This window comes from Salirhabdus euzebyi, assembly GCF_014207435.1.
In the GTDB taxonomy this organism is placed as follows: Bacteria; Bacillota; Bacilli; order Bacillales; family Alkalibacillaceae; genus Salirhabdus; species Salirhabdus euzebyi.
Genome location: NZ_JACHGH010000005.1, coordinates 1 through 57,450, shown reverse-complemented (window position 1 = coordinate 57,450; position 57,450 = coordinate 1). Strand labels below are relative to the sequence as shown.

The 57,450-nt window shown below is 35.8% G+C and carries 59 protein-coding genes and 1 riboswitch (1 of these 60 only partly in view); of the genes, 37 read left to right on the top strand and 22 right to left on the bottom strand.

Going from position 1 to position 57,450, the window contains the following annotated elements:
* Together HNQ94_RS09290 and HNQ94_RS09285 are read right to left on the bottom strand one after the other, a co-directional pair.
* On the bottom strand, positions 1-799 hold the 5' portion of the coding sequence (locus HNQ94_RS09290; protein ID WP_174496192.1) for a M23 family metallopeptidase. The gene continues 179 nt to the left of window position 1, outside the view; only the first 799 of its 978 coding nucleotides appear in the window; the start codon lies at positions 797-799; its stop codon lies beyond the left edge, outside the window.
* 129 nt (positions 800-928) lie between these two features.
* Positions 929-1,531: a YhcN/YlaJ family sporulation lipoprotein gene (locus tag HNQ94_RS09285; RefSeq protein WP_174496193.1), complete on the bottom strand. Its 603-nt coding sequence runs from the start codon at positions 1,529-1,531 to the stop codon at positions 929-931.
* 117 nt (positions 1,532-1,648) lie between these two features.
* Between HNQ94_RS09285 and HNQ94_RS09280 the strand changes: the two genes are divergently transcribed.
* On the top strand, positions 1,649-1,924 hold the full coding sequence (locus HNQ94_RS09280; protein ID WP_174496194.1) for a YutD family protein: 276 nt from the start codon (positions 1,649-1,651) through the stop codon (positions 1,922-1,924).
* Positions 1,925-1,966: 42 nt separating this feature from the next.
* On the opposite strand, the gene HNQ94_RS09275 is transcribed toward HNQ94_RS09280, so the two are convergent.
* Complete coding sequence (locus HNQ94_RS09275; protein WP_174496195.1) at positions 1,967-2,278, bottom strand: cytosolic protein; 312 nt, start codon at positions 2,276-2,278, stop codon at positions 1,967-1,969.
* 111 nt (positions 2,279-2,389) lie between these two features.
* Positions 2,390-2,659 (bottom strand): DUF3055 domain-containing protein, encoded by a 270-nt coding sequence (locus tag HNQ94_RS09270; protein WP_174496196.1) that lies wholly within the window; start codon positions 2,657-2,659, stop codon positions 2,390-2,392.
* A gap of 160 nt (positions 2,660-2,819) precedes the next feature.
* Between HNQ94_RS09270 and HNQ94_RS09265 the strand changes: the two genes are divergently transcribed.
* Both HNQ94_RS09265 and nucF read left to right on the top strand, forming a co-directional pair.
* Positions 2,820-3,275, top strand: coding sequence for a DUF86 domain-containing protein (locus HNQ94_RS09265; RefSeq protein ID WP_174496197.1), 456 nt, complete (start codon positions 2,820-2,822; stop codon positions 3,273-3,275).
* Between the two features lie 27 nt (positions 3,276-3,302).
* A complete protein-coding gene (gene nucF, locus HNQ94_RS09260) occupies positions 3,303-4,073 on the top strand; it encodes a 5' nucleotidase NucF (RefSeq protein ID WP_174496198.1) in 771 nt (256 codons plus the stop codon).
* Between the two features lie 48 nt (positions 4,074-4,121).
* Here nucF and HNQ94_RS09255 read toward each other — a convergent pair whose 3' ends face one another.
* The 3 genes from HNQ94_RS09255 to HNQ94_RS09245 form a co-directional block, all read right to left on the bottom strand.
* A complete protein-coding gene (locus tag HNQ94_RS09255; RefSeq protein ID WP_174496199.1) occupies positions 4,122-5,672 on the bottom strand; it encodes a hypothetical protein in 1,551 nt (516 codons plus the stop codon).
* Positions 5,673-5,819: 147 nt separating this feature from the next.
* Complete coding sequence (locus HNQ94_RS09250; RefSeq protein WP_174496200.1) at positions 5,820-7,358, bottom strand: hypothetical protein; 1,539 nt, start codon at positions 7,356-7,358, stop codon at positions 5,820-5,822.
* 84 nt (positions 7,359-7,442) lie between these two features.
* On the bottom strand, positions 7,443-7,940 hold the full coding sequence (locus HNQ94_RS09245) for a phosphatidylglycerophosphatase A family protein (protein WP_174496201.1): 498 nt from the start codon (positions 7,938-7,940) through the stop codon (positions 7,443-7,445).
* Positions 7,941-8,020: 80 nt separating this feature from the next.
* On the opposite strand from HNQ94_RS09245, the gene HNQ94_RS09240 reads away from it, so the two are divergent.
* Positions 8,021-9,010, top strand: a complete 990-nt coding sequence (locus HNQ94_RS09240) for a YutH/CotS family kinase-like spore coat protein (RefSeq protein ID WP_174496202.1) — start codon at positions 8,021-8,023, stop codon at positions 9,008-9,010.
* Positions 9,011-9,062: 52 nt separating this feature from the next.
* Entirely contained in the window at positions 9,063-10,025 is a 963-nt protein-coding gene (locus HNQ94_RS09235; protein ID WP_174496203.1) for a 2-hydroxyacid dehydrogenase, read from the top strand.
* An 844-nt stretch (positions 10,026-10,869) separates the two neighbouring features.
* Here HNQ94_RS09235 and HNQ94_RS09230 read toward each other — a convergent pair.
* Positions 10,870-13,005 carry a methyl-accepting chemotaxis protein gene (locus tag HNQ94_RS09230; protein WP_174497844.1) on the bottom strand — a complete coding sequence of 712 codons (2,136 nt, stop codon included), beginning with the start codon at positions 13,003-13,005 and terminating at the stop codon, positions 10,870-10,872.
* 236 nt (positions 13,006-13,241) lie between these two features.
* Here HNQ94_RS09230 and thrC point away from each other — a divergent pair, with 236 nt between their 5' ends.
* Entirely contained in the window at positions 13,242-14,306 is a 1,065-nt protein-coding gene (thrC, locus tag HNQ94_RS09225; RefSeq protein ID WP_174497843.1) for a threonine synthase, read from the top strand.
* The gene (gene thrB, locus HNQ94_RS09220) at positions 14,303-15,232 is read left to right on the top strand and encodes a homoserine kinase (RefSeq protein ID WP_174497842.1); all 930 of its coding nucleotides are present in this window, start codon (positions 14,303-14,305) and stop codon (positions 15,230-15,232) included. The genes thrC and thrB overlap by 4 nt, the downstream gene beginning before the upstream one ends.
* Before the next feature lie 42 nt (positions 15,233-15,274).
* On the opposite strand, the gene HNQ94_RS09215 is transcribed toward thrB, so the two are convergent.
* A complete protein-coding gene (locus HNQ94_RS09215; protein WP_174497841.1) occupies positions 15,275-15,496 on the bottom strand; it encodes a NifU family protein in 222 nt (73 codons plus the stop codon).
* Positions 15,497-15,718: 222 nt separating this feature from the next.
* Here HNQ94_RS09215 and HNQ94_RS09210 point away from each other — a divergent pair, with 222 nt between their 5' ends.
* From HNQ94_RS09210 to HNQ94_RS09195, 4 genes are all read left to right on the top strand, one after another.
* On the top strand, positions 15,719-16,045 hold the full coding sequence (locus tag HNQ94_RS09210) for a YuzD family protein (protein ID WP_174497840.1): 327 nt from the start codon (positions 15,719-15,721) through the stop codon (positions 16,043-16,045).
* Between the two features lie 311 nt (positions 16,046-16,356).
* Complete coding sequence (locus HNQ94_RS09205; protein ID WP_174497839.1) at positions 16,357-16,593, top strand: YuzB family protein; 237 nt, start codon at positions 16,357-16,359, stop codon at positions 16,591-16,593.
* A 21-nt stretch (positions 16,594-16,614) separates the two neighbouring features.
* Complete coding sequence (dapF, locus tag HNQ94_RS09200; RefSeq protein ID WP_174497838.1) at positions 16,615-17,472, top strand: diaminopimelate epimerase; 858 nt, start codon at positions 16,615-16,617, stop codon at positions 17,470-17,472.
* A 55-nt stretch (positions 17,473-17,527) separates the two neighbouring features.
* Complete coding sequence (locus HNQ94_RS09195; protein ID WP_174497837.1) at positions 17,528-17,884, top strand: HesB/IscA family protein; 357 nt, start codon at positions 17,528-17,530, stop codon at positions 17,882-17,884.
* A gap of 238 nt (positions 17,885-18,122) precedes the next feature.
* Here the strand turns inward: HNQ94_RS09195 and HNQ94_RS09190 are convergent, their stop codons facing one another.
* Complete coding sequence (locus tag HNQ94_RS09190) at positions 18,123-19,163, bottom strand: NAD(P)/FAD-dependent oxidoreductase (RefSeq protein ID WP_174497836.1); 1,041 nt, start codon at positions 19,161-19,163, stop codon at positions 18,123-18,125.
* 459 nt (positions 19,164-19,622) lie between these two features.
* Here HNQ94_RS09190 and HNQ94_RS09185 point away from each other — a divergent pair, with 459 nt between their 5' ends.
* The 4 genes from HNQ94_RS09185 (at position 19,623) to HNQ94_RS09170 (ending at position 23,800) form a co-directional block, all read left to right on the top strand.
* The gene (locus tag HNQ94_RS09185) at positions 19,623-20,843 is read left to right on the top strand and encodes an NAD(P)/FAD-dependent oxidoreductase (RefSeq protein ID WP_174497849.1); all 1,221 of its coding nucleotides are present in this window, start codon (positions 19,623-19,625) and stop codon (positions 20,841-20,843) included.
* Positions 20,844-20,948: 105 nt separating this feature from the next.
* The gene (locus tag HNQ94_RS09180) at positions 20,949-21,266 is read left to right on the top strand and encodes a YuiB family protein (protein ID WP_174497848.1); all 318 of its coding nucleotides are present in this window, start codon (positions 20,949-20,951) and stop codon (positions 21,264-21,266) included.
* A 157-nt stretch (positions 21,267-21,423) separates the two neighbouring features.
* The gene (gene spsC, locus HNQ94_RS09175; protein ID WP_174497835.1) at positions 21,424-22,110 is read left to right on the top strand and encodes a stationary phase survival protein SpsC; all 687 of its coding nucleotides are present in this window, start codon (positions 21,424-21,426) and stop codon (positions 22,108-22,110) included.
* 202 nt (positions 22,111-22,312) lie between these two features.
* Complete coding sequence (locus tag HNQ94_RS09170; protein ID WP_174497834.1) at positions 22,313-23,800, top strand: leucyl aminopeptidase; 1,488 nt, start codon at positions 22,313-22,315, stop codon at positions 23,798-23,800.
* A 59-nt stretch (positions 23,801-23,859) separates the two neighbouring features.
* Here the strand turns inward: HNQ94_RS09170 and HNQ94_RS09165 are convergent, their stop codons facing one another.
* The 3 genes from HNQ94_RS09165 to deoD form a co-directional block, all read right to left on the bottom strand.
* On the bottom strand, positions 23,860-24,465 hold the full coding sequence (locus HNQ94_RS09165; RefSeq protein WP_174497833.1) for a biotin transporter BioY: 606 nt from the start codon (positions 24,463-24,465) through the stop codon (positions 23,860-23,862).
* A gap of 82 nt (positions 24,466-24,547) precedes the next feature.
* Positions 24,548-24,907 (bottom strand): YuzC family spore coat inner layer protein, encoded by a 360-nt coding sequence (locus HNQ94_RS09160; RefSeq protein ID WP_174497832.1) that lies wholly within the window; start codon positions 24,905-24,907, stop codon positions 24,548-24,550.
* Between the two features lie 202 nt (positions 24,908-25,109).
* Entirely contained in the window at positions 25,110-25,817 is a 708-nt protein-coding gene (deoD, locus tag HNQ94_RS09155) for a purine-nucleoside phosphorylase (protein ID WP_174497831.1), read from the bottom strand.
* A gap of 220 nt (positions 25,818-26,037) precedes the next feature.
* Here deoD and HNQ94_RS09150 point away from each other — a divergent pair, with 220 nt between their 5' ends.
* The 5 genes from HNQ94_RS09150 to HNQ94_RS09130 all read left to right on the top strand — a co-directional run bounded on the left by HNQ94_RS09150 (position 26,038) and on the right by HNQ94_RS09130 (position 29,520).
* Complete coding sequence (locus tag HNQ94_RS09150) at positions 26,038-26,526, top strand: cation:proton antiporter regulatory subunit (protein ID WP_174497830.1); 489 nt, start codon at positions 26,038-26,040, stop codon at positions 26,524-26,526.
* A gap of 11 nt (positions 26,527-26,537) precedes the next feature.
* Positions 26,538-27,713 (top strand): cation:proton antiporter, encoded by a 1,176-nt coding sequence (locus HNQ94_RS09145; RefSeq protein ID WP_174497847.1) that lies wholly within the window; start codon positions 26,538-26,540, stop codon positions 27,711-27,713.
* A 76-nt stretch (positions 27,714-27,789) separates the two neighbouring features.
* Positions 27,790-27,981, top strand: coding sequence for a hypothetical protein (locus HNQ94_RS09140; RefSeq protein ID WP_174497829.1), 192 nt, complete (start codon positions 27,790-27,792; stop codon positions 27,979-27,981).
* A gap of 158 nt (positions 27,982-28,139) precedes the next feature.
* On the top strand, positions 28,140-28,724 hold the full coding sequence (locus tag HNQ94_RS09135) for a superoxide dismutase family protein (RefSeq protein ID WP_174497828.1): 585 nt from the start codon (positions 28,140-28,142) through the stop codon (positions 28,722-28,724).
* A gap of 280 nt (positions 28,725-29,004) precedes the next feature.
* Positions 29,005-29,520 carry a DoxX family protein gene (locus tag HNQ94_RS09130; RefSeq protein WP_174497827.1) on the top strand — a complete coding sequence of 172 codons (516 nt, stop codon included), beginning with the start codon at positions 29,005-29,007 and terminating at the stop codon, positions 29,518-29,520.
* 43 nt (positions 29,521-29,563) lie between these two features.
* On the opposite strand, the gene HNQ94_RS09125 is transcribed toward HNQ94_RS09130, so the two are convergent.
* Positions 29,564-30,727, bottom strand: a complete 1,164-nt coding sequence (locus tag HNQ94_RS09125; RefSeq protein ID WP_174497826.1) for a MalY/PatB family protein — start codon at positions 30,725-30,727, stop codon at positions 29,564-29,566.
* 409 nt (positions 30,728-31,136) lie between these two features.
* Between HNQ94_RS09125 and yugI the strand changes: the two genes are divergently transcribed.
* The gene (gene yugI, locus HNQ94_RS09120; protein ID WP_174497825.1) at positions 31,137-31,541 is read left to right on the top strand and encodes a S1 domain-containing post-transcriptional regulator GSP13; all 405 of its coding nucleotides are present in this window, start codon (positions 31,137-31,139) and stop codon (positions 31,539-31,541) included.
* 59 nt (positions 31,542-31,600) lie between these two features.
* On the opposite strand, the gene HNQ94_RS09115 is transcribed toward yugI, so the two are convergent.
* Positions 31,601-31,807: a DUF378 domain-containing protein gene (locus HNQ94_RS09115; RefSeq protein ID WP_174497824.1), complete on the bottom strand. Its 207-nt coding sequence runs from the start codon at positions 31,805-31,807 to the stop codon at positions 31,601-31,603.
* A gap of 146 nt (positions 31,808-31,953) precedes the next feature.
* Between HNQ94_RS09115 and HNQ94_RS09110 the strand changes: the two genes are divergently transcribed.
* The 3 genes from HNQ94_RS09110 (at position 31,954) to HNQ94_RS09100 (ending at position 35,576) form a co-directional block, all read left to right on the top strand.
* Positions 31,954-33,117, top strand: coding sequence for an iron-containing alcohol dehydrogenase (locus HNQ94_RS09110; RefSeq protein WP_174497823.1), 1,164 nt, complete (start codon positions 31,954-31,956; stop codon positions 33,115-33,117).
* 145 nt (positions 33,118-33,262) lie between these two features.
* On the top strand, positions 33,263-34,615 hold the full coding sequence (locus HNQ94_RS09105) for a glucose-6-phosphate isomerase (protein ID WP_174497822.1): 1,353 nt from the start codon (positions 33,263-33,265) through the stop codon (positions 34,613-34,615).
* Between the two features lie 556 nt (positions 34,616-35,171).
* Positions 35,172-35,576 (top strand): YugN-like family protein, encoded by a 405-nt coding sequence (locus HNQ94_RS09100; protein ID WP_174497821.1) that lies wholly within the window; start codon positions 35,172-35,174, stop codon positions 35,574-35,576.
* Here HNQ94_RS09100 and HNQ94_RS09095 read toward each other — a convergent pair.
* The gene (locus HNQ94_RS09095; RefSeq protein ID WP_174497820.1) at positions 35,568-36,569 is read right to left on the bottom strand and encodes a potassium channel family protein; all 1,002 of its coding nucleotides are present in this window, start codon (positions 36,567-36,569) and stop codon (positions 35,568-35,570) included. The two genes, HNQ94_RS09100 and HNQ94_RS09095, sit on opposite strands and share 9 nt — an antisense overlap.
* 118 nt (positions 36,570-36,687) lie before the next feature.
* Between HNQ94_RS09095 and HNQ94_RS09090 the strand changes: the two genes are divergently transcribed.
* Positions 36,688-37,743, top strand: coding sequence for a M20/M25/M40 family metallo-hydrolase (locus tag HNQ94_RS09090; protein ID WP_174497819.1), 1,056 nt, complete (start codon positions 36,688-36,690; stop codon positions 37,741-37,743).
* Between the two features lie 59 nt (positions 37,744-37,802).
* A riboswitch (FMN riboswitch) is annotated at positions 37,803-37,949 on the top strand.
* Positions 37,950-38,090: 141 nt separating this feature from the next.
* Positions 38,091-38,669, top strand: a complete 579-nt coding sequence (locus HNQ94_RS09085; protein ID WP_174497818.1) for an ECF transporter S component — start codon at positions 38,091-38,093, stop codon at positions 38,667-38,669.
* A gap of 433 nt (positions 38,670-39,102) precedes the next feature.
* On the opposite strand, the gene HNQ94_RS09080 is transcribed toward HNQ94_RS09085, so the two are convergent.
* Positions 39,103-39,489 carry a hotdog fold thioesterase gene (locus tag HNQ94_RS09080; protein ID WP_174497846.1) on the bottom strand — a complete coding sequence of 129 codons (387 nt, stop codon included), beginning with the start codon at positions 39,487-39,489 and terminating at the stop codon, positions 39,103-39,105.
* A 262-nt stretch (positions 39,490-39,751) separates the two neighbouring features.
* Here HNQ94_RS09080 and HNQ94_RS09075 point away from each other — a divergent pair, with 262 nt between their 5' ends.
* From HNQ94_RS09075 to HNQ94_RS09040, 8 genes are all read left to right on the top strand, one after another.
* Positions 39,752-41,137 (top strand): isochorismate synthase, encoded by a 1,386-nt coding sequence (locus HNQ94_RS09075; RefSeq protein ID WP_174497817.1) that lies wholly within the window; start codon positions 39,752-39,754, stop codon positions 41,135-41,137.
* A gap of 2 nt (positions 41,138-41,139) precedes the next feature.
* Positions 41,140-42,879, top strand: a complete 1,740-nt coding sequence (gene menD / locus HNQ94_RS09070) for a 2-succinyl-5-enolpyruvyl-6-hydroxy-3-cyclohexene-1-carboxylic-acid synthase (RefSeq protein ID WP_174497816.1) — start codon at positions 41,140-41,142, stop codon at positions 42,877-42,879.
* Entirely contained in the window at positions 42,879-43,682 is an 804-nt protein-coding gene (gene menH, locus HNQ94_RS09065; RefSeq protein ID WP_174497815.1) for a 2-succinyl-6-hydroxy-2,4-cyclohexadiene-1-carboxylate synthase, read from the top strand. The genes menD and menH overlap by 1 nt, the downstream gene beginning before the upstream one ends.
* Before the next feature lie 38 nt (positions 43,683-43,720).
* Complete coding sequence (gene menB / locus HNQ94_RS09060; RefSeq protein WP_174497814.1) at positions 43,721-44,539, top strand: 1,4-dihydroxy-2-naphthoyl-CoA synthase; 819 nt, start codon at positions 43,721-43,723, stop codon at positions 44,537-44,539.
* A gap of 123 nt (positions 44,540-44,662) precedes the next feature.
* The gene (locus tag HNQ94_RS09055; protein ID WP_174497813.1) at positions 44,663-46,144 is read left to right on the top strand and encodes an o-succinylbenzoate--CoA ligase; all 1,482 of its coding nucleotides are present in this window, start codon (positions 44,663-44,665) and stop codon (positions 46,142-46,144) included.
* A 1-nt stretch (position 46,145) separates the two neighbouring features.
* Positions 46,146-47,246: an o-succinylbenzoate synthase gene (menC, locus tag HNQ94_RS09050; RefSeq protein ID WP_174497812.1), complete on the top strand. Its 1,101-nt coding sequence runs from the start codon at positions 46,146-46,148 to the stop codon at positions 47,244-47,246.
* Between the two features lie 315 nt (positions 47,247-47,561).
* Positions 47,562-48,392, top strand: a complete 831-nt coding sequence (locus tag HNQ94_RS09045) for an ABC transporter ATP-binding protein (protein WP_174497811.1) — start codon at positions 47,562-47,564, stop codon at positions 48,390-48,392.
* A 297-nt stretch (positions 48,393-48,689) separates the two neighbouring features.
* Positions 48,690-49,004 carry a hydrolase gene (locus HNQ94_RS09040; protein WP_174497810.1) on the top strand — a complete coding sequence of 105 codons (315 nt, stop codon included), beginning with the start codon at positions 48,690-48,692 and terminating at the stop codon, positions 49,002-49,004.
* Between the two features lie 83 nt (positions 49,005-49,087).
* On the opposite strand, the gene HNQ94_RS09035 is transcribed toward HNQ94_RS09040, so the two are convergent.
* Positions 49,088-49,864, bottom strand: a complete 777-nt coding sequence (locus tag HNQ94_RS09035) for a DUF6612 family protein (RefSeq protein ID WP_174497809.1) — start codon at positions 49,862-49,864, stop codon at positions 49,088-49,090.
* A gap of 143 nt (positions 49,865-50,007) precedes the next feature.
* Here HNQ94_RS09035 and HNQ94_RS09030 point away from each other — a divergent pair, with 143 nt between their 5' ends.
* Both HNQ94_RS09030 and ytkD read left to right on the top strand, forming a co-directional pair.
* Positions 50,008-50,559, top strand: coding sequence for a hypothetical protein (locus HNQ94_RS09030; protein ID WP_174497808.1), 552 nt, complete (start codon positions 50,008-50,010; stop codon positions 50,557-50,559).
* Between the two features lie 29 nt (positions 50,560-50,588).
* Entirely contained in the window at positions 50,589-51,065 is a 477-nt protein-coding gene (ytkD, locus tag HNQ94_RS09025; protein ID WP_174497807.1) for an RNA deprotection pyrophosphohydrolase, read from the top strand.
* Positions 51,066-51,081: 16 nt separating this feature from the next.
* Here the strand turns inward: ytkD and HNQ94_RS09020 are convergent, their stop codons facing one another.
* The 4 genes from HNQ94_RS09020 to pckA form a co-directional block, all read right to left on the bottom strand.
* The gene (locus HNQ94_RS09020; protein WP_221452533.1) at positions 51,082-51,885 is read right to left on the bottom strand and encodes an ABC transporter permease; all 804 of its coding nucleotides are present in this window, start codon (positions 51,883-51,885) and stop codon (positions 51,082-51,084) included.
* Positions 51,872-52,642, bottom strand: coding sequence for an ABC transporter ATP-binding protein (locus HNQ94_RS09015; RefSeq protein WP_174497806.1), 771 nt, complete (start codon positions 52,640-52,642; stop codon positions 51,872-51,874). The genes HNQ94_RS09020 and HNQ94_RS09015 overlap by 14 nt, the downstream gene beginning before the upstream one ends.
* 12 nt (positions 52,643-52,654) lie before the next feature.
* Positions 52,655-53,659 (bottom strand): ABC transporter substrate-binding protein, encoded by a 1,005-nt coding sequence (locus HNQ94_RS09010; RefSeq protein ID WP_174497805.1) that lies wholly within the window; start codon positions 53,657-53,659, stop codon positions 52,655-52,657.
* 193 nt (positions 53,660-53,852) lie between these two features.
* Positions 53,853-55,445 carry a phosphoenolpyruvate carboxykinase (ATP) gene (gene pckA / locus HNQ94_RS09005; RefSeq protein ID WP_174497804.1) on the bottom strand — a complete coding sequence of 531 codons (1,593 nt, stop codon included), beginning with the start codon at positions 55,443-55,445 and terminating at the stop codon, positions 53,853-53,855.
* A 622-nt stretch (positions 55,446-56,067) separates the two neighbouring features.
* Here pckA and metK point away from each other — a divergent pair.
* The gene (gene metK, locus HNQ94_RS09000; RefSeq protein ID WP_174497803.1) at positions 56,068-57,264 is read left to right on the top strand and encodes a methionine adenosyltransferase; all 1,197 of its coding nucleotides are present in this window, start codon (positions 56,068-56,070) and stop codon (positions 57,262-57,264) included.
* Positions 57,265-57,450 lie beyond the last annotated feature (186 nt).

Here is a 57,450-nt window from a genome sequence, read left to right as displayed (position 1 = left end):
CGACTTGCCCAACTTTAACGTTTTTCTCAAAACCATTTAAATGAGCATAGTAGTGGTAAATATTTCTCGTATCCCGTATCCCAATGCGCCAACCACCATAGCGATTCCAGCCTTTCATTTCAATCACTCCATAAGTAGTAGAACGAACTGGAACCCCATAATTCGCAAAAATATCTGTACCCTCATGAATTCTTCTACCTCCGAAGCCTCTTGGATCGCCCCAAGTGTTACGATAACTGTAGTTAGCGTGAATGGGCACAGGAAAAACATTATCTTCTAATTCTAGTGTTTCAAATGTTTTATAAACTTTTGCCATATTCATAATGGTTTGTACGGATAATTCACGTTGATAGTAATTCCATATTGCGATTTTGACATCTTGTTTCGTTTTTCCATAGCTTAAAAGGTATTCTGCCATGGCATGAAGAATGTCTTCATCATTTGTACTATCTGCATAATTATCCCCATCACCATCTTTTCCAAATCCATTGAATAACTCGATAATGCCTATATGTTGTCTGTTAGATTCGTTAGGATTTAACCTTCCGTTCCATTTATCAGAAGGAATAGTGATTCCGATAAGTCCCGATTTTGAAGCAGTTTCTTTGTGAATATTTCTTTCGTATTGATCAATAGCAGCGAAATAATACCATGGAATTTGAGTTAACGCCTCTGTCTTTTTATACAAAGCATAACGCATTTGAAGCTTATCTTCATTTGATTCATTTTCAGCCACAATATTTTTTTGTAATGTACTTAAGATGCACATTACAATCAATAACTGAATAAAGACCTTCATGTAATTTCACCTCAAGAAACAATTGATAACCCTATTTTTTGAAAGTTCGTCAAAATAATGAATAGAAAATATTTGTAATAATTGTTTTGAATAATTCACCCTTGCCTATCTAGGCAAGGGTGAAATCCATTAGTCACGGTAATTCATTCTGTGGTCTTCCTCACTGTACTCTCCACCTTGAGGGGATTGCTCGGTAAAACGCTCAATAACACTTTCAATGGCCAGAATTGTGCCGGTCTCTGTTGTGGTGTTATTGCTAAGGCTTTGTAGATCTGTATAGGCAGTAGATTGGTCAGAAATATAGACGTGATACCAACGTGGTAGAAATGATAACGTTGTTTTTTTCACATCTTCAGCAGCTCTTTCCCTTTCTACGCCGTCTGCTGGTGTGTATGCTACAAGTGTGTGGCTATCTGTTACTAGTGTAGCTGCCTCTTCAATGTCATCTAAAGTTAACAAAGTCTTTGTAATCATATTTGCCATTTTTTCACGATCAATTTTTGGAGCGAAATTCTTTTCTCGTTCCATATCAAGTTGATTTTCGTTGTAACGAACATAACCGTATTGTGTATCTTCTTTTTCTTCCGTTATTCGAGTATTCATATTGTCAGGTGTTGTTCCGTGTAGTGTGTCTGTTTCATCACCTAACCCTTTTTGATTTGCACATCCTTGAAGTATAATGGTAAATATACATAACCCTATAAATAAAAGGCTTTTTTTCATTGTAAACATTTTGATCCTCCTCTTACGTCTTTTACGAATAGTTTGCGTCAAAAAAATATCTTCATGCTAAAAAATACGTTCTATTGTAAAATGAAAAATATGATACACTAAAAGCAGGTGATAAACATGATAGAATTTTTCGGAAAAAATTATGAAGTGATTGACAATTATAGGGATGGGTTTCAAGAGGAAGTTGTAAAAGAGCGATTTAGTGATATTTTAAGTAAGTATGATTTTATTGTCGGTGATTGGGGTTACGGTCAACTCAGGCTCCGAGGCTTTTACGATGATCAAAATCCAAAGGCAACTTTTGATACAAAAATTTCTACATTAGACGATTACTTATACGAATACTGTAATTTTGGTTGCGCATATTTCGTAATGAAGCGCTTCGACCAATAATTAAAGCTCCATAGACCTTCTATGGAGCTTTTGTTATGTGTTCTATTGATTATCTTCTGGAGGTTTTATATCTTCATCTGGCTCATCGTGTGTAGGATGAGCTTGAGGGAATTGTCTTGGTAGATCTTCATGTAAAGACTTATTCTCGTAATTAAATCCTGTATAGTGTCTTTGACCTTCAACAGCTTCCTTATTTTCAACTTTATCGAATTCATTAATTGGCGATCCATAAGGCCCTTCTGGTAATTCCTCTGGCACTGCATATTTACGTTGTACTTCTACCGGAGCGAAATCATCGAATTCAAGCTTGTCATGATCAAATTTTTTATCATATTTATTGTTTTGATCAACCACGAAAAACCCCTCCTTTACACAATAGTATGAGCAAAAGAGAGGTATTTCACACACGAAAGATTTTTAGTTCTATCGTTATTGCCCTTGGCGTGGTGCTAGTCTGCTTTTATATCAAACGACTTCAATTAAAAAATCTCTGAGTTCATCAGCTTCAATTTCCGTAAGGTTATAAGCATGGGCTAAGTAGTGATGGTCTTCTAAATCGTCAGGACCTAAAATGGCAAATCTGTTGCCAAGCAGATTCAGTACGACTTTTTTTCCATAATATTTATTTGTAGTTATAATTGCTAGGTCGTATCGTTTTGAGTCACCCATAAAACTAACAAAGCGAATTTCTGCATTTTCTTTATCATCATATAAAAAGTGACGGATTTCTTCCATGTTATCAACTCCATTCCTGTCATGGTCTAATTCTATTACATCTATGATAGCAAAAATAACCAATTAATTAAAATGTGTATTGTTTTTTCCTGTGTAAGGTAAGTTATGATACTATATTATCAACATACCCATCTGCCTGATTACGGAATGGAGGAATAAAATGTATTTTATAGATCGAAACAAACTTGAGCAATATTTACTATACATGGATGGTATACTCCAACAAGTACAACATCACCAATTTGAAACATTAATTGAAAAAATGGGATTGGAAAGAATGGCACAAGTGATTGTTGAATCAATGATTGATGTCGGTAATATGATGATTGATGGATTTATTATGCGTGATCCGGGAAGCTATGAGGACATTATCGATATTTTAGTGGATGAAAAAGTTTTACCTAATGAAGAAAGTAATGGATATAAAGAGATTTTCCAACTAAGAAAGATGCTTGTTCAACAATATATGGATGTGAATCATGACCAACTTTTAGAGACGTTAAAAAGAAATGATTCATCATTAGAAATGTTCAGCACAAGGATTAGGAAATATTTAAAAGAAGAGCTAGGACCTGTCTCTGCTTTCTCTAATACGGAACTAGAAGAGGAAAAATAAGTAATGGAATGAAGAGAGGGTAAGAAATTGAAAAGTTATAAAGGGTACTTAATTGATTTAGACGGTACAATGTATCTTGGTCCAGAACCAATACCTTATGCAAAGGAATTTATTGAAGCATTAAAGGAACAAGATATCCCCCATTTGTTTGTGACGAATAATTCTTCTAAACGTCCTGATCAAATCGTAAATCATTTACTTAATATGAACATTCCAGCAACGGAAAAACAAATATTTACTACTAGTATGGCAACAGCTTCTTATATTGTAGGACAACATTCAAAAGCAAAAGTTTATGCGATAGGGGAAGTAGGCTTAATCGATGCCCTTTCTGATGTGAATATTGAATTAGTAGATGAAAAAGCTGATTATGTTGTTATCGGTATTGACCGAGATATTACTTATGAAAAGCTTGCCAAAGGGTGTTTAAATATTCGAAGTGGTGCAACCTTCTTATCAACAAATGGAGATATAGCAATACCAACAGAGAGAGGGTTCCTCCCAGGGAATGGGTCTTTAACTTCTGTCTTAGAAGTGTCCACAGGTGAAAAACCACTTTATATTGGAAAGCCTGAGCCTATCATTATGGAATTAGCCTTACAGGAATTAGGATTAAAAAAGGAAGAGGCACTAATGGTAGGGGATAATTATAAAACGGATATTATGGCGGGAATTGGTGCGGGAATGGATACCCTTCTTGTCCATACGGGGATAACCTCTGAAAAAGATTTAAAACAATTTAACCCGCAGCCTACTTATACAGCAAAAACATTAAATGAATGGATACCAAATATTTAAAAAAGCACCATCATAAGGATGCTAATCCCAATGATGGTGCTTTTCCTTTTACAAGTAATAGGGTCCTAAAATCATTGTATATAAAAGAAATTGTAATCCTATAAAGTAAATATATTTACCGCTACTACTCCATTCTCGGTTAATGAGTTTTACACTGAGAAGGGCGATTATGGCAAAGCTTAAAATAAAGAAAATATCATTTCCATCAAATTTTAAAAAGGATGGAGCGTGTACGTAAGCCCCTCTGTCAGGGAAAAGATGATTTTTAAATAATAAAGCGCCTGCAATATAGACTACTACTCCCCCATAGAAATAGATAGGTTTCTCAATAGATGCGTTACTTTGTTTTTGTAGTAAAGCAATGATAGCAAGATAAATGATTGGGAAAATGATCCACATTATAAGTAAATATAAAACAAAAATAGAGGTGGATAGCATTCCTATACACATCCCAAAGGCCACTAAATACTCTTCAAGCGTTGTTTTATCCGCCTTTTCAATCACATTGGGATTATTAGAGGCAATAAAAATACTATTCTTGCTATCACTTTCTAACTGCTTCCATCCAATACTATTTTTGCCAATGAAAAAGGGGTTACCTGACATATGGTAGGTATTGCTTAAACGTTCAGTCTGTATATCTTCCCCTTCTATAAGCATGGAATAAATGTTAAAGGCTTGATTTTCATTTGTCTCTTTGTAGGTAAAACCTATACCCCTAAACAGAAACTCTAACTTTCCATCTATTGTTCTAAGCTGAAAGTGATCGATTCCTCTTAAAGGTGCATTTGTTATTGGATCATGTGGATAAATCCTGGACAACACTATATTTGGATTCGAAAGATCTGTTTCCGATACATATAAAAACGTTTTTTTGTTTTGCAGACTTTGTGTTTCTGAATGTAATCCTATAAACAACTTTTCATCATGAACGGTAAACAAAATATTTTGTATTTGTTCACTTATTCCTAATTCAATATTTTCATAATGTATTTCTTCGTATTTATCACTTTTCATACGAAAAATAGTTAATTCACCAGACTCCAGTCTCTTTGTATACGCCATAATATAATCAGCATCATTTTTAAGAAACTTAATTGGATAACTTGTTGTTGCTACCTCTTTTGTTTCACCTGTTTCGACTGTAAGTTCAAAGATAGTTTGTCCCTTCGTATAAAAAATGTGTTTACCTTTAGAAGCAGGGACAAATAAGTCGGCTTCATCAATGATTTGATTCGTGTTCCCATTAATGATGGTGTTGTTTATAAAAAAGAATTGATTGTCGTTTTCAATATAATAGGCATCCCATTTTTTCATAGGACTTGGGATTGTCTCTTCATTCAATAACTGATAGTTTGCATCATATGTCTTTCTTAAAATCCTTCCTTCCTCAACGAGAATGATTTCTGTTTTATCCTCTATAGAATGGATGATAGGAGATAAATACGCATCCATCGTACCAACTTGTATTTCACGACTCCAATTCTCAGAAGGCGGTTCCGTAAATCTATATAAGTTTGTAAAATATAAAATACTTAAGCCGATAAGCGTTATCATTAAAGGAATAATCCAAAATAATTTCTCTCTTAGTGTTTTCATTTTGTCAACCTCTCTAGTAAAAAGAATATGTGTTTATTATGCCAAAATAATTCTATCACAAATTAAACGATTCCATTATATTGGGAAAATTGCGACTTTTATAACAAAGAAAAACCATTACCAACAATGGTAATGGTTTCCGTAGCTTTAGAAATAATATGGACCAAAAAGCAGTAAATAAATAATCATTTGCAAACTAATAAAATACGTATATTTTCCTACTGTGCCCCAGTCTCGTTTAATAAGTAGAACACTTATAAACGCAAGTAAAGCAGAGCCAATAATATAAACGATGTCACTTCCTTCAAAAGTTAAGAAAGAAGGAGCGTAATTATATCTTCCATGAAATAAATGATGTCTAAACAAATATGCACCGATTAAGTATGCAAGAACACCACCATAAAACACAGATGGCCTATCAAGGAAGTTTATATCACCTTTGCGCTTTAATACAGAAATGATCAGTAAATAAATGATAGGAACAGTGAGCCAAATGATCAGAATATATAAAATAAATACTGAAGTAGATAACATTGCCACACACATACCTAATGCAATCAAGTATTCTTCTGATGAAATAGTGTCTGCTTTTTTAATAGCATCAGGATTGCTGGATGTTACGTAAATATATGGGCTTAGTGCATCTTCTTTCTGACTCCATCCTATACTATTTTCATTAATAAAAAAGGGATTATTTGATACCTTGTAAGTATTGCTAAGACGTTCAGTCGTTATGTGGTTACCATTAAGACTCATTAAATAAATATTTAAAGCTTGGTTTTCTTTTGTTTCCTTAAATGTAAAACCTACAGCTCTGAACAACAACTCAACACTTCCATTATTGGATCTTAGTTGGAATTGATCTAGCCCACTAAGTGCACCTTTTGTGACAGGATCATATGGAGATATTCTACTGAAATTTAGTTTCGGATCCGATAATACAGATTGACTCATGTAAAGGAAAGTTTGTTTGTTTTTATTTCCTTGTGTTTCGGAATGGATACCTACATAAAGATTTTCGTTATCTGTAGCAAACAAGATTTTTTGGATATCTTCACTTAAGCCCAATTCAATGTCTTCACTAAGTATAGGTCCTTTTTCCACATGATAAATGCTTACTGATGCTGCTTGTAAATCATTGGTGTAAGCCATAATATAGTTTTCGTAGCTCAACAATTCCTTAATAGGATGTGTAGTTGTCATTATCTCTTTTGTTTTATTTGTTTCCATGTTTAATTCAAAAATCGTTTGCTCTTTTGTGTAAAGTATTTTGCTCTCATTAGCTACAGGTACAAAAAGTTCTGCTTCAGTAACAACTTCTTCGTTATTTCCATTTATAATCGTGCCATCCTTAAAAAAGTAAATGTTATCACCCTTTAAGTAATAATCAGTCCAAGAAGTGAAGGGTGGCGTAATAGCTTGTGTATCAAGCAATTCATATGTATTATCATACGTTTTCTTTTGAATGACTCCATCTTCTACTAGAGCTATTTCGATATTATCTGCAGTAACATGAATAATAGGTTTTGTAAATTTATCGGCCGTTCCTACATTTATTTCCCGACTCCAATTTTCTGAAGGGGGTTCTGTAAACCGTTGTAAATTGGTAAAGTACAAAATGGCAAGTCCGACTACAATGATGATTAAAGGTATTAACCAGAATAATTTCTGCCTAACGTTCTGCATGTTTTTCTCCTCTCCCTGAAAAAACAATAATTGGCAATACCTTATGATTTTACAATTTTTTTAATATTTAGGCTACTATTTTTTTTATTCTACATCTTCTGCGCTATGAGCAAGTCGACTGGAAGCAGCTGCTGCTATAGCTCCTACAATATCATCTAAAAAAGTATGACATTCCCCTGAACTTTTATCATTCAATTTTTTCAAAATTCCTGGTTTTTGTTTGTCGATATAGCCATAATTGGTGAAACCGATAGATCCATACACATTAATGATCGATAAAGCAATGATTTCATCAACTCCATATAAGCTTTCGTCTTTTGCAATAATTTCCTGTAAAGGCTCTTCTAATTTATTTTGTTCCGCAAGAATATCAAGCTGAATACCCGTGATGATGGCATTTTGTACTTCTCTTTTTTCCAGAACCTTTTCTACATGGTACTCACAATCCTCCATTTTTAATTCGTCATGATATGGTGATTGTAAATAATAAACTAATTCACCTATATCTTTAATCGTTACTCCTCTTTCATATAACCAATCCTTGGCCTTTTGTTCAATCGGACTAATTGTCTTTTTCTTCATTTTTTCTCCCACCTTTACACATTCAGATTTAATTACACGCATATATTTAATACCAATGATAAGAAAGGGGCATCAAGTTCATGAAAGAAATATTAAAAAGGTATTTTTCCTATCAATTTCATCATGAAACAAACATAGCAGGATATAAGGCTTATCAAGAGTTAGATGGATGGGTGCTCGTTTTTCCTGCCGATTATGTGGATGAAAACTATATTGCAGAGCAACAAGTTATCGCTAACTTTCTCCAGGATTCTGGTTTTACAAATGTAACAACTCCAATTAACTCGAATAGTGGAACCTATATAGTTCCTATTGATGGAGAGTATTCTGTTTATTTGTGTCATGTCAAGTCACTTTCCTCTGGTAAGCATCATCAGGATCTTAATTCCTTTTTGAAGGAATTTCATTATGCTGGTCATCGTTTTCCATATACCCCTGTTTATTCGAATCGTTACGGACAATGGAAAACAAATTGGGAACAAATAGTAGACCAAATGGATTTCCTTAGGCAAAGCTTGATGGAGAAAGCTACCATTACAAATTGGGAAAGGTTATGGATTGAAAGTTGTTTCTACTTTATCGGCATGGGTGAAAACGCTATTCAGTTTTTACAGGAGAGCGAAAGCAAAAACTATAATCAATTTGACCAACCCGTATTTACCTTTGAAAGAATTAACCCACTCCCCCATAACAATGTCATTGTCGCTAATAGGATTGTTCATGATCATCCATCAAGGGACATTGCAGAATGGATAAGACATACCATTTTAAAAGAAGGTAGGAATGGTATATCAGTAATTTCTAACTTTTTACACCAATATGAGCAGGAACGAAATTTTAGCTTGTTCGGCTGGCGTTTATTATTTGCAAGGCTCTTATTTCCTATTCATTTCACCGATTATACAGATATGGTCTTACGCACGGACGGGGGCACAGATATTAACTATAAGGATTTTAAAGATTTTCTTAGCTATCAAGCAGAATATGAGTACTGTTTAAAGGCATTATTTAGAGAGCGTGATCAATATGGACAGGAAAAACTTCCGGAGGTTGAGTGGATTTATAATTGATGGCTAGGAAATGTGCTACTATTTAGTTAAAAGGTATAAAGGATTGGTACGAATGGATAAACGTATTGTGATAAGTAGAAAGTTGCCAGAAACAATTATTTCTCCTTATGTGAACACTTACATGATCACGATGTGGCCTGATGAGGATAAAGTGATGGAGCGGTCTTCTTTATTGAAGGATGTTTCAAAGGCAGATGCCCTATTGTCGATGCTGACGGATAAGATTGATAAAGAGGTCATTGATCATGCAAAGCAACTAAGAATCATAGCAAATATGGCAGTAGGCTATGACAATATTGATGTAGATTATGCGAGAGAAAAAGGAATAGTCGTTACAAATACCCCTGATATTTTAACCGAGACAACGGCTGATTTGACATTCCTTTTAGTATTGGCAACGGCAAGAAAATTCGTACAAGCTAATCGATATATAATAGATGGACAATGGAAAAACTGGTCTCCTTTTTTATGGGCTGGAACAGATGTACATCAAAAAACAATCGGAATAGTAGGGATGGGAAGAATAGGTGAAGCTGTTGCCAGAAGAGCAAAAGGGTTTAACATGGACATCTTATACCATAATAGGAATCGTAAAGATAAGGCTGAATCTGAATTAGGTGCTCACTACGTTTCTTTTGATCGGTTAGTTGAAAAAGCAGACTTCGTAGTGAGTATGACCCCATTGAATGAACATACGAAAGATATGTTTAATGAAGCTGTATTTAAAAAGATGAAGAAATCAGCCATCTTTATCAATACTTCTAGAGGGGGCGTTGTGAAGGAAAAGGATTTATACGAGGCTCTTCAGAATGGAGAAATAGCTGGAGCAGGATTAGATGTTTTTAAAAATGAACCGATTAATGAAAAACATCCACTTTTGCAGTTAGAGAATGTTACAGCATTACCCCATATCGGTTCGGCAACAATGGAAACACGTACAGCAATGGCTCAATTGAGTTTAGAAAATATAGACTTAGTTCTCAAGGGGAAAAAACCCAAAACACCTGTTAACTAAACAAAGCGTATAGAGGTTTCTCTATACGCTTTTAAATAGGCTCTTTTCGTTCCATCGTATGAAGGAGTGTGAATGCATTCTAAGTTTGTTTTAACCGCTTATGTACCAACTCTTTTATATTTAGGCTGTATTTTCTGTTTTACACAATATCCTTAAACTGCGAAGTAACTTTGTAATTTGGTCAGTGCTATACGACCGCTTCGGCAGAATACTTCGCTTTCCACGGGCACGGCCTCAGCCTCCTCGCGGAAAACCACCGCTGCGGGGTCTTCAGACACGTGCTATCCCGTAGGAGCAGAGTTATAAAGTGCATTGACTACTAGTAGGTAAATATTTACAAAAAACTCTAGCGAAGCGTACTCTTATTTTACTTTTATTGTAATAAATGGATTATTAATCCTATATAATACAAACTAATTTTTTTAAAAAAGACCAAAAGAGAATCCTAAACATTGGTACATCAACTTTTCTGGAGGGAGTCTGCGTATTCTGCCTACGCTAAGATTGATTTTCTGATTCAAGGATAGTGGTAAACCATATAGGCATGTTAGATTAATTCTTCTTTATTAATACGACTATATTATTAACTTTCCTTTTCCCAATTCATCCGTACATTAAAGATAAGCACATGCTTAGCGAAGGAAATACACGTAGACTCCTACGGGACAGCGAAGACGTTGAGACCCCACAGCGAGCGTTCTGTGCGAGTGAGGAGGCTCAGCGCGAGCCCTAAGGTGCGCGTAGTGTATTTCCGTAGCGGCTGGAATTAAAGTTCAATGGTTACGTCGCATTTTCTATCAACTGCGAAGGAATAACAACTTAAAAAGTAACAAACTTTTAGAAATTAAAACTTAGAATCTGGTTTATAAAATGTTCTTACATTGGATTCTGTCACTTTAATACCTGGGATGATGTATTTTTTGTTTGAGACTTTTGTCCAGTTTCCTTTAAGTGGTACATCATTTAAGGATTTTGAAATAAAATCAACTGCTGTAGCACCCATGTTTGGAGAATACGTTACAGAAACAAGGATTCTAGGGAATTCCTTTCGTTGGATCATTTCATATACTTCTTTCATTCCAGCACAACTTAATATACGGATATCTTTTTCTTTGCCTAAATCTCGAACGGCTTTTACAATCCCTATCGTCATATCATCATCTTGGGAGTAAATAAATTCGATATTATCGTGTTGTTGTAATAATTTTTTCGTTCGTTTATAAGCTTTTTCTCGATCAAATTCTCCAAATTCACTTGCTACTATTTTAATTCCTGGATATTGGTTGATTTTCTCCACAAAGCCCTTTCGTCTAATATCCGATATTGGAGCGTTTACTCCTTTTATTTCTATGATATTTGCTTTGTATTGACCTTTTTCTTTTTCCAACGTTTGCAAAAGAACTTCTGCACATCCCTTTCCAGTTTCTTCGTTATCGCCACCTATGTAGGCAAAATAACGGTCTGTATTTATTTCTCTATCTAAAATTAAAACTTTGATACCTTGTGCGGTAGCTTGTTCTACTAGTTGGGAAACAGAGTCATCATGTGGAAGTAGCAGAATTGCATTCACCTTATGATGGATAAAAGTAGATAAATCCTTTTTTTGTTGTGAAGCATCATTAGAAGTTAGTAACAATGTGTCTATGTTGTCATGGTTAAAGGCTTCTGCCTTTGTGTTTGCTACTAATGCACCCATCCAACCATGATAAGCAGTAGGTAAGGACACACCTAATTTAAATTCTTTTGACGTATCAAACTGACTTATGTATATTCGTAAATCTTTTGCATGTTTGTTTAAGCGCTCTGACATGTCCTGAATTTGCTTCATAGAAAGTAGATTCTCTTCTGATGCAAAGGCTACTTTTTCAACCTGTTTCATATTGCTTTCTGAAATCACACTTGTTTCCTGCATTAGCATAGATACGTCACTAGAATTATTAGAGATTTTTTGTGAAAGGTCGGCTAATGAATTGAATTCACTTGATACATTTTGGATGGAGTCTAAAATATTTAAAAACTTTTTACTCGTGTCATCTGCGACAGCTGTTCCTTTTTCTGTTTCCTTTTCAACCACATCGGTATATTCTACAGCTTGGAGAGCATTTTTACTTACTTCATTAATAATAGTGGAAATCTGACTAGCGCTATTACCTGATTCAACGGCAAGCTTTTTAACTTCTGCTGCTACTACCATAAAACCTCTTCCATGTTCACCTGCTCTGCTTGCTTCAATACTAGCGTTTAGAGCTAATAAATTAATTTGACTTGATATGGAGGTAATGACCTCAATAATGCTATCAATTTCTGAAGTGTGCTCATTTAATTTTTCAATAAATGACGATAGGTTTTGGACAGATTGATTGATATTTTTCATTTGTTTTATGTTTTCTTCAATATAATCTTTTCCTTCTTCCGCCTCTTTAGAAGCAGTTGCTGTAACAAGGGACAGACTTTCTATCGTTTTTTGCACTTGGTCAATGGTTCCCTTCATATTCTCCATAGCGTGCAAACTACTTTTTGCTTTGCTCGTTTGTTCAGAAGACCCCTTACTTATTTGCTGAATGGCATCAGCTGTATGATCAGAAGTATCTCTAATTTCTTTTACGCTAAGAGAAAGTTCGTCAGAGGATAAAGCAACCTCATCTGATAAATGTATCGTTTTACTAATTAAGTCGTTTATTTTCTTGGAAAAGTCGTCGAAGGAGTTAGCAATTGATTCGATGTCATCAAAAGGCTTACTATCTTTCGTCTTTAGCTGTGCACTCGCCATTTGACTAGTAGCTTTTACTATTTCGGAAAGCGGTTTCAAAATAGTTTGAGTTGTTATGTAGGCAATTAACCCCAATAGAACTAGTAATACGGTAAAACTCGTATACAAAACAACCTTGTTTTTTATAAAAAAAACGGCTAAACAACCTATCAGCATAATTGTAAAAAAAAGAAAAAAAGAACTATACATTTTAAGCTTTAATCTTTTCATCAACCCACCTCCAAATAGTGTGTAACTTTCCTCTATTGTACATTTACTTTAATATTTCGACAATTACTTTCACGATTTATGCTTTTCCACACAAAAAGAAAGTCGAGAATAAAAAAATCCTTTATACTTCTTGAAATAAGGTTGATACTTTTTAAAATTCGCGATATAATGTCTACCACATAAATACAATTGTGCGCTATTGGGATACAATTAGTTGTGCTTTAGGAGGAGAAAATATGCTTAAATGGAACGGTCTTATCGATTATTATAAAAATTGGTTACCAATTAATAAGGAAACCCCTTCTCTCACGCTTCATGAAGGGAATACACCGCTTTTGAAGCTAGATAAGCTTTCAGCGCTCTTAGAATCTGAAGTGTATGTGAAAGTAGAAGGCCATAATCCAACTGGTTCCTTTAAGGATAGAGGGATGGTATTGGCTATTGCAAAGGCAATGGAAGAAGGTTCGGAAGCTGTTATTTGTGCTTCAACGGGAAATACGTCTGCATCAGCAGCAGCCTTTGCTGCCAAGGCTGGACTAAGATGTATTATCGTTATTCCAGAGGGAAAAATTGCCCAAGGTAAATTAGCGCAAGCTGTTATGTATGGGGCAGAAATCTTCTCTATTCAAGGGAATTTTGATGATGCGTTAAAAATAGTCAAGGAAGTTAGTGAGCAAGAAGCAGTTACGTTAGTTAATTCGATAAACCCTTATCGTATTGAAGGCCAAAAAACAGCTGCGTTTGAAGTGTGTGACCAATTAGGTAAGGCACCAGATTATTTATTTATCCCTGTCGGTAATGCTGGCAATATAACAGCTTATTGGAAAGGATTTAAAGAATACCATGAAGCGTATGGTTATCGTTTGCCACATATGATGGGTTTTGAAGCAAGTGGAGCTGCTGCTATAGTGAGAAACGAAATGATACCTAATCCTGAAACAATAGCGACTGCAATTAGAATTGGAAATCCTGCAAGTTGGAAATCAGCTGTTGAAGCAGCACAGCAATCAGTTGGAGAAATTAATGAAGTTACCGACGATGAAATAATCGATGCATATAAATGGTTAGCAAAAAATGAAGGTGTGTTTGCAGAGCCTGGTTCTTGTGCTTCTATTGCAGGGTTAATGAAAACAAAGAAAGCAGGAAAGCTACCTAGTGGCAAGGTAATTGTTTCTGTTTTAACTGGTAATGGTTTAAAGGATCCTGTTGTAGCGGTGGATTCTAGTGAAATTAAACCCGTTATTTTACCGAATGACTATGAAGTGATTAGGAATGAGATAAGAAAGAGTGTATTTATATGAATCAAAAATGCTTTCGGATAAAGGTTCCTGCCAGCACTTCAAACATTGGTCCCGGTTTTGATTCTATTGGGATTGCCCTTAATCTTTTTTTCACTATAGAATGTTCTCCTGGAGAACAATGGTGTTTTATTCAAAAAGATGACAACAACAGGCATATGCCTGAAGGGAAAGACAATCTCATTTATCAAACTGCTTTGTTTGTAGCACATAAATTTGGGTTTACTTCGTTGCCACCGTATCATTGTGATGTTTTTAGTGACATACCTATTGCTAGGGGCTTAGGAAGCAGTGGTGCTGTAACGGTAGCTGGAGTTGAATTAGCTAACCAAATTTTAGACCTAGATTTACCAATGAAAAGCAAACTTCTTATTGCATCAGAGCTTGAAGGACATCCTGATAATGTTGTTCCCTCTTTTCTAGGTGGATGTGTAGTAGCTTATTATAATAGAAAAGATTTGTATTACGTGAAAAAGAACCAAATGAATACTGTCGACTTTGTTTCTGCTATTCCTAACTTTGAACTAAAGACCAAAATGGCGAGAGAAGCTCTACCGAAAACATTATCCTTTTTGAATAGTATTGAAGGGAGCGCAATAGCAAATATGTGTACTGCAGCTATCATACAAGAGGATTATGCTATGTTAGGAGAGATAATGGAAATGGATTTATTCCATCAGCCCTTTAGAAAACAGTTTATCCCACACTTTGATGAACTGGTAGGATATATGAGGGCGGAGGGTGCTTATGGCACTTTCCTAAGTGGAGCAGGACCGACTATGATTAGTATTTTTAAAAAACATGAGTCAAAATTACTTTTGGAAGGTTGGAAAGAGAAGTATCCAAATATAAGATGGAAAATATTAAATGTGGAAGAAGAGGGGATGAAGGTCGAAGTAAATGTTTCTTCTGCACAAAAAACACATTAAAAAAAGAGCTGGTGATTTATACACCAGCTCTTTTATATATAATTAAAATACTTGTTCAACTTCGCGAACTCCTGGAACTTCTGCAACCAATGCACGCTCAATTCCAGCTTTTAGTGTTATGGTTGAGCTTGGGCAGCTTCCACAAGCACCCATGAGACGAAGGCGAACAATGCCATCTTCTACATCTACTAATTCAACATCCCCACCGTCACGCAGTAAGAATGGACGCAGTTTGCCTATAACTTCATTAACTTGTTCAAACATCGACCATCTTCTCCTTTCTCACTCTATGTCTATTATAAAACCTTTTTATAAAAAAATCTATTCTGGACAACTTGTTTTTCAATTATTTTGTTTGGGAGATAATATAGAATATGCATATGTTATGATGTTTCAAAAGCTTTTTTATTTTATCTTTATTTCAACCTTTTGTAAAATAACAATATAATGTTTAAGTCAGTATTAACTTAAGTAGGGGGTCTTTTCATGGGAAAGACTGTGGAAATTACAGTTTATGGGGCCGATCAACTGTGCCCAAGTTGTGTAAATTTACCAAGTTCCAAGGACACGTATGAATGGCTACAAGCTGCTATCTCACGTAAATATGGAAATGATGGGATAGAATATGCTTATATAGATATATTTTCTCCACCAAATAATAAAAAAAATCAAGAATTTGCACAGCGTGTTGTAGAGGAAGAATTTTTTTACCCGGTTGTTTTAGTAGATGATGAAGTAGCAGGGGAAGGGAATCCAAAGCTAAAAACAATTTATCAGTTACTTGAACAAAAAGGGATTAACCAAGTCGAATAATAAATGAGACTCTTTTCCTAAAGATTGTTGTTGTTTTTCCCTGGTGCCGATGTTCCACTCCTGTTTATTAGGAGTTCATTGTAAATTTTCGTAAGTTCTGGGCTTTTTTTAGGAGTTAAGATGGAGTTATTAGGAGTAAGTTACAGTGTATCAGGATTTCTTGTTAGTTTATTCGCTGTTCCTCTATGTTTATTAGGAGCTAATCATAAGTTACTCCGCATTTTCCATCTATTATGAAAAACGACAATCTATTAGAAAACAGCCAAATTAAAAAATGATTCATCAACATGGATAAGCGAGGAGTGAACGGGATGAATCCTATCATAGAATTTTGTGTAAACAACTTGGCAAGTGGTTCTCAAAAGGCGTTAGAAGAGCTTGATAGGGACCCAGACCTTGATGTTATAGAATATGGATGTACAAGCCACTGTGGGATATGTTCGATGTCTCTGTTTGCTATTGTAAATGGAGAATGTGTAACAGCTGATACTGCAGAAGAATTAGTGGAAAATGTTTATAAGCACTTAGAGGAAAACCCTTTATTTTAAAATTTAGTGGGGTGACTAGAAATGGAAATTTCATTTACAAAAATGCACGGACTAGGTAATAACTATATATACGTCAACACGTTTGAAGAACCGTTACAAGAAGAGCATTTAGGAGCAATTGCTAAATCAGTTTCGAATGTCCATACAGGAATAGGTTCAGACGGTCTGATACTAATTACCCCTTCCGATAAGGCTGAAATTGGTATGAGAATTTTTAATAAAGATGGATCAGAAGGAAAAAACTGTGGCAATGGACTTCGCTGTGTAGCAAAGTATGCTTATGACCATCAATTAGTTAAAGGTAAAAGTTTTCATATAGAAACAAAAGCAGGAATTGTGGAGGCTCATGTCCAAGTTGAGGATGGAAAAGTAATCTCTATAACAGTGGATATGGGGGAACCAATTCTTTCTAGAAAAGAAATTCCAATGCTTGGAGAAGATAAAAGTGAAGTGATCAAAGAAACGTTTATAGCTAATAATACAAAACTACAAGTGACAGCTGTTTCCATGGGGAACCCACATGCTGTATTTTTTGTCGATGACATAAATCAAGCCCCGCTATATGAATTAGGTCCTATTATCTCAACAGATGATCGATTCCCAGAGGGGGTAAATGTTGAATTTATTGAAATAATGAATCCTACAGAAATTAACTTTCGTGTGTGGGAAAGAGGGTCTGGTGTTACGGAGGCTTGTGGGACTGGTGCTTGTGCTGCAGTAGTTGCTGCTGTGTTAAATGGTTATAGTAATAAAGAGGATGAAATTTGTGTTCATTTAAGTGGTGGAGATCTTTGGATTACATGGTCTATCGATAACCGAGTATGGATGCGAGGGCCTGCAGAAACAGTTGCTAAAGGTGTCTTTATTTGGGAGTCTTAAAAATTGAACCAACAAATTATTGGTAGTATACTGGAAGAGAAGGAGGGTGAGTATTATGGCTTTAACCATTACAGATAATGCAAGCTTACAAATAAAAGAAATGATGCAGGACGAGGACCAGGCAACAGTACATCTTCGTTTTGGTGTAAAGGGTGGAGGCTGTAGCGGCTTATCATACTCAATGGGCTTCGATTATGACATAACTGATAAAGATGAAACGTACGAATTAAATGGAATCCCTATTGTAGTTAATAAAGAGGATATCCCCATTATAAAAGGGACTAAAATTGATTTTAAACAAAACATGATGGGTGGCGGATTTACAATTGATAATCCGAACGCTATCGTTTCTTGTGGATGTGGAACGTCTTTTAAGACTGCTACGAACACAGGCACACCGGAAAACTGTTAAATATGATATGAAGGGTTTTGGCTTCTGTTTGAAGTCAGAACCTTTTTTATTACGGTCTTTTTCATGTGAAAGATATATTAACGATAACTTAATGTGTGAGTCCCAACCGCTACGGAAATATGAGGATCCATAAATAAGAGTAGAAGAGAGTTGAAATATAGTCACTGTCATTTCCAAAAGACAACTATTTGATAGACATACAAAAAACCCTCCTTGTTCTTAACAAGGAGGATGAGTATTAATTATCAAACAGACTTGTAGAGTGTTTAGGTTGAACTTTTGCATCTGGATCAATATATGCCTTGGCGTTATTCACTGCGGTTGGTCCTTCCCCAAAGCCTGAAGCAATAAGGTTGACCTTTCCAGGATATGTACAAATATCACCAGCAGCGTATATGCCAGGTATATTTGTTTCCATTTTAGAGTTAACAACAATACTATTCTTGTCTAATTCTAGTCCCCAATTTTTAATTGGGCCTAATGAGGAAACAAAGCCATAGTTTACAATTAGTGAATCCACATCAATAGTTTCCGTATTTTCACCCTTTACTTCTTGTAAAACGACCTTTTCCACACGCTCTTCTCCAATTAACTCAATTGGGTTAAATGGAGTCTTAATATCAACGGATGAATTTTTCAGTCTTTCTACGCTATGTTCATGGGCACGGAAGCTGTCTCGGCGGTGAACTAATGTCACCTTTTTAGCAATTGGCTCAAGCATGAGAGACCAATCAACAGCTGAATCTCCACCACCACAAATTAACACATTTTTATCAGCAAAAGCATTCATATTTGATACATGGTAATGGAGATTCGTTGCTTCATACTTCTCTGTATCGTCTAATCGTAGACGACGAGGTTGGAAGGCTCCGTTACCTGCTGTAATAATAACTGCTTTTGTGTAATGAACTTCTTTATTTGTACTTAATTTAAAGGTACCATCTTCTTGTTTTTCAATGCTTTCAACTGATTGATCCACCACGATTTCAGGATCAAACTGGCCTGCTTGCTCCATTAAATTATCGACAAGTTCCTGAGCTCGAACCTTAGGAAAACCAGCAACATCATATATATATTTTTCCGGATATAATGCAGACAATTGACCGCCAATATGCGGTAAGCTTTCAATGATTTTCACGCTAGCTTGTCTCATTCCACCATAAAATGCTGTAAATAATCCTACCGGGCCAGCGCCGATTATTGTAATGTCATATACTTTATCTGTCACATTTATTTCCCCCAATTCTAATGTAGTTACTTCATTATAATATCTTACCATATTAACAAGTATACCGTGTTAGCTTGAAGAATACCTAAATGATATAACACGATTAAGAAGATGGATAAAGGCATTGTAACCAGTAAACGCTAATAGGTGAGTTTCCTTTATTTTAACATATACGCCTTCTTTTATCTTTTCCCAAGCCTCTAATTTCTGAATATTATTAAAAAAATCTGAAAAATCAGAAACGAATGAATTACTGCTTAAGGGTTGAAAATAAAAATAAAAAGTTCTATGATGTAGTGTAGATATAAATATTACGAATTTGTGACAATTTTCCATTCGAACTTATTATTTCAAATATTATATTTAGTTTAAAAATCTACTTTTTGGGCTTTAGAAAGATTTGGCTTCTTCATCCATACATAAGCCAATTTTTCTAATATCCAGGTAAGTGAATAATGTCACAAACTTTGTAACTGGGCTATTTAAAAAATACAGATGGAAGTGATGATGATGAAGAAACCTAAAGTAGTTGTGTTAGGAGCAGGGTATGGCGGTATAATGACGACCGTTAAATTGCAGAAAATGATTGGAACAAACGAAGTCGATCTAACGTTGGTGAACAAGCACGATTATCATTATCAAACAACATGGTTACATGAAAGCTCTGCAGGCACACTTCACCATGACAGAACGAGAATTCCAATTAAAGATGTGGTGGACTTTAATAAAGTGAATTTTGTGCAAGATACAGTAATTTCTATTGATCCAAAGGCTAAAAAGGTAATTCTTGAAGATGGTGAGCTTGAATATGATTACCTTGTAATCGGTTTAGGTTTTGAATCAGCTACATTTGGAATTAAAGGCATTGAAGAGCATGCTTACACAATTAATAACGTAAATTCCTCTCGTCTCATTCGTGATACGATTGAATATAACTTCTCTCTTTACAACAATGAGGAAGAAGAAAGACCAGAACTAATTACAATCGTAGTTGGTGGAGCTGGATTTACTGGAATAGAATTTGTAGGGGAAGTGGCTAACCGTCTTCCTGAACTTTGCCATGAGTATGACATTGACCCTTCTAAGGTACGTTTAGTTACCGTTGAAGCTGGTCCTTCTGCTTTAGCAGGTTTTGATCCTGAACTTGTGGAATATGCGATGAACCGTCTTGAAGCTAAAGGCGTTGAATTCAAAATTGGTACTGCAATTAAGGAAGCAACTGCTGACGGGATTGTGGTTGAAAAAGATGGTGTACAAGAAGAAATTAAAACGAAAAACTTTGTATGGGCTGCTGGGGTTCGTGGTAACTCCATTGTTGAAAAATCCGGATTTGAAGTAAACCGTGGCCGTGTGCAAATTCGTCCTGACCTCCGTACTCCTGATTATGATGATGTTATCGTAGTAGGAGATTGTGCTGTTATTATGAATGAGGAAACAGGTCGCCCATATCCTCCAACTGCACAAATTGCTATACAAATGGCTGATGTTGCAGCACATAACGTAAAAGTAATGGTTAGAGGTGGATCTGAATTTAAAGAATTTACACCAAATATTCTAGGTACAGTTGCTTCATTAGGAGAAGGCGATGCAATAGGAGTCGTTTTTGGAACCCGTAAATTATTCGGATGGATGGCATCTGTAATGAAGAAAATTATTGATAACCGTTACCTACTAAAACTAGGCGGAATTGGATTACTATTGAAAAAAGGTAAATTCAACATCTTTAAATAAACGTAATAAGTGGCAAAGGCATGATGCAAAGCCTTTGCCATTTTAATGTGGTAATGTAGACGTGTTGTGGTACCCACATGGAATAAGGAGGAACTTTCCTTGGATATGAATATATTACATTTGTTCGTAGGTTCTCTATTATTTTTTGTTTTATTTTTTGGGATTTCATTCTTGCTAAACATGTTATTACGTAAAACGTGGATCATGGCAATTGTCTATCCTATTATTGTTATATTAATTGTAGATGATTTTCCGTTTAGTAAATATTTTACAGAGACCGGTTGGGCTTTAAGTGAATTGGGGATGAAGCTTATTCATTTAAAAATGATTGATATTGTTTTTCTGACAATGGGATTTGTTGGAACGATTGTATCGGGTATTATCATTAAAACGTTACGGTCAAGAGGCTATCAAATGTTTTAATAAAAACGCTGTTACTTATAAAAGTAGCAGCGTTTATTTTATTAGGCAGAGTCACTACTAACGAGGTATTATATTCGACTGGATAATATTAGAAAAATCAAAAAATGTATAAACATTTAAAATAATGGGCACGATGACACTCAGAGAGGTGTTATCGATGAAATTAAAAATCTCAAAAGGGATTTTCATGGTTATGTTGGTATTAGGTGCTTTATTTGTAACATATTCCTCCATAGCGAATGTGACTGCAGATGACCTAAACTCTTGGTTCAAACAAGGGGAAACAATAGAGGCTTCTTCATCTGATGTTGAACATCAAGTTAAGAAAACAGAAATAACAAAAAAAGATTTAAATAAACTATTACCTAGTAAGAGATACGTATCTAGTCAAGAAATTTCAGCACCACAAACATTAGAAGAGGCCATAGATTTCTCACAGTATCCTACTGAAACCGTTATTGCAACAGGTTATACAGCGGGGCCAGAATCTACAGGTAAAAGCCCAGGGCACCATTTATATGGTGTAACCTTTTCTGGTGTAAAAGTAACAAGGGATTTGTATTCTACGATTGCAGCTGATTTGAATAAGTTTCCTATCGGTACAATTCTATATATCCCTGGCTATGGGTATGGTGTGGTTGCTGATAAGGGCGGCGCTATTACAGGAAATAAAATAGACTTATATTATGAAACTGTAGAAGATGTTTATAATCATTGGGGTAAAAGAGAAGTAGAGGTTTATGTTGTGAAACAAGGTGATGGTTCACTTACAGCAGATCAACTTACTACTTTAAATGAAACAGAATCGATGCAAGTATTTCGTGAAAAAATATTAGAACGCTAGAAATATGGCCTGTTAAGGGCCTTTTTTTTTACTTTAAGAAAGTTTAACTTTGTTAAAGGATTAAAGTATAAGAAAAACTATGGCTTTCGCCATAAGCACTTGGAGAGAAGCCAAGTTTTTCTAATGCTTCGATAATATAGAAATTGTTCAACATGCAATTTATTTCGAGTTTCGTTATAATTAAGGTGGAGGTGTTTTAATCATGTATAAAATATTGCAACAAGATTTAACGAGTGTAGATACAGATGCATTAGTAATAGGTTTGTTTCAAGAGGACAAGACTTCTCAAGGGTTAGTGAAGGAATTAAATCAATCACTCGGAGGAGTTATAGATTCTTACTTAGAAGCGGGTGACCTTTCATTTGAATATAAGCATATTGCAAAAATATTCACATTAAATCTTATTTCACCAAAACGCTTATACATAGTAGGACTAGGAGATAAGAACGATATTACTTCAGAAAAAGTAAGGAATACCTTTGGGAAGCTATTCCAACTGCTACAAAAAGACAAAATAGGTGATGTCGCTTTTGCTTTTGATAGCTTTGTTACAGATGAATTAGAAAGCAATGTAGTAGCAGAAAATGTAATGGAAGCATTAATGATGGCACCGTTTCAATTTGATCATTATAAGACAACGGGAGACAAACCAAATACGTTTTTACCTACCATCCAAATTATCACCAAGCATGAAGAGGGATTTATTGCTCGTTCATTAGATAAAGGACTAGCTTACGGTCGTGGCACAAACCTAGCTAGAAGTTTAGTTCAGCTTCCTGGAAATGTATTAACGGCAACAAAGCTTGCAGAATATGCAGTGGAGCTTGCTAATGAGTATGAGATGGAATATGAAATTTTAGATAAAAAAGATATGGAAGAGCTAGGAATGGGAGCACTTCTTGCGGTAAATCAAGGATCAGATGAACCACCGAAGTTAATCGTTTTAAAGTATAAAGGAAAACAAGATTGGAAAGACGCAGTAGCATTAGTTGGAAAAGGGATTACCTTTGACACAGGTGGATATTCCATTAAAACGAAAGATGGTTTAATGGGAATGAAAACAGATATGGGTGGATCCGCAGCTGTACTAGGAGCAATGGATACAATTGGACGTTTGAAGCCAAAGAAAAATGTAATAGCAGTAATCCCAGCTACGGACAACATGATTAGTGGGGGAGCTTTTAAACCAGATGATGTTATTACGTCTTTAAGTGGAAAAACGATTGAGGTTAGAAATACAGATGCAGAGGGCAGATTGGCTTTAGCAGACGCCATCACTTATGCTAAACGATATAACGTGAGCAGAATTGTAGATGTTGCTACCTTAACAGGAGGTGTCATTGTTGCTCTCGGTGATCAGGTAACAGGGGTAATGACGAACGACCAAACCTTTTTAGAAGAAGTTAAGCAAGCTGCCTCCTATGTAAATGAGCCAATTTGGCAGCTACCGTATTTAGATGTTTATAAAAAACAGGTAAGAAATAGTGAAGTTGCCGATTTAAATAATTCTCCGGGAAGAAAGGGACATGCTGTATTGGCAGGATCCTTTGTAGCTGAGTTTGCTGAGGACACTCCTTGGGTTCACTTGGACATTGCAGGAACTGCTGTTTCAAGTACTAATTATGACTTAGGACCAAAAGGGCCAACTGGAATAATGGCACGTACATTAGCAAAACTTATAATAGAGTAAGAATACGTTATAAAAGAGCAATCCCAAAGGTTTTTTTTCCTGAGGGATCGCTTCTTTTTTTATGCTATATAAGATGCTTTTGACAATTGGACACGAGTCACAAGTACTTTTGCTAAAGATGCAACAAAAAACGCAAGCGCAAAATCCTTGATGAAGAAAGGTATCATTGATTGCCAAGCTGCCGAATACGAAATAGAAAGTTCCATCCATGTATTCAATGCAATATATAAAAAGTTTGTTCCGATAATATAATTCATCATAAGTCCAGCTAAAGCGGCTATTGCATAGGTAAGGTAAGATGAGGATTGCTGTTTTTCAACGATATATCCAGCTGCCCAAGCAACAAAAATAAATGATATGATAAATCCTCCAGTTGGGCTTGCCAATTGTCCAATTCCACCAGTCATTTCCGCAAAGACAGGTACACCAACACACCCTACACATATGTAAACAAACATAGAAAAGGCACCTAACCTTTTTCCAAGAAGTAAACCTGCTAATGTTGCAAAGAAAGTTTGCAACGATATAGGAACTGTTGCACTACCAATAGATACTTTTAGAAAAGGCATCCAAATAGCAATATTTGCTCCAATAGCCATTAGTCCAACAAAAAGTGCTCCAATTGTAAGATCAATTGTACGAAAATTACGTTTCGATTGTGTCATTAAAAATCCCCCTTTTCCATTTCATAATAAATTTGAAAAGGAGTATTGTCAACCAAAAACATTATGCGGTTTACAAATGGGTTTACCAATATAAATCCATGACTAATTTACAGCACACTGATCCCCCATTTACAGCTGTTAATATAATTTTTATATTATCGGGGGTAAAAGATACATCTACTGGATGAGTGATTCCTGTTTCTTTCACAAGCTTAATCACTTCAGCTTGATTCGATTTTTGAGCATTGTCCATTACTTGTTTTGCAAATTCCTTTGAGTCAGAAAGCTTAGCTATAATTTTTTGCGCATCGACTAAAAGAGCTTGAAAACTATATGCTGAATCGGTAAACTGCGATGGATTGACCTCTGGATAGGGTGGTTGCCGATGATTATGATAATAAGGAACATAGTAAAGCGGGGGCAAAAAATAGTGACACATCATGAAAACCTCCTTCCCTTCAGTTTATGAAGAGGGAGTGTGTTGGTGATTATTTAATTAAACAGATAATACTGTCCATATTGCTTATCATTTTTTACCTTCAGTGTTAAGGGATGTTAGTAAGCGTAATGGACGTTCCAATCCCTCTGAAAAAACAAAAAACGAGACTTACTCTCTAGAGGAAGTCTCGTTTTCATTAGTGTTGTTATTTAATAATTGCGTCCAAAGCAACTTCCATCATATCGTTAAAAGTGGTTTGTCTTTCTTGGGCGGTTGTTTCTTCTCCAGTAATGACGTGATCGCTTACAGTTAAAATAGATAGCGCTTGTCTGTCATATTTAGCTGCTAAGGTATAAAGAGCAGTCGTTTCCATTTCTACTGCTAGAACATTATATTTGGCTAATAAATCAAATAGCTCCTTAGCATTGTCCCGATAAAAGCTATCACTTGTAAACACATTCCCAACTTTTAATTCTAAACCTTTATTACTTCCAGCATCATAAGCATTTTTTAGTAATTGGAAATCAGCTGTAGGGGAATAGTCAATACCCCCAAAAGTCATTCGGTTCATTTGGGAGTCTGTGGAAGATGTTGTTGCCAGAATAACATCTCTTACTTTTACGTCTTTTTGTAATGCTCCACAAGAACCAACTCTAATCAATTTTTGTACATTATATTCTTGAATAAGCTCATTCACATAAATGGAAATAGACGGCACGCCCATACCTGTTCCCTGTACGGAGACCTTTTCTCCTTTATATGTACCAGTAAAGCCGTACATCCCGCGTACTTCGTTGTAACAAGTAACGTTTTCTAAGTAGGTGTCAGCAATATATTTAGCGCGAAGTGGATCGCCTGGTAAAAGAATTTTATCGGCAATATCTCCTTGATTAGCTCCTATATGTACACTCATATTTTTACCTCCTTGAGCACAATGTAAAATAAAAGTATCATATCCAATGGCTAAACACAAATCAAGTATAGATATGTGCAGCATGGAGTGCAAAGTTGAATTGTGTTATCATTTGGTTGGTAGTATAGGACATGAATTTTTAAAAAGGTTTCACGTTCACCGAACTAGATAGAATATCTTAAAATAAGTACAAACTAATAGAATGGAAGGAGTACTTGGGATGAATGTTTCTGTTTCACAATTACCTGGTATAGGACAAAAGATTACTTTTAAAACAGCGGGAGATAGCATGCTTGTTTTAATTGTTCATCATACAGGGAAGAGAGAATTGTATTTTTTTGAAGACGTTGATAGTGATGAAGCGGATTTTGCAATGGATTTAACAGGGGACGAAACAAGGGAACTTGGTGCTCAATTGTTAGGAGCAACCTATCAGCCAGTTGACGCAGATAAGCTTCAAATGTTTAAAAATCAAATTGTGATGGATTGGGTGAAAATAAAAGAAGATTCCCCGCTTGTCAATAAAACTCTAGAAGAATCAGAAATACGTAACAAAACAGGGGCAACTGTAATGGGCGTTGTAAAGGGTGACGAAATTGTTGCTGCTCCCGGTCCTGAGACAGTTCTTCAAGCAGGCGATGTTCTCATGATTTTTGGGAAAAAGGATCAAGTTTCCTTTTTAGAAGCATTTTGTAAAGGAGAGGAATGATACTTGTGCATATGGAAATACCTAGTTTATTAGCTGCAGGCTTAATATTATTAGGAATATTTAGCTTGGGCTTTCTAAGTATAAAGATTAAATTTCCAAATGTCATCTTATATATTATATTTGGTATCATTCTTGCTGGTGCTTTACATCATAATGAATTACTCCATTTTGCTAGTGAAATAGGAATTGTTCTACTCTTTTTTCTTTTAGGATTGGAATTTAACATCAGTCGTTTAAGTGGAATAGCGAGAAAAATATGGCCTGCTGGTCTTTTAGATGTTGCATTGAACCTCGGAATAGTGATGGTTATTTGTTATTTCTTTGACTTAGACCTATTTACTTCCTTTCTAATAGGTGGAGTGGCTTATGCAACGAGTTCATCTATCACAGCTAAATTGTTAGATGATACTGGTCGGATGGCGAATAGGGAAGCAGAATATATTTTAGGGATTCTAATTTTTGAAGATTTAGTAGCTCCCATAGTAGTAGCGGTTCTGATGGGAATTACGACTGGAGGAGACTTTACTTCTATAGACTTCCTCATTTTATTTGGTAAAATAATAGCTCTAACAGTAGGAGCAATTCTTTTAAGTAAAACCTTGTTTAAGAAATTTGAAGCTTTTCTGGATAAGATAAGTGATGAGGATTTCAAAATTGCACTACTTGTCGGAATTGCACTAGCCTATGGTGGACTAGCGCTATATTTAGGGTTATCTGAAGTGTTAGGGGCATTCCTAGCTGGAATGATGCTTGCGGAAATGAGTAAAATTGAAAAAGTAGAACATACTGTACATCCAGTGAAAAATTTATTTTTACCTACCTTTTTCATCTATTTCGGTACTACCGTCGAATTTGGTGAGGGAGTACCAATGGTTTCTTTTCTAGTAGTCTTACTTATATGGTCAGTTGTAGCTAAAATCTTAGTCGGAGTTATAGGTGGCCGAATGTATGGATTATCTAATAGAGTATCGTTTAGAGCAGGATTATCCATTTGTGCAAGAGGAGAGTTTTCAGTTGTAATAGCAAGTCTAGCAACAGGAGTAATTAAGGTTTTTGCAGGAGTATACATCATTTTAGCTGCATTTATTGGCATGGTATTATTTCAGCAAGCGCCTGCAATAACGAATAAAATTTATGGGAAACCGAAAAAGAAAAAGAAAAACTTGAAGGTTCCCGGTGTTTATTAACCATTACCTTCGTTCGTATTAAACATGTAATGTTCATGCTATAATTATTAGGATAAAGGGAAAGGCGTGATGAAAAATGATGGAATTTTTGTATTTCCCTCAAGATAAGACGGAATATTTGCCATCCATTTTGATGTTAATGATTTTTCTTATAGCAGCAGTTTTTTTTACAAGATTTTTAATGAAATTATCTCGACGTGAACAACAGAAGGTTGACGAGCAATATGCAGATAAAATGATTTTTAACGATAAACAAAATGACCACTAACATGGGATATTGGCCTTTCAATTAAAAAATTGAAAGGCTTTTCTTTTTGTTGTTAGCTTATAATTGGCCATTTATCAAGTTTTCGGTACACAAGAGTTTACTTTATTAGGGAATTGGCAAAACTACGAGTGGAAAAGGTATAGAGAGGAAGTTGTAGTATGATAAGGTATGTAAGTTCTTTCTTTCTCGTTTTACTCGTTATCCTGTCATCTTGTAATGATAAAAGTCGATCACCATTAGAAATAGACATTTACAATCCAGAAGGTGACTCTTTAGGAACAGCAACTTTATCAGAGCAAGCAGAAGGTGTAAAAATTAAATTAAATATAACTGGCTTAGAGCCAGGATTTCATGCCATTCACATACATGAGTTTCCAAAATGTGAAGGACCTGATTTCAAATCTGCAGGTAATCACTTTAATCCTGACTCAAAGCTCCATGGATTAATGCATCCAGAAGGAGCTCACGTAGGAGATATGCCGAATGTAGAGGCTGCAGAGGACGGGAAGATTGATGGAGAAGTAACGGTAGAAAAAGCAACTTTAGCAGACGACAAGTATTCCCTTTTAAAAGGGGAAGGTACATCCTTGGTCATTCACGAGAGCCAGGATAATGGGATGAGCCAACCTGCTGGGGATGCCGGTGCCAGAGTAGCTTGTGGAAAAATTACATTAGCGGAAGATGATAAAGATCAATCTCCAACTAATCCTGCTGAAACAGGACCAGAAGAAGAGGAGAAATAAGCAATAATTTTAATCTTGTTTGGACAAAAAGAGACCGACCATGCCTTCACTATATAGAAGAATGGTCGGTCTCTTTTGTTACATATGAGGTCGTAAGTCACAACTCCGCCATAACTTTATTACCAAATTGTGAACTGTTTCACAAACTTATTTTAAATAAAAAAAATCATGATATAGTAAGAGTGTAGTAAGAAACAAACACACAAGAATTCTTGAAAATGCATTTGTGAAATGGTGAGCAAACTAAACTAAAAATAATAAGAAAAAGGGGTTGAATGTCATGTTTGTTGATGTTCTTCGTAATAACAAAATCGTAGCAGGAGTTTTAGCATTCATCCGAATATATATTGGTTATCAATGGTTCACAGCAGGTATTGGAAAAGTAACAGGTGGATTTGATGCAAGTGGATTTCTACAAGGAGCCATTGGCAAAGCAACGGGAGACCACCCAGCAGTGCAAGGCTGGTGGGCAGCATTCCTTGAAAGTGTCGCACTACCAAATGCAAACTTCTTTAGCTTCTTAGTAGCGTGGGGTGAAGTTTTAGTAGGATTAGCATTAATCGTAGGTATCTTTACAAATTTTGCAGCTTTAATGGGAATCACCATGAACTTCGCATTCCTATTAAGTGGAACAGTGAGCACGAATCCACAAATGGTATTACTAACAGTATTTTTACTAGTAGCAGGCTTCAACGCAGGTCGCTACGGCCTAGACAGATGGGTTATACCTTTCCTTCGCGAACATAACCCAACGAACAAAAATAGAAAAATTAAAAAACAAGTCGCAACTGTATAGCAAAAAAGAGGAGCTGGTGGATTCCATACACCAGCTCCTTTACTTAGAGAGCACCTAAGATTCTGTTGACGCCTTCTACTACTATTTCCTTTGGACAGGCAATATTTATCCTCATAAAGCCTTCTCCTTCTTTTCCAAAAGTATATCCATCATTTAGGCCAATTTTTGCTTTTGTGCGAAAAAATTGTTTTAGCTCTTGTGGTTCAAGACCAAGTTCTCGACAATCGATCCATAGAAGGTATGTTCCTTCCGAATCAAAAACCTTTATTTTTCTAGTATGTGAATGTATTGTTTCGATGACGTACCGTTTGTTCTCTTCTAATATTTCAATTAGACGATGCAGCCACTTTTCTCCGTGTTTATAGGCGGCTTCCATTGCAGTAATACCGAATGTATTTAGTAAATGAAAGCCTTGGTTCATCAATTGATTATCAATCTTTAATTTTTTTCTTCTATCGGTTGTAATAATATAGGATGCTTGTAGCCCTGCTAAATTAAAAGTTTTAGATGGGGAGTGACAAGTGATAACATTTTCGCCAATTTGATCCGAAATTGTTGCTATCGGTATATGTTTATGAGAGGAGAAAATTAGATCACTATGAATTTCGTCTGAAACGATTAAAACATTATGTCGCATGCAAATTTGCGCCATTTTTGTTAATTCTTCTCTTGTCCATACTCTTCCAACTGGATTATGTGGGTTACATAAAATAAACATCGTTAGGTCTTTGTCTTTTATTTTTTGTTCAAAATCAGTAAAATCAATTTCATATTTATCCCCATTTAGAAGTAATGGGTTTTTGACGACTTTTCGGCCATGATTTTCAACAGCAGCATAAAAGGGTGGATAAATAGGGGTTTGAATTAATATTTTATCCGCTTCCTTCGTTAATGCTTGAACAATCATATGCAAGGAAGTAACCACACCAGGACTATAAGTAATCCATTCTGGAGCTATCTTCCAATTATGTCTTTTTTGCATCCAATATGTAATAGCTTCATTTAATGTGTTATCCGTAATCGTATACCCATATAAGTTATGTTGTGCTCGATTGATAATTGCTTGCTGAACTTCTTTAGGTGCAGGAAAGTCCATATCGGCAACCCACATAGGTAAAACTTCTTTATCCTTAAAAATTTTTTCCGTTAAATCCCATTTAACGGATCTTGTGTTTATACGATCTACTTTCTTTTGGAAATCCCCCATAGATGTTGCCCCCTTCAAACCGTAGATAGTCTTATCTTACAAAAACAATCGATAAAATAGAAATAAAAAGGATAGTAAAACTGCTCATACCGAACCTCTAGGTTGAGAAAGAGTATATTTATCCCCATTAAAAGTTCAAATGTGCAAAAAAAAAGCAAAGCGCTAAAGAACGCTTTGCCACACAGGGGGAATACGAGAAAGTCTTACCTTACATAATATTACCGTTCTTGTTAATTTTTAAACATGTTTTTTTAAAAAACTTAAAGGGAATTTTATATGGTGTCACGATGTAATTTCACGTATAAAAATGGATAACTTTTTGGTTATGTTTTGCTTGTGTATCTTCTTTGTGTTAAAATCATTTAATGCGTCAAAAGATAAGAGAAAAATTAATCGGGAGTTGTTCATCATGGCAGATAAAATTGAAGTTGGTGAAGTTTTAGAAGGTAAAGTAACAGGAATTCAACCTTATGGAGCATTTGTTTCGTTAAATGAAGAAACACAAGGTCTTGTGCATATTTCTGAAGTGACACATGGCTACGTAAAAGATATTAATGACCATTTAAAGGTTGGAGATGAAGTGAAGGTAAAGGTTCTTAATATAGATGAGAACGCAGGTAAATATTCACTATCTATCCGAGCTACAGAAGAAGCTCCTAAGCAAGAGGCAGCTAAACCTAAGAAAACGGCTCGTCCAAATCAGCAAAAGCAAGAACAGGAATCTGCAGCTTCAGCTGGATTTAACACACTTAAAGATAAGCTTGAAGAGTGGATTCAACAATCGAAAGAACGTGAAGAAACGTATAAAAATTAATTTCATTACAAAAAGAGGTGTTCCACATGTTGGAACACCTCTTTTTCATATTAAGATATTTAATGCTCTTCTCCCTTAAACAATAATGGGATTAATGCAAGTCCACAAAGACCTACAACCGCATATACAATTCTTGGGATGATTGCATCTTGTTCTCCACCACCAAGTAAAGAAGCAACTAGGTCATATTGAAAGAAACCGATTAGTCCCCAATTAATTGCTCCAACAATAGCAATGAAAAGGCAAAATTTATGAAAACCATTCATTTTACAAACCTCCTTCATTTTCCGTATTTTTTGTAAAAAAAGCTATCTTTATTCAGTTGGCAAAATGATTTCAGAGCAGTTGTTTTGAAATTTAATACGAGAAAAATGATAATAATAAGGATTGACGTAATGAAAGGAGAACAACTATGGAAAACTTCACATTTTATAATCCAACAAAATTAGTATTTGGAAAAGATCAATTGGAACAATTACCTGAACTTATTCCTAGTCACGTGGAAAATGTACTAATTGTCTACGGTGGCGGGAGTATCAAGAAAAATGGTATTTATGATAGGGTTCTAAAACAACTAAACAAACGTGCACTTAACGTTTTTGAACTTAAGGGTGTAGAGCCTAACCCACGAATTTCAACAGTAAGAAAAGGTGGAGAACTATGTAAACAGAATAGAATAGATTTTCTCCTTGCTGTTGGTGGTGGAAGTGTGATAGATTGCACAAAAACAATTGCAGCTGCTGCAAAATATGATGGTGATCCATGGGACTTGGTAACAAGAAAGGCTATTCCAAAAGAAGCTCTTCCCCTTGCGTCAGTACTTACACTTGCGGCTACTGGTTCTGAAATGAATGCTGGAGCTGTTATTACGAATTGGGAGACAAATGAGAAATACGGCTGGGGAGGCCCACTCCTTTTTCCTCAATTCTCTATATTAGACCCTGCTCATACGATATCAGTTCCGAAAGATCAAACAATATATGGCATTGTTGATATGATGACACACATTTTCGAACAGTATTTTCATGAATCGAGTAGCTCACCTGTACAGGATCAAATGTGTGAAGGAGTACTAAGAACGATTATAGAAACAGCACCAAAGCTGCTAAATGATTTAGAGTCTTATGAGCACCGAGAAACTATTTTATACGCTGGTACGATTGCTTTAAATGGAATGCTGCAAATGGGCTATCGCGGGGATTGGGCATCTCATAACATTGAGCATGCTGTTTCAGCCGTATATGATATTCCACATGCGGGTGGTCTTGCTATACTGTTCCCAAACTGGATGAAACATAACTTGGATGTCGATGTAAGTAGGTTTAAAAAATTGGCTACTAATGTTTTTCAAGTTGAAGAATCAGGAAAGTCAGATAGAGAAATTGCTTTAGAAGGGATATCTAAACTACGTGAATTTTGGGATTCACTTGGAGCGCCTAATCGACTTTCTGATTATAATATTAATGATGAAAAAGTCGATTTAATGGCAGAGCGCGCTATGGTTAGAGGACCATTCGGTAATTTCAATGCATTAAACAAAGAGGATGTTGTAGCTATTTTAAAAAACTCTCTTTAAACGGAAACCGACACAATTCTGTGTCGGTTTTTTTATATTACTGCTTCCTTTTTATGCTAAAATGAAAAACGGATGAAGAAATATGTAATGGTTTTAGTAAATTAATTCATACTAAAAAGAGGATATTTATGAAAGGAGATTCATAATGAAGACACACGTTACTTTTCGCTATGACTATGCAAGTGATTTTTTTCAAGAGCATGAATTAAAATATTTAGAGGAAGCTGTTCAAACAGCCCATCATTCTTTACATAATAAAACAGGAGCAGGAAATGATTTTTTAGGTTGGGTAGACTTACCAAGTGATTACAATAAAGAAGAATTCAGTCGTATACAAAAAGCTGCACAGAAAATTCAAAACGATTCTGATGTACTTGTTGTTATCGGAATTGGCGGTTCATATTTAGGTGCAAAAGCTGCTATTGATATGTTGAACCATACGTTCTATAACATTTTATCCAAGGATAAAAGAAAATTCCCGCAAGTATTATTTGTAGGAAACAACATTAGTGGACCTTATATTAAGGATTTGTTTGATGCACTTGATGGAAAAGACGTTTCGGTAAATGTCATTTCAAAAAGTGGGACAACAACAGAACCAGCTATGGCCTTTCGTGTTTTCCGTAAGTATTTAGAAGACAAATATGGAAAAGAAGAAGCGAAAAACAGAATATATGCAACAACTGATCAAGAAAAAGGTGCTCTTAAGCAATTAGCAACAGACGAAGGGTATGAATCTTTTGTTATCCCAGATGATGTTGGCGGACGATTCTCCGTTCTTACAGCAGTAGGATTATTACCAATAGCAGTAACGGGTGTAGACATTGAGCAAATTATGAAGGGGGCGCAGGATGCTTCTCAGGATTTATCCAGTGAAAATCTATTTGAAAATCCTGCATACCAGTATGCTGCTTGCAGAAATATTCTTTATCGTAAAGGGAAAACAGTTGAGCTGTTGATTAATTATGAGCCAGCCTTACAATATTTTTCAGAATGGTGGAAACAACTTTTTGGAGAAAGTGAAGGGAAAGACCAAAAAGGTATTTATCCTTCTTCTGCTAACTTCTCAACGGATTTACACTCATTAGGACAATATATCCAAGATGGGTACAAGCAAATATTTGAAACAGTACTGAAAGTAGAAAATCCACATCGTGATATGGAAATACCGGAAGATGCTCAAGACTTAGACGGACTAAATTATTTGCTTGGTAAAACGTTCGATGATGTAAATAAAAAAGCATTTGAAGGGACATTATTAGCACATACGGACGGTCAGGTACCTAATTTCATCATAAGTATTCCTTCTATGGATGCATATACATTTGGATACCTTGTTTATTTCTTTGAGAAAGCTTGCGCTATTAGTGGCTACTTATTAGGTGTTAATCCGTTCGATCAACCGGGAGTGGAAGCATATAAGAAAAATATGTTTGCCCTATTAGGTAAACCAGGATTCGAGCAACAAAAAGCGGAATTAGAAAAACGATTTAAATAAAGTTATTATTAATAGAAAGTGCGACGTAAATTGATGTATGCAAATCCAACCGCTACGGAAATACACTACGCGTACCTTAGGGCTCGCGCTGAGCCTCCTCACTCGCAAAGATCGCTCGCTGTGGGGTCTCAACGTCTTCGCTGTCCCGTAGGAGTCTACGTGTATTTCCTTCGCTAATATGTGCTCTCTTTCTTACCAGTTGAAGAGAGAATTCTCATACAAATGTCATTAAGGGCTATCACAACTGAAAGATATGATTAGCGTAGGCAGAATACGAAGACTCCTGCGGGACCGCACGTGTCTGAAACCCCCGCAGCGGTGGTTTTCCGCGAGGAGGCTGAGGCCGTGCCCGTGGAAAGCGAAGTATTCTGCCGAAGCGGTCATATAGCACTGACCAAAATACAAAGGTATAGTTACGTCGCAATTTAAGGTTTTTGTGAACAAACAACGACCTAAGCATATAAAAAGGCTTTGTCATAAAGTGGCAGAGCCTTTTTTCTATGCAAAAGAAATGTCCGGGTATACTAAACATAAAACAGAAGAAAAGGTGAGTTTTATGTTAGCTTTAGAATCAGCAATTGAAAATCAAGTCTTCTCTTTAGAGGATTTAGAAAATAAATTAAAGCCAATTGGCTTTGTAATAGGTAGCAATTGGGAATATGACCATGGTTATTTTGATTATCAAATGACAAATGAAGGAAGGTATTACTTTGTCCGAGTACCTTTTAATGCCGAAATAGGCCAATTAGATGAGCCAGGGGTACAAGTGAGAATAGGAGCCCCATTTATTTTAGGACATCAATATGCAGATGGAATTGACGAAGATGCAATAATAGGTAACTTTACTGCATCTTTTAACCAGTTCCAGCCCCCTGTAGATGCTGATACCGAAGTACCAGATCAATATGCAGAACAAGGTACAGAAATAATAAAAAAAGTGGAGCAGAACTTGTTATCTTAGGTTAGCCAATGTAATTAATTGGTCATTATCTTCAAGTGTCATTTGAAAAGGAGGGTTTAAATTAAACTCTCCTTTTCTTATGATCCCAATTAAAAGCTCGTCTTTTATGACGAATTCATTCGAACATGTTAAGAAACTTTCACCAATTAAATGATTAGGTATTTTATATTCTTTATATTGTTGACTAGATAGCTGTTCTAAAATTAAATCAAAAGGCTTAACAGGTTCTTCCCTATATATTTCATGGTAGAAAAGCGTACTCATAAAATCATTTGATCGGATGACAGTATTTGCACCAGCACGTTTGGCATTTGCTATTTGCTCTTTTGTCAGTATTTCTGTAATAATTGAAACATTTGAGTGTAGACCTCTAACAGCTACTGTAATTAATATAGATAATTGGTCTGCTTGTTTTTCTTCTTTTGATTGGTCAGAAGTAATAATAACAAATCTTGCTTCCTCTATATTTGCTCTCTTTAATGTTTCATCAAGGGATGGATCCCCTTTAATAAATTGAAAATGAAAATTATGATTTGGTGAAAGCTCTAGGGTACTATCCACTAATACAATATCCTCAGCTGGTACAAATTCCTTTATCATTTTTAGTAATTGTCTGGAGCGTTCGTTCCAACCAATTACAATAACATGATTTTTTCCCCTGTATGCAATATGCCCTTTTGACAATTCTTTTTCTTGTTTCATCACACCAGTTGATACAGCAACCATATAATATGTGACAATACCTCCGCCAGCTAAAATCATCAGTATTCCTACTATTCTTCCAGTTGTTGACACAGGGACGTAATCCCCATAACCCACAGTAGAACCTGTTACAAACGCCCACCATAATCCTTCAAATAAAGTCGGGAAATGATCTGGTTCAACTAAATGAATAACTATACCAAATAAGAACATAAAAAACATAACAGTTAATAGTAACCGTAAATAGATTGGAATTTGAAAATACCATCTCCATACCATCTGTAAACGCATTATCTTTCTCCTCAAGTTAAATGTATTTTGAAAGAAATAATCTTACCATTATTTCTTACTTTGCATTATTATAAGTTTGATACGATAATGAACATTACATACATATAGGAGGTAAGATATGGAACTAAAAAATGATTTTTTAATGGAATTATTAAATACACCATCTCCATCAAGTATGGAAATGGCGATTCAGAAAAAGTGGATGAAATATGTTAAGGAGTTCGCTCATGAAGTAAGAACGGATAATGCGGGAAATGTGATTGGAATCATTAATCCGGAAGCTGATTTTAAAATCTTACTTGCTGGACACTGTGATGAAATAGGATTTGTTATTACAAAGATTGAAGATAATGGTTTTTTGCGTTTTAGCAAATTGGGGGGGATAAGCCCTAAAGTAGCTATCGGCATGAAGGTTTTAGTAATGGGAGAAAGTAAAACATTTACTGGAGTAATAGGGGCAAATGCAGAACATCATGGTGGGGTAAAGGAAAATTTAGAGTTTGAAGACCTTTATATAGATTGTGGTGCAAAATCGAAAGACGAATTGGCTTCTGCGATAAAAATTGGTGACTTAGCTGTTTATAAAAGGGAGCCAGAAATGTTAATGGATCGATACATTACAGGTCGAGGATTAGATAACAAGACAGGTGCTTTTATTGTGGCGGAAGTTCTAAGGATTCTGTCCGAGAAAAAGATTAAGGTCGGAGTCTATGCTGCAAGTACAGTGAATGAAGAAACAAATCTAGGAGGAGCTTATTTTGCAGCTGCAGGTGTTAATCCTACGTTAGCAATTGCTTGTGATGTAACATTTGCTACCGATTATCCAGGTGTTAATACAGCAAAACATGGAGATATAAAATTAGATAATGGTCCTGTTTTAGCAAAAGGAGCACCTATTAACATAAAGGCTAATAAATTGCTGGAGAAATCAGCACAACAATTAAATATGAATTTGCAATATGAATTAACACCTCGCACTACCGGCACCGATGCTGACCGTATGCGCTACACGGGTCCAGGTGTCCCTGTTTCCTTGGTTTCTCTTCCATTACGTTATATGCATTCACCAGTGGAAACAGCAAGTTTAAAAGATATCCAAGAAGAGATTACATTACTTGTTCATATGATTGAAAACTTAACAGGAAATGAATCATTAAATCCGTTAGAGGATTAATTCATTTTTCTATCAATACTGACAATTTCATATTATAATAGGGGTGTAAAAAATATCGATTCTATCTTCGGGGCAGGGTGTAATTCCCGACCGACGGTGATGAACTGTTCAGTTCTAAGTCCGTGACCCGTAAGGTTATATACCAAACGGTGGACCTGGTGGAAATCCAGGACCGACAGTGAAAGTCTGGATGGGAGAAGATGTGGAGCGTATATTGGTACACCTGTACCTTTATTTGCCTATGCCTAAAACCCTTTAAGCCCAGCTTAAAGGGTTTTTTATCAGGATTTATGCGCTCCCCTTCATCTGGGATTTGAATCGGAGGAAAATGATGGAGGAGAATATTTATGTCAAAATCACCAAAGTTATTAAAGCTCATTGTTTTATCTATTTTATCAACTGTGGCGATGTTACTCATGCTACTGGACTTTCCTTTACCTTTACTACCTAGCTATTTGAAGGTTGATTTTAGTGATGTACCTGCCATTATGGCTGCCTTTATTTTTTCACCAATTGCAGGGGTTTTAGTTGAAGGATTAAAGAATGGACTTTACTTTTTATATGCAGGAGCAGGAGATCCAGTTGGGATTGTAGCAAATTTTGTAGCAGGTACGTTGTTTGTATTACCTGTTGCCATCTTTTATCACAAATATAAAACCGTAAAAAGTGTAATTTCTGGTATTGTCATGAGTACAATGATCATGGCAATTGGCATGTCTATTTTAAACTATTTTCTCTTCTTACCAGCATATTCTTGGATTATGGGATGGGAAAATATGTCCCACGGAGTTAAATTATCGACAATAGTGGTAGCTATATTACCGTTTAATACTTTGAAAGGATTAGTTGTTGCTATGTTGTTCGTCCCGTTGTTCATGAAGATGAAACCGTGGATTGAAAAGCGGCAACTTGTTTATAATACGTAAAAATATATCACTTAAAAAAAGACGTCTACGAATAAAATCGTAGACGTTTTTATGTTATATCTTCATTTTTGGCCCTTTTCATATTGTCATTTGTATCACATTTGATAGAAATTGCGACGTAACATTATGCATGAAACACAGCCGCTACGGAAATACACTACGCGCACCTTAGGCCTCGCGCGCTGAGCCTCCTCACTCGCAATCTCAACGTCTTCGCTGTCCCGTAGGAGTCTACGTGTATTTCCTTTGCTAAGCATGTGCTTATCTTTACTGTACGGATGAATTGGGGAAAAGAAAGTTGAAAAAATAGTCGTATTGATAAGGAAGAATTTTCTAACATCCTATATGGTTTACCACTATCCTTGAATCAGAAAATCAATCTAAGCGAAGTATTCTGCCGAAGCGGTCGTACAGCACTCATCAAACTGCAGCATTATTTTTTCAATGGAACGACACCTAATGTACATCTAGAAATAGAAATCATATTTTCTTCTTCATCAACTATTTTAATTTCCCAAACCATTGTGTTTTTGCCAATATGAATAGGAACAGCAATGCCTTTTACGACACCAGTTCGTTTACTTTTAATATGATTGGCATTGATTTCGATTCCAAAAACCGTGTGTTTGTTTGGATCAATGTTTAGAAATCCGCCAATACTAGCAGCGCTTTCAGCAAGAGCAACACTAGCACCACCGTGTAAAAACCCTAACGGTTGATGTGTTCTAGGACCTACTGGCATTGATAAGACTACTTTTTCTGGATGTAATTCCACCGGTTCTATATGTAAAGCCTCCATTAACGTATTAGCAAATGACATATTCAAATGATTCACCCCCGAATAAAATAGTAATGGATATTTCTATGTAAGAGCATGTTAAGGATAGTAGCACCTTTCTTGAGCATTCCACTTAAACAGAATAAAATAGATAGGAAACTAAATAAATTTTACCATATCAGATTGTCCAATAGGATAATAACCCATTTATATGAAATAAATGTTACAATATTATACTGAGTAGATAAAATAAGAACTGGTCTAATATATATTTTTTTAAACCCCTTTTAACGGAGGAATTTGCATGATTGATACAACACAGGAGAAATTAATTGATTCATTAGATAATGCTATAGAGGCTTTGCGATATAAAAGTAAGAACAATTTATATAGCTACACAGAGAAAATTAATTCCATTGATTCAGTAGCCTTATATGCTAGTGCTGAAATGTATAAGGGTACAAGGATGTTTTGGACAAGCCCGGATAACCAATTGGTTTTAATTGGCTTTGGCTCCACATCTATGTTACATGCTGAGCAAAATCGATTTAACGAAATAGATCGCCAATGGAACGATCTAATCGAAAAGGCAATTATTGATAATTCCTACCAATTACCAGGAACTGGGCCTATTTTAATGGGTGGATTTTCTTTTGATGAAACAGAAGAAAGTGACCTGTGGAAAAATTTTCAGTCTAACAAGATGGTCATTCCTGAATTTTTAGTAACAACTTATAAAGGGGTTAGTTATTTAACCTACAATGTATTGATTAATGAAGAATCTTCTCCGGAGAAGATAGCCCATTACTTACAGGAACAGAAAGCCCATTTTTTAGGGAGCAAAAATCATTCTTCTGTCTCTTCCAATCGCCTAATAGAAGCAGAAGATGTATTAGGGGATAAATGGAAAAATACAATTGTGAAGGCAACCAAGCAAATCGAGTTAGGGAGTTTGGACAAGGTCGTATTGGCTAGAGAATTAAAGGTGAAATTTGGAGAAATTATTTCTATTCCAAATGTATTAAATAATTTATTAGAGCAGCAAAAAAATAGTTATGTATTTGCAATGGAAAGTGAAGATGATTGTTTTATCGGTGCCACTCCGGAAAGATTAGTAAAAGTAGAAGCAAACGAATTATTATCTACATGCTTGGCCGGTACTGCCCCTAGAGGGGAAACGATGGCCGAGGATGAAGTAATTGGTCAAAAGTTGTTAGAGGACGAGAAAAACCTTCAAGAGCATGCCTTTGTAGTAGACATGATAAAAATGGCAGTTGAAGCTTGTTGTGATGAAATAGAAGTACCAACGAGTCCTGTACTTTTGCCGTTAAAAAACCTACAGCATTTATATACACCTGTTAGAGCAACTTTAAAAAAGGAGTACTCTCTTTTAGAGGTTGTGAAACGATTACACCCTACGCCTGCTATGGGCGGTGTACCGAGGGAGAAAGCATTACAATTTATCCGTGAAGATGAAGATTTAGAAAGAGGATGGTATTCTGCTCCAATTGGCTGGATGGATGCAAGTGGAAATGGAGAATTTGCTGTTGCTATTCGATCAGGTCTAGTAAAAGCAAATGAAGCTTCTTTATTTGCTGGTTGTGGCATTGTCAAGGACTCGAGTCCAGAGAAAGAGTACCAAGAGACAGAAATAAAATTTCAACCAATGTTGGCAGCTTTGGGAGGATAACAATGAATCATACAGAAAATCTTTCTTATTTCGTAGCTCATTTCGTAGATGAATTATCAAAAAGTGGTGTAACGGATGTGGTTATTTCTCCTGGTTCAAGATCCACCCCATTAGCCCTGATGTTTGCGGAACATCCTAAAATGAAACATTGGGTAAATTTGGATGAGCGATCTGCCTCCTTTTTTGCCTTAGGTATGGCAAAGGAAATAAATAAACCAGTTGTTTTACTCTGTACATCAGGCACCGCAGCTGCTAATTATTTGCCTGCTATTGTGGAGGCATACTACAGCCGTGTACCGCTTATTGTCGTCACTGCAGATCGACCACATGAACTACGTGATGTCGGTGCTCCGCAAGCGATAGATCAGGTGAAAATGTACGGAGACTATGTGAAATGGTTTCACGAAATGGCTCTTCCAGAAATAGAAAACAATATGTTACATTACGTTCGAAGTATTGCTTCGAGAGCTGTCTCGACTGCTGAACAAGACAATGCAGGGCCAGTTCATCTTAATGTTCCATTGCGTGAACCATTAATTCCTAATTTCTTTCTTCCAAATCTATGGGGGAAAAGTGAGAGTTCTGCCCCATTCTTCACACATTTTTCTGGTAAAAAAGAACTTAGTGAAAGACAACTGGAAGGTATTGTTTCCCACATAAAAGATAAAGCAAAAGGATTAATTGTTTGTGGACCCCAGATGGACATGGAATTTAGAGAAGCGATATTTAAATTAGCGATGAAATGGAATGTGCCTGTGCTAGCAGATCCTTTATCTCAGCTAAGAGCAGGTAAAAATGAGAAAGGTCTCTTAATTGAGGCGTACGATACCATCTTAAAGAGTAGCGATATAAGAGCAAAACTAAAACCAGATTATATTATTCGGTTCGGAGCAATGCCTGTTTCCAAACCATATTTGTTCTTTGTGAAAGAAAATAGAGACATTCCTCATTATGTTGTTGAGTCAACAGAAGGATATCGAGAGCCTGCATTACTAAATACGCAATATGTATATGCAGATCCTCATGCCTTCTGTTTAGCATGTGCAGAAGTCAATTTAGAGAATGATGCAGAGTTTACTAATCGTTGGATAGAATTAAATAATACGGTTAAAAGAAAATGGAAAGAAGATTCAGAGGTTTTAACAGAAGGACATGCTGTTACGACTATACAAAAATGTTTAGGTGATAATCATATTTTATATGTGGGTAACAGTATGCCTATACGGGATGTAGATACGTTTTTTATGGGAACTAGTGCAGAAGTGAAGATCATTGGCAACAGAGGAGCGAACGGTATTGATGGGATTGTTTCTTCTGCTATTGGTGCTGCTGCCCATGGGAAAAAGGTAACCTTGTTAATTGGTGACTTGTCTTTTTATCATGATATGAATGGTCTTTTAGCTGCGAAGCAATGTAACATAGATTTAACGATTGTATTAATAAATAACAATGGTGGAGGAATCTTTTCCTTTTTACCTCAAGCTCAAGAACCAAAGCATTTTGAAGTTTTGTTCGGAACTCCTCTAGATCTATCCTTTCAAAAAATAGCTCATTTGTACGAAGGCTACTATGCAAGAATTGAATCTTGGAGTCATTTTGAAGATGAACTAGAAAAAGCCTATCAATCGAATGGAATAAAAATGCTAGAAATAGTAACGAACAGGGATGAAAATGTTAGTTGGCATAGAGAACTGTGGCAGGATGTTGAGAAAATGCTTTTGCGTATAGTAGGAAATCACTAATGTTTATCGAACATAATGGGGACCGTTACTGGGTAACGATTGAGGGAGAAGGTATTCCACTTGTCCTTCTTCACGGTTTCACAGGAACCGTTCATACTTGGGAAACGTTGCGAAGCCAGTGGCAAAACAAATTCCAAGTAATTACAATCGATTTGCCGGGGCACGGTCAAACAGAGGTTCATCCCCCTTATTCTATGCAAACTACTTGTGCTGCCATTTTTCATCTTTTAAAAACACTTGAATATGATCACGTCCATATACTTGGCTACTCATTAGGTGGCCGAACAGCTATATCATTTGTTAATATGTACCCGGAAATGGTTAAAACATTAATAGTGGAAAGTGGTTCTCCAGGATTAAAAACGCAAGAAGAGCAAGAACTACGAATAAAAAATGATGAGATGTTAGCTACTATGATCGAAGAAGAGGGTTTGCAACATTTTGTGGAGTATTGGGCACATATACCCTTATTCGCTTCTCAAAAACGTTTGCCGAAAGCTGTACAAGAGAAGATAAAAAAAGAGCGACTTTCACAAAAGGGAAAAGGGCTCGCAGATTCATTACGTTACATGGGAACAGGAAAGCAGCCTTCCTTGTGGGACAAGCTTTCATACATCCAAATACCAACTCTTTTCATTACTGGAAGCTACGATCAAAAGTTTGTGGAAATTAATAACGATATGCAAAAGCTGTTGCCTAATGCGATTCATAAAGTGATAATGGATGCGGGACATGCTGTTCATGTGGAACAACCGAAATTTTTTGGTAAAATAGTAAGTGACTTCATTTTACATAATGAATAGTCCTAATATGTAAGCGTTATGAAAAAGGAGGATATACAATGGCAATTGAATGGACAAAAGAAAGAGATTACGAAGATATTAAGTATGAAACGTATAATGGGATTGCGAAAATTACTATTAATCGCCCAGAAGTAAGAAATGCTTTTCGTCCCTTAACAGTTACGGAATTAATTGATGCTTTTTCACGTGCTAGAGACAATTCGTCAGTAGGTGTAATTGTGTTAGCTGGAGAAGGTGATGATGCTTTTTGTGCAGGTGGGGATCAAAAAGTTCGTGGACATGGTGGTTATGTGGGAGATGACGAAATCCCTCGCTTAAATGTATTAGATTTACAAAGATTGATTCGTGTTATACCAAAGCCTGTTATTGCAATGGTATCCGGATATGCAATTGGTGGAGGTCATGTATTACATGTAGTTTGTGATTTAACAATCGCTGCTGACAATGCTATTTTTGGACAAACAGGACCTAAAGTGGGTAGCTTTGACGCTGGCTATGGTGCAGGTTTACTTGCTCGTATGGTTGGACATAAAAGAGCTCGTGAAATTTGGTTCTTATGTCGTCAGTATTCTGCACAGGATGCGTATGAAATGGGAATGGTTAATACAGTCGTACCATTGGACAAGCTAGAAGAAGAAACAGTTCAGTGGTGTGAGGAGATATTGGAGAAATCACCTACTGCTCTTCGTTTCTTAAAAGCATCATTTAATGCAGATACAGACGGATTAGCTGGACTTCAGCAAATGGGCGGAGACGCGACACTACTTTACTACACAACGGATGAAGCAAAAGAAGGTCGCGATGCTTTTAAAGAAAAAAGAAAGCCTGACTTTAAACAATTTCCGCGTTTTCCTTAATACCATAACATCTATTGTTTTTTCTTCAAGGACCCTTATCGTATAATATCGATAGGGGTCTTTTTTAAGGCACTTTTCTTCGTTTACTACTATTTTTACTTAATAGGAAAGGATGTAATAAAAATGGAAATTCCACATTGGCTTGAAAAACGAGCTTTTTTATCACCTAATCAAACAGCCATCCAATTAACAGACGGGACAACTATATCGTTTGCTAATCTTCGTCAGGATGCAGTAACGTTTGCAGGAAAACTTATAGGCTGTGGTGTAAAATGTGGAGATCGCATCGCATTACTTTCCAGCAACTCTTACCAAATGGTTGTGGCAATTCATGCTATGACATATATAAATTGTTCCGTAGTATTGCTCAATACGAGGCTATCGGGTACTGAATGGCAATTTCAATATGATGATGCAGCTTGTACTTATTTATTGTATGAAGATATATACGAAGCGGACATTAAAAACTTAACGGTAAGCAGTAGGGATACATATTCTTTAACGGCTATTGAAAAGCAAAAGGAAACAAGCTTCAATATTCCAACAGAAATGGACTTAGAGCAGATTTTTACTATTTTATATACTTCCGGAACAACTGGATTTCCTAAGGGAGTACAATTAACATACGGTAATCACTTTTGGAGTGCAGTTTCCTCTGCACTTAATTTAGGTTTACATAAACAAGATAGATGGTTAGCAACTTTACCTTTATTTCATGTAGGTGGACTATCGATTTTAATTAGAAGTACTGTATATGGGATTCCAGTTCATTTACATACGAAATATTCCAAGCAAGCTATCCACCGTGACATAATGGACCAAGGAATAACAATTGTTTCTGTTGTAACAGTCATGTTAGAAGAGCTCTTGGGTGAGCTTGGGGAGCAAAATTATCCGTCTTCTATGCGCTGTATGTTGTTAGGTGGGGGGCCGGTTCCAAGGCCATTATTAGAAAAATGTAAGAAAAAAGGAGTACCCGTGTTTCAAACATATGGAATGACTGAGACGTCTTCACAAATTGTTACTTTAAGTCACGAGGATGCTCTTCATAAGCTTGGTTCTGCTGGCAAAGCATTATTCACTGCTCAAGTAAAGATCGTTAAAGAAGGAAAAAAGCTTGAGCCCAATGACATTGGGGAAATCATGGTGAAAGGTCCAATGGTAACAAGAGGTTATTATAAAAGAGAAGAAGCGAACAAGGAAGCCTTTCAAAATGGGTGGCTTCATACGGGGGACTTAGGGTATCTTGATGAGGATGGGTATTTATATGTTGTCGATCGACGTAAGGATTTAATTGTTTCAGGTGGTGAAAATGTGTACCCAGCTGAAATTGAATCTGTATTAAAAGAATTGGATAGTGTGAAAGATGCGGGTGTAGTTGGTATAACAGATAAAAAATGGGGACAAGTTCCTGTCGCTTTTATTGTTCAGGCTGGTAGTAAGCATTCCCAAGACATAAACCAATTAAAAACCTTTTGCAAAGACCGTCTGGCGAAATACAAAATTCCAAAAAAGTTCTTTTTTGTCGATGAACTTCCGCGTAACGCGTCCAAAAAGCTTCTAAGAAGAGAACTACTGGAATGGGTAAAAAGAGAAGAGGATTAACATGAATCTTAGCCAAATTAACCTTTTTCACATAGGTATGAACCTTCGTACACCATTTGTCACCCATGCTGGGTCCGTATCAGAACGGGAAGCAATTATTGTAGAAGCGGTCGATCAAAATGGGACAAGTGGATGGGGTGATTGTGTACCTTTTACTACTCCTTTTTATACGGCAGAGACAATAGACACAGCATGGCATATGTTAACCAACCTCTTTGTTCCTGCATTGAATAAAGGGACGATAACACAGCCAAGCGACGTAAATGAACTTCTCTCATCTTATAAAGGTCATTTTATGGCTAAAGCAGGATTAGAAGCAGCTTTGTGGGATTTGTATGGGAAACAGAATTCCATGAGTTTGTCTAAAATGATAAAAGGTACGAAAGAGCAGGTTGAAGCAGGTGTTGTACTAAGTTTAGAAGATGATTTCGAGGAGAAGGTAGCTGAATATAAGGCGGCAGGGTATAAACGTTATAAACTTAAAGTAGACAAGTATAAAGAAAGAGAGCAAATCCAACAGTTTAGAAAGGTAGCACCTGATGTTCCTGTTATGTTTGATGGAAATGGAATGTATAAGGAGAAAGACTTTGATCATCTGCGCTCGTTAGATTCTCTTCACATTTTGATGATAGAACAACCTTTTGAACAGCGCGACTTTTACTTGCATTCGAAACTACAAAGTCAAATAAGTACGCCTATTTGTTTAGATGAAAGTGTGGAGACGATAACAGATACTATTCAGGCAAAAGAATTTAAAAGCTGTTCCATTATCAATGTGAAAATGAACCGTGTTGGGGGATTAACAGAAGCATTAAAGATTCATGACTATAGTATGAGTCATAACATCAGGTTATGGTGTGGAGGAATGCTAGATACCGGAATTGGCCGTGCTCATAACATCGCCTTAGCTTCTTTACCAGGTTTCTCTTTTCCTGGCGACATTTCTGAATCAAAACGTTATTGGAAAAGGGATATAGTTTTTCCAGAAATAAAAGTAGAAAATGGTGAAGTAAAAGTACCCTTAGGTCCAGGTATTGGCTTTGACATAGATAAGGAATATATCGAGTCACTTACAAAACGTCAAGCTTTTATAAAAATGTGAGGGAAAGTGGCTGACCCACAGTTAAAGTACTGTAGGGTCTTTTTTATTTCTACTAGCATGGAAAGTAACCATTTTTTATAAGCATAACTAAAGGGGGTACAGGTGATTTTTGATCATCATTGACGTTTTGTCAAACAAAATTTTTGCAACTTTTTGTGTTGAGACAAGTAATTTTTTTAAAAAATTTATAATGAGTACTTGAAATGATAATCATTTTCAACTAAAGTAGAGATTGAGAATAATTATCATAATCACTAACTGTAGGTTTATACATAAAACTACAGTAGTTTTCAGAAGGCAAAGGGGAGATTTTCTATGAAATCACTTGCAGCCAATAATTTAACATTAGCATATGGTGACGATGTTATTATAGATGCATTAAATATTGAAGTACCTAAAGGGAAAGTAACTGCCTTTATTGGTAGTAATGGGTGTGGAAAGTCCACCTTGTTACGTTCTTTAGCTAGACTGTTGAATCCTAAATCTGGGCATGTCGTACTTAATGGTTCGAATATTGCAAAGCTGAAAACAAAAGAGGTTGCAAGGGAGATGTCTATTTTACCCCAAAGCTCAGCTACTCCTGAAGGACTAACAGTATCCCAACTTGTCAGGCTAGGTAGATATCCTTATCAAGGGTTTATGAAAAAATGGTCCAAAGACGATGATTTAGCAGTAGAAGAAGCTCTTTCTTCAACAAATATGATGGATTTAAAAGATCGTCCTGTAGATTCCTTATCTGGTGGACAAAGGCAACGCGCTTGGATTGCCATGACCCTAGCACAGGACACAGAGACAATATTGCTGGATGAGCCAACTACGTATTTAGATTTAACTCATCAAATAGAAATTTTAGATCTGCTATTTGAATTAAATGAAGAAAGTAATCGTACGATTGTTATGGTCCTACACGATCTCAATTTAGCATGTCGTTATGCTGACCATATCGTAGCAATTAAGGATAAACAGATTTGGTCACAAGGTAAGCCAGAAGAAATTATTACTTGTGATTTAGTCCATAGCGTTTTTAAAATGAATTGTGATGTTACACTTGATCCTTTGTTTGGAACACCGATGTGTATACCACACGGTAAAGGTCGTTGTTTAATCAAAGAAGAAATTCAAAAAAGTATAAAAGTGTTACAGTAACGGACACGATAATATAGTTACATAAATCCCGCTGACTAGCGGGATTTTTTGTACTTTAAGAAAGTTTAACTTTGTTAAAGGATTAAAGTATAAGAAAAACCATAAGGACTTGGCGACTAGCCAAGTTTTTTTAATATGTTTAATAATTTGTATTTTTTCACTTGTGGAGATATGAAAAGTCGTGCTTAGTTTTAAAAGCTTTGGTACTGAACCCTTTTCCCATAAGATGAATTGTTTCATGCCAGACACTCATAATAAATAAAAAAGAGTGAAAAATAGGTGAAGGAGGTTAAAGTGATGGAAAAAGAAAAGTTCTATGTTGATATAGGGACCCATGAAATATCTAGATTACAGGCTTATAATAACAATCATTTTGTAATTTACGGCACTCCTGAAGAAATAATGCTACTTCGAGAAGTAATGGATGAAATGTATAATTCCGAACTGGGAACATGGATTCGCGCTCACATCCCTATTATGGAATACCATAATGATAAGACAAATGATCAATATGACGAAGGAATGTACCGAGTTTATGAGATGTTGTACAAACTAGGTGACGAAAAAACGAAAAAGCATATCGAATCAATGGGTATCCTAAAAGATGTATAAAACAAATAAACCTCGCAAAAATTTAGCGAGGTTTATTTATAATAAAAATATTTAGTTTTTCTCCAAGGACATCTAGAGTCGTTTTATGGGGTCATTTCTTGTGCAGAGTTAACAATTTCTTCTGGAACTTTAATTTCTTCAACCTCGTTAAAGTTACTGTAAACACCGTTCACATCTATTTTTGCAACCGAAGATTGTCCGTTTTGTGTATCTTCTATTTCAATACTCATATTAAATGTTAGCGGATAATAGTTTTCCTTATCAACACTAAATATGATATCTACATGATTGATTTTAACGTTGTTCAACATCTCTGTATCTAACTCTGTTCCAGTAATATTGTTTTGTTCAAGTTGTTCCTTTATCAAATCAAGCATTTTATCTCCTTTTGAATACAAAGATACTTCATAATAGTCAGGGTGCTCTTCCAATTCAAAATCTTCTATATAGTTTTCTAGTTGTACTAACTGCTGGCTTGGAGATTGTTGGTCTTGCATGGCATTTAGTTGATCAACCATTTCAGCAGGTGCCTTTATCCACCCTTGATCCCCACCTTGTTGAATAAAAAAGCCTTCATCGGTGAAGTACATTTCCGCCTTTTGATCTAAAAATTCCATCTGCTGATAAAAAGCTTGAGGTTCTACATGGATTTTAGCAATAGATTTCATTTCAACTGAGAAAGCTTGTTCCATTTCTGGAATGGAAACTTCTTGATTCATGTCCATTTCCATTTGAAAACTTTCTAAATTTTGACTTGCTTCCATTGTCTTTTCATAAATTTCTTTTGCGGAATTGTCAATATTCGAACACGCACTTAAAGTAAAAATTAAAATTAAGGTAAGTAAAAGTTTTTTTAACAAAATGAAACCTCCCAATCGTTTTTAAACATATATTGTTAAAAAAAGTATAAATTAATTTCCGTTTTAATGAAAGAAAGTCTAAAAAGTTTATATATATGAAATAACGGATATGTAAATAAATAAATAGTTAGAGGAGGAAGAACATGCATTTCCTCAATTCCAAGCATTTTATTATTGGACTAACCATCTTTTATCTTACCAGTTTTCCAACTCAAGCAAATTCTAATCTTAATCAGCCCATTATTCATGAAAATAAAATAAACATTAATTCCATTCACTCTATAACTAACGAGGGACAACCATCCTTAACAGAAGAAACTATTGTTGCCATTACGGATAAATTTATGGACCACCTTGTTCAGGAGGTGGATAACAATTACCAAGTAGTAAACTATCGAAGCAAGGAAGAATTAGCGAATAGTTTTTCCTCCTTTTCTAGCCTTTCACTTGCAAAAAAAATCGTGGATTTATATTATAAAGAACATGACAATAAATTATATATTATTCCTACGGAGACACCACCATGGTTTGTTCATGATCAACCTTATACGAAAACAGAAATTAGTAAAAATCATATAGAAATTGTACAAACTAACAGTAGTGATCTATATGGTAACTACAAAATTAAAATGCAATTTAAATATATTGATGATAAGGGTTGGACAATAGAAGATGTCAATTATCCAAAGGAATAAATGCAGCTATATAAAAGGTAGTGAAAAAAATGATTAAATTTAAAGACTTTTATCATAATGAAGTAACGCTTTCCTTTACAAAAAATCCATTTTCCGCAGATCCAAAACATGTTTGGGTTATTACAAAGTTTGCAGATAAATGGTTGTTAACAAAGCATAAGGACAGAGGGATGGAATTCCCCGGTGGTAAGGTAGAAGAAGGTGAAACACCTGAGGAGGCTGCCGAACGAGAAGTGTTTGAAGAAACTGGTGGAATTGTAGAAGACTTAACCTATTTAGGACAATATTATGTAGACGGTAAAGGCGGAGCGGTTATTAAAAATGTTTATTTTGCTAAAGTAAATCAATTAGTGAAACAGCGAAATTACTATGAAACAGAAGGACCTGTTTTACTTTCTGATCTTCCGCAAAACCTAACAGATATTCCTTCCTTTAGTTTCATGATGAAGGATGGAGTACTAGTAAATAGTCTTCAATTCCTTGAAAAAGCCCAGCTAATTCAGTAGCTGGGCTTCATTCAAGTTATCTATTTTTTATTAACTTTCTTTCTATGCCTTCAACTATTTGGTACATAATAGCAGCAAATATTGCAATCAATAATAAGCTGAGTAAGACAAGTGTTAAATCAAACACTTGGAATCCGTAAATTATTAAATAGCCTAACCCTTGCTCTGATGTTAAAAACTCACCAACAATAATACCTACCCAGGAGAGTCCAACATTAATTTTTAACGTGGATATCATTGTTGGAACAGAAGCTGGTAAAATGGCTTCTTTAAAAATTTGTCGGCGGTTTGCTTTAAAGCTTTTTAACACTTTTATATAGTTCTTATCTACTTCTTTAAACGAGGTATAGACGTTGATGGTTGTAATAATAACAGAAACCATAATACCCATTGCAATGATGGACGTATAAGTGGGACCAAGAGCTACTATGATAATAGGTCCTAATGCAACTTTAGGCATTGCATTTAACACGACAATATAGGGGTCTAAGATCTTTGACAGTTTCGGTGACCACCATAGAATCGTGGCAAAGATGATACCTATTAGTGTACCAAGTAAAAAACCTGCTATTGTCTCTAATCCGGTAATTTGTAGGTGAATCCAAATAGAACCATCTCCAGCTTTTTTTAGAAAAAGATCCCAAATTTTTGATGGGGAACTGAAGATAAGAGGGTCTATCCATCTTAATTGACTAAATAACTCCCAAAGTCCAAAGAACAAGACAAAGATAATGCCTTGCCAAGTGTATACTGCTCTTTTTTCTTTCCTTTTTTGACGTTTATATTGTTCAAAAAGGAGTTGATCATTATTTTTGCTCAAGGCTATCCAACTCCTTCCATACCGTTTGGAAGAATTCTGAGTAAACAGGATCCTGTCTAGCGTCAAATGGTGAGAGCTCTACAATTTCTTTTGGAACATCAAATATTTTTGCGATTTTTCCTGGTGCTGTATCTAAAAGAATGATTCTATCGCTCATGGCGATAGCTTCACCTATATCATGAGTGACAAGAACAGAAGTTTGTTCATAATTACGGAGAATTTCTAATATTAAGTTCTCTAATTTTAGTTTTGTTTGATAATCTAAAGCAGAAAATGGTTCATCCAATAATAGAAGTTTTGGGTCTGTAATAAGCGTTCTTGCGAGTGCAACACGCTGTCTCATACCACCTGAAAGCTGGTCAGGGTAAGAATCCTTTGTTTGGCCAATTCCGATTTCATCAAGTAGTTCCATTGCTTTGTCTTTTACAGATTGCGTTAAGTTCTTTTGAATGTGAGGTCCGATTAATACATTATCGATTATTGTTTTCCAAGGAAATAAATAATCTTGCTGCAGCATATAACCAATATTAGAATCCTGTGTCTTAAGTGGCTTTCCTTCTAATAAAACTTCCCCATCAGTCGGTTCAATCAACCCCGCTATTATGGATAGCAGGGTTGTTTTTCCACAACCACTAGGGCCAATCAAGGACACAAAACTCCCTTTTTTGACTTCAAAAGATATATCTTCTAGTGCTTTCGTATAGTTTTTTTCAGACAAATATAGATGGGAGATATCCTTTACTGTTAGGAATGCCAATGATGTTCACCTCTACTCACTTATAATTTTTTCTGCAATTTGTGTGTTCACGAGTGTACCGTGATCCACATCTTCAGGTAATTCTCCAGCTTCATCCATAATTGCTTTTAAGTTATTCCATTCTTCTTCATCTAAGATAGGGTCAGTCGCGAATGCCCCTGCAGATTTATATCTCTCTACAGAAGATGCAATGATGTCTACATCTGTGTCTTCGAAATAGGGGCTGATTACTTCAGCAACTTCTGTAGCATCTGTTTTTTCCACCCATTGCTGTGCTTTATAAATCGCTCTTGTGAATTTTTCAGTAGTTTCTTTGTTATCTTCCAAGAAAGATTGCTTAGCCATAAAAACCGTATAAGGTACTTTACCAGATGCCTCTCCAAACGATGCAATTACATGACCGTTGCCTTCCTTCTCAAAAACACTTGCTGTTGGTTCAAACAATTGGACATACTCGTAATCACCAGTTTGGAATGCATTTGGAATATTTGCAAAGTCAACATTTTGAGACAGCTCTAAATCCGATTGAGGATCAATTCCCTTTTGTTTCAGTACGTACTCTCCAACCATCTGTGGCATGCCACCTTTACGTTGGCCTAGGAATTTACTGCCTCTTAAATCTTCCCACTTAAAGTTAGGTTTAGGTTCTTTTGAAACAAGAAATGTACCATCTTTTTGTGTTAACTGAGCAAAGTTAATAATAGGGTCATTTGCTCCTCTTGCATGGACGTAAATGGATGTTTCTGAACCTACTAGTGCGATATCGGCTCCATCAGACACTAAGGTAGTCATTGTTTTATCTCCACCCCATGTCGTCTTTAAATCAATTTCTAAGCCTTCTTCTTCAAAGAAACCTTTTTCAATTGCTACATATTGAGGGGCATAGAATACAGAACGTGTAACCTCTGCAACACTTAAAGAGGTTTTATTTGAAGAATCACTATTTGAACAAGCGCTCATTACAAAAATCAATATCAATGAAAAAACAATACTCATAAATCTTCGGACGTTTTTCATTATTTATGTCATCCTCCTTATTCTTAAGTAAAATGATGAAGCTAAAAATATATTATGCTGTTGGGTAAAATGTGTGATAGCCCATAAGAAAATGTGTAGAGTAACTAGTTAATCTTCTCTATAAAAAAAAGCTGCTTGCACATATTGGCAAGCAGCGAAAGAAATATATATATAGGATATGAGAGAGCGATAATTATTTGCGCAGATACAAAGGACCTGCTTGAGCGATTTCATCTGATACATTCGGAAACTTTTTAAAGTTCTCATGGAATTGTGTAGCAAGCTGTTTTGCTTTTTCATCGTATTGGTTCGGATCTTTCCATGTTTTCCTTGGAATTAGTACTTTGTTAGGAACACCTGGACAATGAACAGGGATTTCTAAACCGAAAAGAGGATCTTTTACAGTTTCTGTTTTGTTCAATTCACCTTCTAATGCTGCACGCACCATAGCTCTAGTATGAGAGAGGTCCATTCGTTCTCCTTCACCATAAGAACCACCAGTCCAACCAGTATTAACTAAAAACACATTCACCTTAAATTGGTCAATTTTTTCCCCAAGCATTTCTGCATAAGTTGCTGCAGGTAATGGTAAGAATGGAGAACCAAAGCAAGTGGAGAACGTTGCTTGAGGAGAAGTTACTCCTCTTTCCGTACCAGCAAGCTTACTTGTATAACCACTAAGGAAATGATACATCGCCTGTTCTTTTGTTAATTTACTAATCGGCGGCAGTACACCAAATGCATCAGCCGTTAAAAAGATAATTGTCCGTGGATGGCCAGCAATACTAGGTAAAATAATATTATCAATATTTTCAATTGCATAAGCTGCACGAGTATTCTCTGTTAAGGAAGTATCATCATAGTCCGGCATTCTTGTAGTCTCATCTAATACTACATTTTCTAGTACTGTACCGAAACGTATAGCGTTGTATATTTGTGGTTCCTTTTCTTCAGATAGGTTAATACATTTTGCGTAGCATCCACCTTCAATATTAAAGACACCACTGTTTGACCATGCGTGTTCATCATCACCTATTAATTTTCTATTAGGATCTGCGGATAGTGTTGTTTTACCTGTACCAGATAAACCAAAAAATAAGGAAACATCGCCCTCTACACCAACGTTGGCTGAACAGTGCATTGGAAGTACGTCCTTTTGTGGTAACAAATAGTTCATAACAGAAAAAATAGATTTTTTAATTTCTCCCGCGTATTCTGTTCCACCTATTAATACAATTTTATGCTCAAAGGAAATAATGACAAATGCTTCAGAATTTGTGCCATCAACTTCTGGATTTGCTTTAAACGTTGGAGCAGATAAAACAGTAAATTCTGTTTTATGTTCAGCTAGCTCTTCCTCTGTCGGCCTGATAAACAGTTGACTAGCAAACAGATTATGCCAAGCAAACTCATTCACTACTTGAATGGGTAAACGATAATTTTTATCTGCTCCTGCAAAACCTTTAAAAGAAAAAATTTCACTTTTTCCTTTTAAATGTTGAATCACCTTCTCATACAAACGCACAAATACATCAGAAGAGATAGGTTGGTTGACAGAGCCCCATTCCACTTTGTTCTCACTTACAGAATCTTTTACGATAAATTTGTCTTTCGGTGAACGCCCAGTATATTTACCTGTTACGGCACGAACAGCACCAGTAGCAGTTAAAATTCCTTCTTTACGTGCTAAAATTTTCTCTACTAAATCAGGAGTAGATAAATTATTTTTTTTATTATCTAATTCTTGTAACACTTCACTTATAGGTTTATGGCTTACATTATTCATTTAAAGCATCATCCTTTTTATATAATTTCCAAAAAAGTACCTTTATTTGCTAATAGTATAACACATTAAAAAATATAGTCCATACTAATTGATGAAAATTAAATAAGAAATGTTAAAGATATTTTTAGGGAATAATGACTGTTTTCGTATATATATAGAAACGATGGAAAATTTGTGCATATAATTGTGTTTGTTTGACAATCTATTTTGTAAACGATATGATAATTCGCGAATGGGTACCCTGTTATTTAACATAAGGTATCCATTAAAATACCGTATAATGATTACATAGATGTAGCATGATAAACAACACTATAAACCTACCTTTTCCTCATCGTCTAGCTCAAGCGTATAGTCCACTGGGTGCTAAGTCAATCCCTTATTACAAATTTCTGGCTTATATATGGTAGGACTATCTAATCGATTACGCTTTTCTTTTTAAAAAAGGTAAGTTTATTCGTTTTATATTCCGTCATTTTCGGTTAAATTAAGTAAAGATAGTGTGTGATGTCCACATAAATCGTTATTAGAACATAATATCTTCTTTGTTCATAAAGATAAAAAACCGGATATCATCCGATAGAAAAATATGTGTTCGTAATAAAAGGAGGAAACAAAAAGAATGGCTGTAAAGCGTCGGCTATTTACTTCAGAATCCGTAACAGAAGGGCATCCAGATAAAATCAGTGATCAAATATCAGATTCTATTTTAGATGCCATTTTAGAAAAAGATCCAAATGCTCGCGTAGCTTGTGAAACGACAGTAACAACTGGTTTAGTTTTAGTTGCAGGAGAGATTTCGACAACAGCATATGTTGATATTCAATCTATTGTACGTAACACGATTAAGGAAATTGGATATACACGTGCTAAATTCGGATTCGATTCAGAAACTTGTGCTGTACTAACGGCAATCGATGAACAATCTGCCGATATTGCTCAAGGGGTAAACCAAGCATTAGAAGCACGAGAGGGTCAAATGTCAGATAGAGAGCTTGAATCGATTGGTGCAGGTGATCAAGGTTTGATGTTTGGGTTTGCAACGAATGAAACTCCTGAATTAATGCCATTACCAATTTCTTTATCTCATAAACTTGCCAAAAGACTGGCGGATGTACGTAAAGATGATACACTTGAATATTTACGTCCAGATGGGAAAACACAAGTAACTGTCGAATATGATGAGAATGACAAGCCAGTTCGTGTTGACACTATCGTTATATCTACTCAACATGCCCCTGAGATAACCTTAGAACAGATTCAAGGGGATTTGAAAAAACATGTTATTAATGAAGTAGTGCCTTCAGAACTAATTGATGAAGATACAAAATACTTTATAAATCCAACAGGTCGTTTCGTCATTGGTGGTCCACAAGGTGATGCAGGTTTAACTGGCCGAAAAATCATCGTGGATACATATGGCGGATTTGCCCGTCATGGCGGGGGAGCATTTAGTGGTAAAGATCCTACAAAAGTGGACCGTTCTGCCGCTTATGCTGCTCGTTACGTAGCAAAGAATATTGTAGCTGCTGGTCTAGCTGATTCTTGTGAAGTTCAGCTGGCGTATGCAATTGGGGTAGCGCAACCAGTATCTATTTCCGTTAACACGTTTGGAACAGGTCAAGTATCTGAAGAAGATATGGTGAATGCAATTAGAAAAACATTTGACCTACGTCCAGCAGGGATTATTAAAATGTTAGACCTAAGACGTCCAATTTACAAAGATACAGCGGCGTATGGGCACTTCGGTCGTACGGATATTGAATTCCCTTGGGAAAAAACAGATAAAGTTGATGAGTTGAAAAATAATTTAGGGTAAACTGGTAAAGCCTTGGTACTTCATGTACCGAGGCTTTTTATGTATAACTGCTATTAATTGTTTCAATTACGGGTGTTAGGAGGAGAAAAATAGTCAAGTCCACGTTATTGTGTAAAATTGAATCACAATGTTTCAACTATATTTATTCAGGGGGATTGTTTCTTCCCCTTTTATTTTTTTTGACCT

Bases quoted from the DNA above. Each gene is read 5' to 3' on its own strand.
- dapF (WP_174497838.1), top strand. From the start codon at position 16,615: ATGGAAATTTCATTTACAAAAATGCACGGACTAGGTAATAACTATATA.
- HNQ94_RS09010 (WP_174497805.1), bottom strand. From the start codon at position 53,659: ATGAAAAACGTCCGAAGATTTATGAGTATTGTTTTTTCATTGATATTG.
- HNQ94_RS09125 (WP_174497826.1), bottom strand. From the start codon at position 30,727: ATGGGGGATTTCCAAAAGAAAGTAGATCGTATAAACACAAGATCCGTT.
- metK (WP_174497803.1), top strand. From the start codon at position 56,068: ATGGCTGTAAAGCGTCGGCTATTTACTTCAGAATCCGTAACAGAAGGG.
- HNQ94_RS09240 (WP_174496202.1), top strand. From the start codon at position 8,021: ATGAAAGAAATATTAAAAAGGTATTTTTCCTATCAATTTCATCATGAA.
- HNQ94_RS09145 (WP_174497847.1), top strand. From the start codon at position 26,538: ATGGAAATACCTAGTTTATTAGCTGCAGGCTTAATATTATTAGGAATA.
- HNQ94_RS09245 (WP_174496201.1), bottom strand. From the start codon at position 7,940: ATGAAGAAAAAGACAATTAGTCCGATTGAACAAAAGGCCAAGGATTGG.
- HNQ94_RS09205 (WP_174497839.1), top strand. From the start codon at position 16,357: ATGAATCCTATCATAGAATTTTGTGTAAACAACTTGGCAAGTGGTTCT.
- HNQ94_RS09100 (WP_174497821.1), top strand. From the start codon at position 35,172: ATGTTAGCTTTAGAATCAGCAATTGAAAATCAAGTCTTCTCTTTAGAG.
- HNQ94_RS09250 (WP_174496200.1), bottom strand. From the start codon at position 7,358: ATGCAGAACGTTAGGCAGAAATTATTCTGGTTAATACCTTTAATCATC.
- HNQ94_RS09185 (WP_174497849.1), top strand. From the start codon at position 19,623: ATGAAGAAACCTAAAGTAGTTGTGTTAGGAGCAGGGTATGGCGGTATA.
- HNQ94_RS09030 (WP_174497808.1), top strand. From the start codon at position 50,008: ATGCATTTCCTCAATTCCAAGCATTTTATTATTGGACTAACCATCTTT.
- HNQ94_RS09160 (WP_174497832.1), bottom strand. From the start codon at position 24,907: ATGATGTGTCACTATTTTTTGCCCCCGCTTTACTATGTTCCTTATTAT.
- HNQ94_RS09045 (WP_174497811.1), top strand. From the start codon at position 47,562: ATGAAATCACTTGCAGCCAATAATTTAACATTAGCATATGGTGACGAT.
- HNQ94_RS09190 (WP_174497836.1), bottom strand. From the start codon at position 19,163: ATGGTAAGATATTATAATGAAGTAACTACATTAGAATTGGGGGAAATA.
- HNQ94_RS09195 (WP_174497837.1), top strand. From the start codon at position 17,528: ATGGCTTTAACCATTACAGATAATGCAAGCTTACAAATAAAAGAAATG.
- HNQ94_RS09170 (WP_174497834.1), top strand. From the start codon at position 22,313: ATGTATAAAATATTGCAACAAGATTTAACGAGTGTAGATACAGATGCA.
- HNQ94_RS09080 (WP_174497846.1), bottom strand. From the start codon at position 39,489: ATGTCATTTGCTAATACGTTAATGGAGGCTTTACATATAGAACCGGTG.
- menH (WP_174497815.1), top strand. From the start codon at position 42,879: ATGTTTATCGAACATAATGGGGACCGTTACTGGGTAACGATTGAGGGA.
- HNQ94_RS09150 (WP_174497830.1), top strand. From the start codon at position 26,038: ATGAATGTTTCTGTTTCACAATTACCTGGTATAGGACAAAAGATTACT.
- HNQ94_RS09180 (WP_174497848.1), top strand. From the start codon at position 20,949: ATGAATATATTACATTTGTTCGTAGGTTCTCTATTATTTTTTGTTTTA.
- HNQ94_RS09270 (WP_174496196.1), bottom strand. From the start codon at position 2,659: ATGGAAGAAATCCGTCACTTTTTATATGATGATAAAGAAAATGCAGAA.
- yugI (WP_174497825.1), top strand. From the start codon at position 31,137: ATGGCAGATAAAATTGAAGTTGGTGAAGTTTTAGAAGGTAAAGTAACA.
- HNQ94_RS09115 (WP_174497824.1), bottom strand. From the start codon at position 31,807: ATGAATGGTTTTCATAAATTTTGCCTTTTCATTGCTATTGTTGGAGCA.
- thrC (WP_174497843.1), top strand. From the start codon at position 13,242: ATGCTTAAATGGAACGGTCTTATCGATTATTATAAAAATTGGTTACCA.
- HNQ94_RS09105 (WP_174497822.1), top strand. From the start codon at position 33,263: ATGAAGACACACGTTACTTTTCGCTATGACTATGCAAGTGATTTTTTT.
- HNQ94_RS09040 (WP_174497810.1), top strand. From the start codon at position 48,690: ATGGAAAAAGAAAAGTTCTATGTTGATATAGGGACCCATGAAATATCT.
- thrB (WP_174497842.1), top strand. From the start codon at position 14,303: ATGAATCAAAAATGCTTTCGGATAAAGGTTCCTGCCAGCACTTCAAAC.
- HNQ94_RS09055 (WP_174497813.1), top strand. From the start codon at position 44,663: ATGGAAATTCCACATTGGCTTGAAAAACGAGCTTTTTTATCACCTAAT.
- HNQ94_RS09135 (WP_174497828.1), top strand. From the start codon at position 28,140: ATGATAAGGTATGTAAGTTCTTTCTTTCTCGTTTTACTCGTTATCCTG.
- spsC (WP_174497835.1), top strand. From the start codon at position 21,424: ATGAAATTAAAAATCTCAAAAGGGATTTTCATGGTTATGTTGGTATTA.
- HNQ94_RS09095 (WP_174497820.1), bottom strand. From the start codon at position 36,569: ATGCGTTTACAGATGGTATGGAGATGGTATTTTCAAATTCCAATCTAT.
- pckA (WP_174497804.1), bottom strand. From the start codon at position 55,445: ATGAATAATGTAAGCCATAAACCTATAAGTGAAGTGTTACAAGAATTA.
- menC (WP_174497812.1), top strand. From the start codon at position 46,146: ATGAATCTTAGCCAAATTAACCTTTTTCACATAGGTATGAACCTTCGT.
- menD (WP_174497816.1), top strand. From the start codon at position 41,140: ATGAATCATACAGAAAATCTTTCTTATTTCGTAGCTCATTTCGTAGAT.
- HNQ94_RS09140 (WP_174497829.1), top strand. From the start codon at position 27,790: ATGATGGAATTTTTGTATTTCCCTCAAGATAAGACGGAATATTTGCCA.
- HNQ94_RS09265 (WP_174496197.1), top strand. From the start codon at position 2,820: ATGTATTTTATAGATCGAAACAAACTTGAGCAATATTTACTATACATG.
- HNQ94_RS09215 (WP_174497841.1), bottom strand. From the start codon at position 15,496: ATGTTTGAACAAGTTAATGAAGTTATAGGCAAACTGCGTCCATTCTTA.
- HNQ94_RS09075 (WP_174497817.1), top strand. From the start codon at position 39,752: ATGATTGATACAACACAGGAGAAATTAATTGATTCATTAGATAATGCT.
- HNQ94_RS09280 (WP_174496194.1), top strand. From the start codon at position 1,649: ATGATAGAATTTTTCGGAAAAAATTATGAAGTGATTGACAATTATAGG.
- HNQ94_RS09110 (WP_174497823.1), top strand. From the start codon at position 31,954: ATGGAAAACTTCACATTTTATAATCCAACAAAATTAGTATTTGGAAAA.
- HNQ94_RS09210 (WP_174497840.1), top strand. From the start codon at position 15,719: ATGGGAAAGACTGTGGAAATTACAGTTTATGGGGCCGATCAACTGTGC.
- menB (WP_174497814.1), top strand. From the start codon at position 43,721: ATGGCAATTGAATGGACAAAAGAAAGAGATTACGAAGATATTAAGTAT.
- HNQ94_RS09285 (WP_174496193.1), bottom strand. From the start codon at position 1,531: ATGTTTACAATGAAAAAAAGCCTTTTATTTATAGGGTTATGTATATTT.
- HNQ94_RS09130 (WP_174497827.1), top strand. From the start codon at position 29,005: ATGTTTGTTGATGTTCTTCGTAATAACAAAATCGTAGCAGGAGTTTTA.
- deoD (WP_174497831.1), bottom strand. From the start codon at position 25,817: ATGAGTGTACATATAGGAGCTAATCAAGGAGATATTGCCGATAAAATT.
- HNQ94_RS09230 (WP_174497844.1), bottom strand. From the start codon at position 13,005: ATGAAAAGATTAAAGCTTAAAATGTATAGTTCTTTTTTTCTTTTTTTT.
- HNQ94_RS09255 (WP_174496199.1), bottom strand. From the start codon at position 5,672: ATGAAAACACTAAGAGAGAAATTATTTTGGATTATTCCTTTAATGATA.
- HNQ94_RS09165 (WP_174497833.1), bottom strand. From the start codon at position 24,465: ATGACACAATCGAAACGTAATTTTCGTACAATTGATCTTACAATTGGA.
- HNQ94_RS09235 (WP_174496203.1), top strand. From the start codon at position 9,063: ATGGATAAACGTATTGTGATAAGTAGAAAGTTGCCAGAAACAATTATT.
- HNQ94_RS09085 (WP_174497818.1), top strand. From the start codon at position 38,091: ATGTCAAAATCACCAAAGTTATTAAAGCTCATTGTTTTATCTATTTTA.
- HNQ94_RS09090 (WP_174497819.1), top strand. From the start codon at position 36,688: ATGGAACTAAAAAATGATTTTTTAATGGAATTATTAAATACACCATCT.
- ytkD (WP_174497807.1), top strand. From the start codon at position 50,589: ATGATTAAATTTAAAGACTTTTATCATAATGAAGTAACGCTTTCCTTT.